The following is a 57671-nucleotide window of genomic DNA, read 5'->3' on the forward strand; positions in this document are numbered from 1 at the left end:
AGGATGAGGACTCGAAGCGTCGGCGGGGCATCACGATCGGCCGTCTCAAGGACGGTGTGCATGCGATCCGGGGGTATCTGACCCCGGACGTTGCGACGCAGTTGCAGCTGATCATCGACGCGATCCTCAACCCCAAGGGCGACGGCCCGCCCATGCCCGGAGTGCACTTCGCCCCCAGCGACGGCGCGGACGTCGGCACTGACTTTGGCGCGGACGTCGGCACTGACTTTGACCCTGACGTCGACGTCGATGCTGACGGGGGAGTGGATGCGGATGCGGATGGTGCGGATCCGTTCAACTCCGATCCGCGGTGCGTGCTCGATGACCGCACCGCGTCGCAGAAGCGCCACGACGCCTTCGCGATGATCTTCGCGATCGCTGCCCGTCACAACGACATGCCCACCCTCGGTGGAGCGGCACCGGTCCTCGTCGTGAACGTCGATGGGAAAGACCTCGCCGCCCATGTCGGTCACGGCGCCGGGGCGACCTTCGGGAACGCTGCGTCCGGAGCGAGTAGCACCCACGGCAACGGTGGCTGGGCGACGATCCCCGGATCCGGTGCCCACCTGCCCGTCTCCGTCGCCGCGCACATCGGATGCGCGGGCAGCATCCAGCGGGTTCTGATGGATGAGGGCAGGATCATCGGGATCACGACCACCGACCGCGTCTTCACGGTGCATCAACGGCGGGCGATCGTCGCCCGCGACAAGGAATGTCTGATCCCCGGGTGTCACGTCCCGGCATCCTGGTGCGAGATCCACCACGTGGTCGAGCATGCCAGGGGTGGTCCGACGCATACGGATAACGGTGTGCCGTTGTGCTGGTGGCATCACCGATCCCTCGGCACCTCGGGGTGGGAGATCCGGATGGACGAGGGCCTCCCACAGGTGCGGGGACCGAGATGGTGGGACCCCGAGCAACGATGGCGCACACCGAGACTCAGCCTTCCGCGGATCCGCCACGGATCGCTGAAGCCCTCTCGCGTGGGCTGAATGACCCGCCGTCACCGGCTGAACAGCCCCACCGCAGTGGGACGATTCGGCGCGCGCCGCACCGCACTCCACCGCAGCCGGGATCGGGTAGCCCCACTCCTTCGTGACACTCACCGCTTGGTGGCACCCACCGCTTTGTGGCATTCATCACCGCACCGCACCAACTACTGACCGCCGAGCGTCGAGCACTGACTGCTGCGGAGCGACTACTGGTTGTCGGCTCTCAGCACGCGCACGCGCACCCGTCAGTCGACCTGAGGCCCGGCGCAGGGGGTTGGCTGGTGAAAGCCGGCCAGACGCCCTCGCTCCTGAGGGCCTTCGCACGGCCGAGCAGACTTCCGCCCACAGTGTTTCGCACCATGAGAAAGGCAAGACCATGTCGATGGGTTCCCTCGAGGAACAGCTGCGACCTCAACTGCTCAGCGGGCTCGCATACGAGCGCCTGCTCGCAGAGATCGTCAGCGGCAGGCTCGCGCCCGGTCAGCGTCTTCGTCTCGATCTGCTCGCACACAGCTGGGCTGTCTCGCGCACCCCCGTCCGAGAGGCGCTCACGCGACTCTCCGACATGAGATTCGTGCACGTCTCCCCGAACGCCGGAACTCGCGTCGCAAACTGGTCGCGCGTCGACATGATCGAGCGCGCCCGCGTCATCGATCGACTGATCGTCAAGGACTCACTCACGCGCTCGCTGGCCGGCTCAGCGGCGGAATCACTGCCCGGAGTGCTGACCACGCGCACACCGCTCGCCGACACCGACTGCGAGTTGGTCGCCTATCTCGACCTCGCCGAAGCGCTCATCTCCCGCGAGTTCGGCCGCCTCGGCTCACTGATCGTCGGCGACCACATCGAACCGCTTCGGCTCTTCGTCGCCCCAGACACGGCCCGCCGTCACGGTGTGGACGTCGACTCGGGGCGCCCACGCAGGCGTGCACTCCTCACCGCGGCGCGCGCAGCCCTCGCACAGGGCGCACACGGTGCGGCATCCGAGGCGCTGGACGCCTTCGGAGCATCCTTCCTCGAAATGCTCGGGGCAACGCCCGCAGCATTCCCAAGACGGGGTGCGGACAGCGAACCTCCCCTTCGCTGATCGCCACCCTTCGATCGGCACCCCACGCCGATCGAGAAAATCTGCAACGCCGGTTCCGACTTGACCGATCTCCCCATCGGTCAGGTCGACATCGCACAGCGATCCCCTGGCCGGCGCAGCAGGACACCGGGTGTGGGCGAGCGCATGCTCGCCCACACCTCTCGTATCCATCAGCGACACTTCCAGTCCGCATCCGTACGGGCATCCCCGTCAGCCGCCCATGTCCGTGCGCCCGGATAACGTGAGGTCATGACGTCTCTGATCGCCGGGCCCGACCACCGCGAACGCTGCGCATGGGTGGGTGACGATGCGGAGTATCGCCGCTACCACGATGAGGAGTGGGGAACCCCGCTGCACGGCGACCGTGCGCTCTTCGAGAAGATGGCACTCGAAGGGTTCCAGGCAGGGCTCTCCTGGATCACCATCCTCCGCAAGCGTCCTCGATTCCGCGAGGTCTTCGCCGGATTCGACGTCGACACTGTCTCTGAGTTCGACGAGTCCGACATCGAGCGGCTCATGGCGGATGCGGGGATCATCCGCAACCGCGCGAAGATCGAGGCCACGATCGGCAATGCCTCCATCGTCCGCACCATGCAGGACGGCGAACTGGATGCGCTGATGTGGTCGTTCGCGCCCGCCCCCGGCATCCGCCCGGCGGCCTTCGCCGACGTGCCCGCGGTGACTCCCGAGTCCACGGCCATGAGCAAAGAGCTGCGCCGCCGCGGCTTCCGCTTCGTCGGACCCACCACCATGTATGCGCTGATGCAGTCAGCGGGAATGGTCGACGACCACATCGAGGGATGCTGGCGGGCCTGAACTCCGCCAACTCCGCCCGCTCCGCCCCGTTCCGCACCCGCACCCCACTGCACCGCTCGGCCAAGACCGCGGGCGGCCCTCGGGATCGTCGATCCCCTCGATATACTCTGTGATCGGGGGGAACGCCCAGCGCAGCGCGCCGGGTTCATGCAGGGCGCGGTCTCCCCATCCGACCGTGAGGAGCATGAGTGGCAACGCGCATGGCATCGACCCCGCCGACGCTGGCGGGGTACAGCTACGTGCGTCCGCTCGGTTCCGGTGGTTTCGCCGACGTGTTCCTTTACGAGCAGGACATGCCCCGTCGCGTCGCCGCGGTGAAGGTCCTTCTCGCGGATGCGGTCAACCGCGAGGTGCTGCGCACGTTCAATGTCGAGGCCGACATCTCCGCCCGACTCAGTGCGCACCCGTCGATCGTCACGATCTACCAAGCCTCGATCTCGGCTGACGGCCGCCCGTACTTCGCCATGGAGTACTGCCCCGACACCATGAGTGCCCGCTACAAGAAGGCGCCGCTCGCGCTCGCGGAGGTTCTCGACACCGGAGTGCGCATCGCGGGGGCCCTCGAGACCGTGCACCGGGCAGGGCTGCTGCACCGTGACATCAAGCCCTCGAACGTCCTCATCAACTCCCTCGGCGCTCCCGTGCTCGCCGACTTCGGCATCGCTGCGGCCGTCATCGACGAGGGCGACGGCGAGACCATCGCGATGTCCGTGCCGTGGAGCTCGCCCGAGGTGCTGCAGGAACGCGTCTCCGGGTCCGTGCCGAGCGAGATCTGGAGCCTCGGCGCGACGCTCTACACGCTGCTCGCCGGGCGCAGCCCCTTCGAGCGCCCCGACCGCGGGTCGAACTCGCGCGACCAGCTCACCGAGCGGATCATCAAGGCCCGCTACACGGCTGTGCCCGTGCCCGGCATCCCGCCGATCATCGACGAGATCTTCGCGACCGCGATGCACCGCGATCCCGCCAAGCGGTTCGCGAGTATGGCCGACTTCGCCGAACGGTTGCGCTGGGCGCAGTACGAGCTGGGCATGCACCCGACGGCGTTCGAGGCGGCATCCGCCGAATGGGCGGCCGCGGCCCCGGTGAGCTTCTCGGATTCCGCGCCGCGCGGGCCCGTGATCACCACGGTGGCCCCCGACTCGCGTCGGGCCGTTCGCGCGGCGCGCCAGCAGGCCGCACCCCGTGACCGCGACGACCTGCCCGCCGCCCGCACCAAGACCCGCTCGCCCCTCGTTGCGGGAGTGATCGGCGCGTTGATCGGCGCCGCCGTGCTCGCCGGAGTCGGCATCGCGGTCCTCTACCTGACAGGGATCCTCTGATGGCCATCGGCGACCGCAACCGCGCGGAGACGAAGCCCCGGTCGCGAGGCCGTCTGATCGCCGCGATCTCGGGTGTCGCAGCCCTCGCCGTCGTGGTCACCCTCGCCGTCACAGCGCAGGGATACCAGTCGCAGGAGGTGCCCCGCCTCGAATCCGCGGTCTGGGTGATGCGCGACAGCGGCCAGTACGCCCGCGTGAACACGGAACTCGCCGAGATCGACACGGTGCGCAACGTCGACGACCCCGAGGCCGTCTGGCAGAGCGGTTCCGCCGCGGTGCTGTACGCGCAGGGGAACAGGCAGCGCTGGGATCTCGACCCCGCCAGCCCGACCGACCTGCTCTCCGACTCGTCCGACGCGGGTACCCCGCTCGCCTCCGAGCCGACCCCCGCGGGTACGAGGGAGATCCTCTCCGCTGGCCCCTACGTCGCCTATCGCACCGACACGGGCCAGGTCTCCGTGACGACGCTCGACGCGGGGGCTGCCACGGCGCTCGTCGACCCGTTCGCGGGCGTCGAGGTCGAAGAGGGCGAGGACCCTCCGACCTATACGGCGGATGCGATCGGGCTGTCGCCCGAGGGCCTGCTCGTGCTGTACTCGGCCGACGAGGGCGCGGTGCGCCGGTTCGACATCAAGGAGCACAGATTCCTCGGCGATCCGGCATCCGTCTCCTCAGCCCCCGAAGCAGATGAGGGCCTCTCGGTCACCGTCGTGGGCGACCGCTGGGCGATGCTGCAGACGGGGTCCGGTGAGCTGTGGCTCCAGGGTCGCGCCGAACCCGTCGAGCTCGATGTCGCCGAGGATGCGCGTCTGCAGGAGGGCGCCGCCTCCGGCGAGGCCCTGTTCATCGCTGACTCCGACGGACTCGTGTCGGTCGACCTCGCCTCCGGAGAATCCGAGCGCGTCGCCGACGCGACCGGTGTTCCGGCTGCCCCCGTGGTCGTGGGCGACGAGACCTACGCCGCCTGGCTCGATACCGGTGCGGGCACCCTGTGGACCGACGGCGAGACCGTGCCGCTGCGCGTCCCCGACGAGGCGCTCGACTCCGCGACGATCGAACCGGTCTTCCAGGAGAACGGCGACCGCGCCGTGCTGAGCGAGACCGGCACAGGACTCATCTGGACGGCGCCAGACGGCGTGCTGATCCCGCTCGAGCAGTGGGCCATCGAAGACGAGACGGAACAGCAGGAGGGCACCATCATCGTCGAGGACGTGGCGGAGCAGCTGCCGCCCGTCGCCGTCGACGACGCATTCGGCGTCCGTGCCGGTGAGCAGGTGATCCTGCCGGTGCTGCTCAACGACCACGATCCGAACAAGAAGGACGTCCTGACGATCGACCCCGACTCGGTCGCGGGCGGTCTCGGGGATCCCGCGTTCGGCGACCTGACGCTCGTCGCCAACGGTCAGTCGCTGGTCGTCGACGTCAAGGCGGGGTCGGGCCAGACCTCCTTCACCTACGCCGTGACCGACGGCGCCGCGGTGTCGTCACCCGCGACCGTGACCCTGAACGTCGTCGACGCGGGCGTGAACTCGGCACCGGTGTGGTGCGGCGTCGACGCCTGCCAGCAGGAATGGCCGACCCCGCAGCTCCTCCCCGGCGGCAGCACGGTGGTCTCCGCCCTCTCCGGCTGGGTCGACCCCGAAGGCGACCCCTTCGTGCTCAGCGACGCCTATGAGACCGACTCGTCATCGCCGGTGATGGTGGTGCCGATGGCCGACGGACGCGTGGCGATCCGTCACACCGACCCGAACGCGGCGGATGCGGTGATCGCCGTCACCGTGGTCGTCGAGGACGTGCACGGAGCGACCGCCGAGAAGACCCTCGACGTGCAGGTCACCGGGAGCCCTGCCCTCGTGGCGTCGCCGGTCGCGCTGACCGCCCGCGTGGGCGAGCTGCAGTCCATCCGCATCTCCGACCACCTGTCCGGCGGCTCCGGCTCGTACCGACTGGTCGACGCGGTGCAGACCGCCGCCACCGCGCAGGGCCTCGAGGTCACCCCGAACGCCGCCTCGGGCACGGTCGAGCTGACCGTCGCAGAGCCGGGTCAGTACGTCGTGACCTACACCGCCCAGGACGTCTCGACGCAGGCCGAGCAGTCCGCGGTCATCCGCATCACCGCCGTCGACGGGTCGTCCGGGCTGGCGATGGCGCCCCTGACCGCCTTCGTGCGCGAGGGCGAGGACACCACCGTCGACGTGCTGCGCGCGGTGCAGAACACCAGCGGCCGGGTGCTGATGCTGTCCGACGCCGTGAGCTCGACCCCGCAGCTGAACGTGCGCGTCGTCGGCAACGAGAGCATCCGTGTGAACGGCACCACCGAAGACGGCGAGCCCGGGGTCATCGGCAGGGCCACGGTGACCGTCGCCGACGGCTCCGGAGCCGCGGTGCAGGGCACCGTCACGGTCTTCCTCACCCCGCCGTCGACCGTGACCCGCCCGATCGTCTTCCCGGATGCGATCACGGTGCGCGCCGGCTCCCTCACCCGCATCGGCGTCACGGCGAACGACGTCGCGCCGCGAGGAGAACCGCTGGTCGTCCTCCCCGAGGTCACCGGATCCGGCGAGGCCGGCGAGCTCGTCTTCGCCGACCGCAACGCTCTGCGGTACCTCGCCCCGACCACGCCGGGCACCTACCGGCTCACCTACTCCGTCTCGCTCGAGCGCAATCCGTCGCTCTCCGACAACGGCACCGTGACGGTCACGGTCGTGCCGCCGGGGACTAACCGCGCGCCGACGCCGACCACTCTGACCGGTCGGGTTCTCAGCGGCCAGACGGTCTCGCTCCGCGTCCCCGCGAACGGGATGGACAGCGACGGCGATCGGGTGGTGCTCACGGGCATCGAACAGCCCGAGAAGGGCGCAGGAACCGCGACCATCTCGGCGAGCGGCGAAGCCATCGTCTACCGGGCCCCCGCGGCCGGCGTCCAGGGCGGCCAGGCCAGCTTCCGCTACACCGTGCGCGACCCGCAGGGCGAGGAGGGCACAGGTACCGTCCGCATCGGAGTCCTCGACGCGGATGTCGACGATTCCGCCCCCGTGACCTTCAGCGACTATGTGCGCGTCGAGGCGGGGTCGAAGACCCCGATCGTGCTCGATCCCCGTTCCAACGATCTCGACCCCGCGCAGAGCGAACTCGAGATCACCGAGCTCGTGCCCAACGCTCCACCGGTCAAGGGCAACCCGCTGTACGACCGTCTGAATGCGCTGATCGATTCCGACACCGACCTCGACGAGGGCCGGATCGTGCTGCGTGCCGGCGACACCGCCGGCACCAACTCCTACTTCTACACGGTCAAGTCGAAGCGCACCTCCAGCACCGCGCAGGGCCTGATCGTGGTCACGGTGACCGACGGCGCGGTCGCCGACCAGCCGAGCGTCGCCGACACCGTCCTCACCGCTCGCGACCGCGATGACCTCGCGGACCGCGGCATCGACGTCGTGGCGGATCGCGTGAGCTGGCCGTCGGGAGACACATCGTCGCTCACCCTGAGCCTGTGGGGCGACCAGCCCGGATACACCGTGCAGGGCAACCGCATCGTGGGCACCGCTCCGGCCGAAGGCGCGCTCGTCCCGTTCCAGCTGAAGGGCAAGGGGTCGGGCGGACGCGACGTCGTCGCGTACGGATTCCTGCGCATCCCCGCCTTCGACGACATGCAGGTGCAGCTCAAGCCCGGCTCCACGCCCGTCGTGGTCGACGAGGATGCCGCGGCATCGTTCGACGTGAGCGACTACGTCGATCTGACGGCATCGGATGCCGTCGAGGTCGGCAGCGGTCAGTTCGGCGCCCAGCGTGCGGCTGCGTCGTGCGTCGCGGAAGGGACCGGTGGCGCGACCTACCGGGCGGGCCGGGAGGCGCCGTGGTCGGACACGTGCCTCGTGCCCGTGCGGCTGAAGGGGCAGGAACGCTGGTCGTACATCGACGTGCCCATCAGCATCCGTCCGGCAGAGCCCCAGCTGCTGCTCTCGTCCATCTCGCACACGATCGCGCCCGGTGCCACCGAGACGATCGACATGTACGCGAACATGGCCGCCTGGGAGGGCGGGCGCGAGGGCAACGCCGGGTCGCTCGTGTACCGGGTCGTGTACTCCGGGTCGGCTTTCATCGTGACGCCCAACGGCAAGACCCTCACGATCGAGGCCCGCGCCGATGCGAAGCCGGGCAACAGCGAGAACATCAGCGTCACGGTCGAGCAGTACGGGCAGCCCTCGGCATCCGTCCGTCTCGTCGTCGGCGCGGCACCGCCGGATGCTCCGCGAGGGGCCACCTTCACGAAGCAGTGCATCGTCACGAGTCCGAACTGCACGATCGACGTGGTGGACGTCGCGGGCGAGTACGACCCGTTCGCGGGCAAGCCCGGCTCCGGGTTGCGACTGATGTCGCTGGGCGCTGGCTCACGCTGCGACGTCGCCTCGGTCTCGACATCGGGCAGCAAGTCGATCACGGCGAGCTGGCCGGGCGGCGGACAGGCGCCCGGCGGCCAGTGCGTCATCCCCTTCGTGGTCTCGGATGCTCAGGGACGCACCGGAACAGGAACCCTGACGCTCGACCTGCAGGGCTTCCCGCAGGCGCCTGCGAGTGTCACGACCGTCGGCTTCACCCGAACGAGCGTGGTGCTCGAGGTGCCTCTCGGCGAGGCCGGGCGTGCACACCCGAGCGTCTCGGGAGTGACGATCATGCAGGACGGATCGCCGGCGAACGCCTCGTGCAGTCCCGCGGGAGGAGCCTACCGCTGCACCGTGAACGGGCTCGTCAACGGAGCGCCGCACGTCTTCACCGCAGCCGCAGTCAACGCCGTCGGCACGTCGGCCACGACCTCGCCCCTCACCAGCTGGGCATACGCCGCGCCGGTCGTCTCGAACGCGACCGCGACGCCGGTCTACCGTCCGGGCCAGTCCGACCGCGGGCGGGGCATCGTCGCCCTCGCGATCGACGCCTCGGATGACGCGCTGGCCTTCCGCATCGAGGAGACCGGCGAGATGATTCCCCGCAACGGGGGCACGACCCAGGTGGAGATCGGACTGTCTCCCGGAGCGCAGAACCTCACGATCGTCCCGATCAGCCAGTTCCAGCCGCCGAACGGCGAGGGCGGCAACGAGGGAGGCGCCTTCCGTACGTCGGTGACGGTCGCGGGTTCTCCGTACTTCGAACCGTCGTGGACCAACGCGACCGCAGCATCCAACACGTCGATCAATGTGTCGGGCCTCGCCGCACAGGCGAACGGCAGCGCCCAGGGGCTCGACGTCGTCTACGTCGCCTGGCGCTCGGGCACCGCCAGCTGCAGCGCCGCCGACAATGGCCGGCTCTCGGTCTCCGGCGCCGAGGTGCAGTCCGCCTCGCCGTCGCTGCAGGGACTCCAGGCGTATCAGGTCTACAACGTCAAGGCGTGCGCCTCGAACGGCTACGGCGTCGCGGAATCCTCGACGGCGACGGTGTTCACATTCACCTTCGTCGACGGCCCTGGCGGCAACACGACCTACACGGTGGCGACCTCGCCGTCGAAGAACGGCGACCGGTACTCGTACGGCCTGTCGTCGGCTCCGGCGCTCGACGTCGAAGACGGGTTCGTGGCGCAGTACAACATGTACGGCGGTTGGCGGGGAGACTTCTTCCTCACCCCCGATTCGTCACCGGGGCAGGTGCAGGCGCGCGCGTGCCACCCCGAGCAGACGCGCTCGTGCTCGGGAGCCGTGAACATCACTGCGACGACCGCACCGACGGTCGTCGACGTCGACTTCCGGCAGTGCATGCCCGCGCGTGAATCCGATGTCGTCACGGTGTCTGGAGCGGCAAGTGGATCGTATGACCGGGTCGTCACGCCCGTCGCCGACACCCCCGGTGCCTTCGACGTGAAGATCACCTGGAAGGGCGCATACGCGACCCTGTCACCCATCACCCATCGAGTGACGGGCGCCTGCCCCTGAGGCGGGTCGCCCGGCCACCACACAACCAACGAATACTCTTTCCTTATGCCTGCTCCCACAGCTGCTCCCGTCACCCTCGCTCCCGAACAGGCCGCCTGGTTCGCGGAGACCTTCTCGATCCTCACCGGCAACGTCGAGCAGGCGATCCTGGGCAAGCGGCACGTGGTCGAGCTGGTGCTCGCCGCGGCCGTCAGCGGGGGACACGTGCTGCTCGAAGACTTCCCCGGCACGGGCAAGACCGCGCTCGCACGTGCCATCGCCCAGACCGTGACCGGCACGAGCACCCGCATCCAGTTCACGCCCGACCTTCTGCCGGGTGACGTGACGGGCATCACGGTCTACGACCAGAAGGAGGGCGCCTTCGAGTTCCACGCCGGCCCCGTCTTCGCGAACATCGTGCTCGCCGACGAGATCAACCGCGCGAGCCCGAAGACGCAGTCCTCGCTGCTCGAGGTCATGGAAGAGGGAACCGTCACGGTCGACGGCGTCACCCGTCCTGTGCCCTCGCCGTTCCTCGTGATGGCGACGCAGAACCCCATCGAGCAGGGCGGAACCTACCGTCTGCCCGAGGCGCAGCTCGACCGGTTCATGATCAAGACGTCGATCGGCTACCCCGACGAGGCGGCGACCATGCGCATCCTGCAGGGAGCCGCGCAGCCGAAGCACGTGCTCGACGGCATCGTCGGCACCGACACCATCCTGACGATGGCCGAGATGACCCGCGGCGTGTATGTGAACCCGCTCGTCTCCGACTACATCATGCGCATCGTCGACGCCACGCGTCGGGCATCCGAGGTCCGCCTCGGCGCGAGCGTGCGTGGCGCGATCGCGCTCTCGCGCCTCGTGATGACCTGGGCCGCCAAGAGCGGCCGCACCTTCGTCACGCCCGACGATGTGCGCGAGCTCGCGGTCGTCGCACTCGCCCACCGTCTCGTGCTCGAGCCCGAGGCCGAGTTCGACGGCGTCACCGCCGTCGCCGTGGTCGGACAGATCCTCCTCGACGTCGAGCCCCCGCGCGAGAACGGCACTGCGTGAGCTTCAGCACCGAGTCCCGTCTGACGCGCACGACGGCGGGCACGAGCACGTCGACGCGCACGTCGACGGTCACGCGCTACGACCGCACGCGCCGGGGCCCCGTCCGCGGCGCGGTCTTCGGCGTTCGTCGCGCGGTTCGCAACACGGGGCGCGCGGCACGCGCATCCGTCGCCTGGGTGCGCGAGACGGTCACAGCGGCAGGGATGCTGGTGGCCGTGGCGCTCGTTCTCGGTCTCGTCGCCGGGCTGCTGTTCGGCTGGGTCGAGGCCTGGGCCGTGGCTGCGATCGCTCTGGTGCTGCTGGTCGCCTGCGTCCCGTTCATCCTCGGCACCCACGACTACCGGATCGACCTCACGCTCGATCGTGACCGCGTGGTGGCCGGAGCGGAGATCGGGGCCACCCTCGACGTCCGAAACAATGGCGAGCACCTCTCGCTCCCCGGCGTCGTCGACGTGCCCGTGGGGGAGGGGCTGGTCGAGGCGCACGTCCCGCTGCTGCGCCCCGGCTCTCATCACCGCGAGCAGCTCACGATCGCCGCTCACCGCCGCGGTGTCATCGACGTCGGCCCCATGACCATCACCCGCGGCGACCCGATCGGCATCCTTCGTCGTGAGCTCCGCTGGCCCGACGTGCAGCGCATCCATGTGCACCCGGTCACGGTTCGTCTTCCCAGCACCAGCGCGGGTCTTATCCGCGACCTCGAGGGCACCCCCAGTTCGGTCCTGGTCGACGCAGACCTCTCGTTCCACGCCGTGCGCGAGTACGTCGTCGGCGACTCGCAGCGCCACGTGCACTGGAAGTCGACGGCCAAGACCGGCAAGCTCATGGTGCGCCAGTACGAGGAGTCACGGCACGCCCGCATCGCGATCATCCTCGACCTCGATGCCGAGTCGTACGAGAGCGACGACGAGTTCGAGAACACGGTCAGTGCCGCAGCATCCCTGGCACTGCAGGGCGTGCGCGACGGCCGCGACGTGCTCTTCTCGGTGAGCAACGAGATCCCCGAGCACAGCCGCGCCGAGGTGCTCTCGATCCGCACACTGCCGACCGTGACCCCCAAAGCGCTGCTCGATGCCACGTCGACCATCGACGCGGCCGACCGGGTCATGCGTCTCGAAGCGGTCACCGCCCTCACCGTGCAGTCGTATCCGGACCTCTCGATCGGATTCCTGCTCACGGGCTCTCGGATGCCGCTCGATCGGCTCCGGCTCGCAGCGGTCAAGCTGCCCGCCGCGGTCGAGGCGGTCGCCGTGCGCAGTGAACTCGGCGAACAGCCGACCATGCGCGCGGCCCGCGAGCTCGCGGTGATGACCCTCGGGGCTCTCGGCGACCTGCCGCAGATGCTCGCGCGCGGAGCCCTTCGATGAGCGCGGCAGGAGCCAAGCGCGGCGTGGCCGGGTCGCGCCGGTCGTTCGCCCTCTCGGCCCTCACCTTCTGGTCGCTCGGCTACGTGCTGGTCGGTGTCGGCCTCGCGACCGCGGCGGTCTGGCCCGTGTACGAATCGCCGCGCGCCCTGGCCGTCGGCCTCGTCGGCGGTCTGCTCGGCATGGCCGTCGCCGTGCTCACGCGACTGCTGCGCTGGGGGATGCTGTTCGGCGCCCTCGCGGCGGTCGGCACGTACCTCGTGGTCTCGGTGCCGCTCGCGATCCCCTCGGCGTTGTCGTCCGTCCCCGCCTTCATCGGCGGCCTCCGCGATGCGGTGCTCGGTGTCGTGCTCGGGTGGAAGCAGATGCTGACGCTCAATCCGCCGCTCGGCGAGTACCAGGCCGTGCTCATCCCGTACCTCGTCGTGATGCTGTTCGGGGCGTTCGTCGCGACCCTCCTCGCGCTCGAGAACGGACGCCGCGCCACGATCGCCGTCCCGGTCGTGACGGCGATGAGCGTGTTCGGCATCGCCTTCGGGGTGAGCGGCACCACCTCGCCCGTGTCGATCCTCGGCGTGGCGCTTCCGGCTCCCCGGGAGTGGCTGATCGGCGTCGCCCTCTTCGTCGCCTCCCTCGTCTGGCTGGTCGGTCGTGCCCGCCTGCAGCGTGCCCAGGCCCTGCGCACGGTCGCCGCCGCCAACATCTCTCGCCGGGCCACCCCGGTGTGGCTGACCGTGCGTCGGCACCTCCTGTCGGCGGCGCTCGCGGTCGTCGCACTCGTTGCCGGATTCGCGATCGCCCCGGCGGCGGCCGGATGGTCGGATCGTTCGGTGCTGCGCGACGAGGTCGAGCCGATGATCGTGGTGCAGCAGCAGGCGAGCCCGCTCAGCGCCTACCGCTCGTGGTTCGCCGGCGGCACGCTCGACGAGACCGTGCTTCGGGTGCAGGGCGACCCCGGTGCGGTCGACCGCATCCGCCTCGTCACGCTGGATTCGTACGACGGCGAGGACTTCCACATCGACCCGGACGACCGGTTCAGCCGGCTCCCGCGCACGGCGCTCGCCGCGGCCGGGCGGGTGACGCTCGACATCACGATCGGCGACGCCTACCGCGGCATCTGGGTTCCGGCACCGGCCGGCCTCGCGGAGGCGCCGGCGTTCTCCGGCACCCGTGCCGACGCGCTCGCCGACGGGTTCCACGTGAACGAGGGCGGCGACACGGCGATCACGATCGCCGAGACCTCCGACGGCGACGAGGGACTCATCCCCGGCGACCGCTACACCGTGCTCGCGGATGCTCCCGGCGACCAGGGTGACATCACCGCACTGCAGGGAGGGGCGTCGAACCTCGACACCGATCGATACCCGGCGCTCGTCGAGTGGGCCGAGATGCAGGAGCAACCTCGCACGGGGGCGGGCTACCTCGAGATCATCGATCGTCTGCGCGCCCGCGGATACCTCAGCCACGCGCTGCTCGACGACGAAGCGGCGGCCGGCTGGATCGCGTCGCTCAAGGCGTCCGAGGGGTACGCGTTCGCGCCGAGCTACGCCGGGCACTCCGCTGCTCGCATCGAGGAGCTCTTCACCGACATGGTCGAGCAAGAGCGGCGGGCGGGAGCGGATGCCGCACCCGAGCTGCTCGTCTCGGCAGTCGGGGACGACGAGCAGTTCTCGGTGGCCGCGGCACTCCTCGCCGAGCACTGGGGTCTCGAGTCCCGCGTCGTGATCGGCACGCGCCTCGCCGCGGCCGAGGAGGTGCCGGGGATCCCCGCGTGCACCGAGACCTGCACGGGGGAGAACATGAGCGCCTGGGTCGAAGTGCGGGCCTCCGGCGCCGAATGGATGCCGGTCGACACGACGCCGCAGTACGCGATGCTGCCCAGCTCCATCACCGAGGGCGAGCAGCTGCCCGAGCATCCGACCGTCCCCGAGCAGCCTCGCTCCGAGGCGCTGGATCCTCCCCAGGCGCAGAGCGACTCGAACAACGATGCGCCTCCGCTCGAGGATCCCCAGTCGGAGGTGCTCGCGATCCTGCTGCCGATCCTGCGGGCCGTCGGTCTGAGCCTGCTCGGACTCGCACTGCTGGCGCTGCCGTTCCTCGTCCTCGTGCTCGCCAAGAGGTATCGCGCGAGAGTCCGCCGCACGGCGGCGGACCCTGAGGTGCGGCTCGCCGGTGCGTGGGAGGAGCTCGTCGACGTGTACGCCGACCACGATGTCGAGATGGACGCGCAGGGCACGCGCGCTCAGCGCGCGCTGTCGACCGACCGTGAGGCCGCGGACCGACTGGCGGCGCTCGTCGACCGTGCGGTGTTCGCGGAGCATCCGCCGACGAAGGATGACGCGAGCGCCGCGTGGGAGATCGTGGACGCGGAACGTGCTGAGCTCGCGCATACCGGCAAGCGGTGGCACCGGCTCGTGATGCGGGTGCGACCGACGTCGTTCATCGGCCGGGTACGGGCAGCGGGGGGCATCCGCTCCTTCGGGCTTCGGCCCGCGCTCGGTACGCTCGGATTGACCGGTTCGCTCGGCGACCGGAAGAAGGGGGACTCATGATCGCGCCCGTGGATACCGGCTACGCGACGATGCTCGCCATCGTGGGCGGTCTCGGTGTGCTCATCGGCATCGCCATCTACGTCTGGTACGCGTATGCGCTCTCGCGCCTTTTCCCGCGCATCGACGGCGAGGGGTGGAAGGGCTGGGTCCCGATCCTCAACGAGGCCGAGATCCTGGCGCGAGGTGGAGTCCCCGCCTGGTCGGTGGTGTTCTACTTCATCCCGATCGTGCAGCTGTACGGCATCTACCTCAAGGTCGTCGCGACCCACCGCATCAATCAGCGGTTCGGGCGGGGCGCCGGTATGACGGTGCTCGCGATCCTGCTTCCGCCGGTGTGGGCGACAGTGCTCGCATGGGGCGCCCCGCCTTACCCCGAAGGCGAACGACTGGCCGCTCTGCAGCCCGGCCCGCGTCGCACCTCTCAGCCCGCGGCCGCGCCCGCTCGGGATGCGTCGGGCTACACGATCCCGTCGCTCGCACCGCACGCCCAGAGCCAGCCGGATGCTCCCGCCCTCATCTTCCCCGACTATGCGGCGCCGCCTCGGGCGACCGAGACGTCGGAGTCGGCGGCGTCCGTTGCGCCCGCTGCGCCGTCCGCGTGGGGCGCGCCGCCGCAGCCGCCATCCGCTCCGTCATCGGCACCGGGGGCGCCGGTCGGTCCGCCGCCCGTTCCCGGTGCGCAGTCCCCGTCGTACCCACCCACCGGTGGACAGTCGCCGAACATCGGAGCGCCTGCCGCGTCGCTCGCGCCGCCCGCATCACAGGCCGCATCACAGGCCGCACCGCAGCCGCCCGCCCCGGTGGCGTCTCCGCAGCCGCCAACGCCACAGCCTCCTGCGCCACAGCCCCCTGCCCCGGTGGCGTCTCCGCAGCCTCCGATGCCGTCATCCGCTCCGCAGCCGCCCTCTCCTGTCGAGGCGCACCCGACGACGGGGATCATGGCCGCGATGGGCGGAGAGCCGGTGGCCCCGCAGCCGCCTGTGCCCGTCGCTGCCCCGCAGCCGCCTGTACCTCCCGCTCCGCAGCCTTCTGCGCCTGCTGCTCCGCAGCCGCCCGCTCCGTTCGAGGATGCACCTTCTGCGCCGCCCGCCGTGCAGTTCGCGGCGCCGACCGCGCCGGATCACGGGGCAGCGGATCAGTCTCCCGCCGCGCCGACCGCCGACCCGCAGCGTGTCGTACGACCCGCCCCGCCGTCCTTCCGTGACGGTGCCTCCGACCTCGAGCCGCAGATGCCGGTCATCCGTCCGGCCCCGTCAGCGGCAGCGGACGTGCCCGTGGCGCCTGCGGCGCCCGTCGCCCCTGCGCCCGTCGACCCTGCGCCGCCGGTCGATCGCGCGCATCCCGCCGCATCCTCGGCCGCTCCGATACCGCTCGGCGGACTCGCCGCCGACGTCGACAAGACGGTCGTCACTCCGCGTCCGGCAGAGATCGACGTCGACGACTTCGACGCCACCGTGGTCGTGGCGCGCAAGCGCGGCATCCGTCGCTCGCTCGTGCTCGACGACGGCCGCAAGTTCTCGCTCTCCGGCGCGAGTGTCGTGATCGGTCGCAATCCGATCGGCGAGCCGGGCGAGCAGAGGCTCGCGATCTCCGACACCACGCGCACGCTGTCGAAGACGCACGCACGTCTCGTCGTCCATGACGACGAGTGGCGGCTCACCGATCTGCACGCGACCAACGGCGTCGTCGTGGTCGAGGAGAACGGCACGGAATCCTTGCTGGATCCGGGCGAGAGCGTCACCGGCAACGGGCGCTTCATCCTCGGCGAAGTGGGCATGCACGTCATCGCGGAGCGCGATTCGTGACTCTCTCCTCGGTGGTCCTCAACGTCGCGTCACTGACCGACACCGGTCTCAAGCGCGTCGCCAACGAGGACTCGATGCTCGTCGCATCGCCGGTCTTCCTAGTGGCTGACGGCATGGGCGGGCACGAGGCGGGCGATCGGGCCAGCGCCGCGGTGGTCGAGGCCTTCGAGCCGCTGCGAGGCCGCACAGTCGAGGTCGCCGACATCGGCGAGGCGTTGAGCCATGCTGCGGCCGTGGTCGAGGACATCTCCGCCGAGCACAAGCGCGGAGCGGGAAGCACCGTGACCGGCGTCGCGCTCGTCGAGCACGACGGCGCGCCCCACTGGCTGGTGTTCAACGTCGGCGACTCCCGCGTCTACCGACACCACGGCAACGACCTGACCCAGCTGACGATCGACCACTCGCTGGGGCAGGAGCTCGTGGATGCCGGAGAGCTGCGCCCCGAAGACCTGGCGTCGTTCTCACAGCGGAACGTCATCACCCGGGCCATCGGCGCGCCGGACAGCACGGCCGACAGCTGGCTGATTCCCGTGGTCGGCGGCGAACGGCTGCTGCTGTGCTCTGACGGGCTGAGTGGCGAGGTCAGCGACGAGGCCATCCGCGCCACCCTGACGATGAACGGACGCCCCGAGACCGCCGCGGCGGCGCTGGTCAGCCGGGCGCTAAAGGCCGGCGGGCGCGACAACGTCTCGGTCGTCGTCATCGACGTGGTCGCCGGCGGTGCGCGCACACGACCCGACGACAGCACGGCAGGCCGCATCGCAGCATCCGCGTCGCTGACCGACTCCATGCTCGAGGGCACGACGATCCCGGTGCGGGCGCGATGACCGACGACGAGAACGACGGCGAAGAGACCGTCATCCTCACCCGTCGCGACCGGCGGCGCGGTGGCGCGGTTGCGGATGCGCCGCCAGCGCAGCCAACGCCGACGGGCCTCGAGCCAGCCCATGCGGGGCCGGCAATCGTCGCGGACGAAGATGCGGGGTCCGCGGATTCGACGGATGTCGCCGATGCCGACGCCGAGGTTCTCGATGAGGCCACCGTCGTTGTGAATCGGAGCGCAGGACGCGTCGAGGAGCCTGCTGGTTCTCCCGACGACGAACTCGTCGAAGAGGCCACCGTCGTCGTGAACCGGAGCGCCGGAGTCGTCACGGAGCCTGCTGGTTCTTCCGACGACGACGTTCTCGATGGGGCCACCGTCGTCGTCGACCGAAGTGCGGGACACGTCGAGGAGCCTGCTGGTTCTTCCGGTGACGACGTTCTCGATGAGGCCACCGTCGTGGTGGACCGGAGTGCCGGAGTCGTCGAGGAGCCCGCCGGTACTCCCGACGACGAACTCGTCGAAGAGGCGACTGTCGTCGTGTCCCGGCCGCCTCGACGTCTGCGTCGCAAGCGAACGAAGAGCGCCGACGAGCAGGACGATGCCCCGGTCGATCCCGCACCGACCGGCGCGCCCATCTCATTCGAGGCGCCGACCGACGTTCGGCCACCCGAGATCTATCGTCCCCGCCCGGCGCCGCTCGGGCCCTCTGCGCCGCCGATCGTGGTCGGAGCCGCCGCACCCACCAGGGCGGTGGATCCGGAGCTCCCCTCCGTCGCCAAGCAGGGACTGCGCTGGAGCATGACGACCCTCCTCGCCTTCGCGGCCGCCTGCGCCGTCTCCGTCGCCGGTCTCGTCACCCTCGGCTTCGTCGTCTTCGCCTGAAGCCTCGTCCGCGCCGGCGGAGCGGTCGCCGTCGACTTCGACTGAGGGCTAGGCGCGTCCGACCTGACGGCTAGGCGCGTCCGACCTGGCGGCTCAACCGACTCTGTCGGAATCGGCGCCGGTGTCCGGCGTGTGCAGCAGTCCGCCCTCGCGCTCGATCTCGCTCGGATCGTCGACGGGGGCTTCCCTGCGGCGTCGCAGCACGATGAGGATGCCGAGCACGCCGAGCAGGCTCGCGCCGCCGATCGCGGTGAACAGCGCGGCCTCGCGGGTGAGCAGGAACGGCGAGGCTCCGTGATCGGGGTCCACCGTGGCGACGGGTGGTCGGGCTGCGCTCTCCGTCGTGTCGAAGTACGGGCTCACCGGTCCGCGTGTGGTCTCATCAGGGAGCAGCTCGATCGCGGCGAACGGCTGGATGAAGCCCCACCCGTTCACGTCGTCGCGGTTGTCAGCGTCTGCTCGCAGCGCCGTGGCGGTGAGCCGGTAGGCCCATCCCGCCGGCGGATCCTCCGGATGCGCCTCGGCGACGAGGGCTGCGGCCGCACTGGCGTATCCGGTGGCATAGCTCGATGCCGGGGCGTCGCCGGCGAAGATGCAGTCCCCGCCGCCGGCCGCCGCCGTCAGCACGTTGCCTCCAGGAGCCGTCACGTCGACCTGGGGGCCGTGGATCGAGCTCTCGGTGGCACGGCCGCTGCTGTCGGCTGCGCTGACCCCGAGCGCCTGCTCATAGGCTGCGGGATAACGGGCGGCGTCCGCCGCATCGGCGTCCGACGCCCGGTTGCCGCCGCTCGCCACGACCAGGGCGCCGACCGCGGCCGCGTGCTCGACGGCGGCACGGAGCTCGGCGGAGTCGCTGTCCTGTGACATCGAGACGTTGATGATGTCGGCGCCGTTGTCTGCCGCCCAGTGGATGCCGTCCGCGAGGCGCTGCGAGGTCGGTCCGTAGCCCTTGTCGACATCCTGCTGCTGGGTGCTGCGGAATGCCCGCACCGACAGCAGTCGCGCGTCGGGTGCGAGTCCGACCACGCCCGAACCCGGGACGGGCTGCGCCGCGATCTGACCGGCGATGGCGGTGCCGTGTCCCGTCGTGTCACTCATGCCGTCGGCGCGCTCACCGTCGCCGACGAGATCGACGCCGCCGATCACGACGCCGGCGAGGTGCGGATTGCTCGCGTCGATCCCCGAGTCGACGATCGCGACGACGATGCCCTTGCCCGTGGCGAGCCGGTTCGCGTCTTCGGCGCCGAGCTCAGCCAGAGCGACCGGAGCCTCGGGGCTGAAGACCACGGTGCCCGGGGTGCACGCCTGCCCCGCCGTCGCGGTCGAGACGATCGATGACGAGGTGGCGGTCGACGCCAGCGCCGTCGCCGGTGCTCCGAGCACTGCGGTTCCGAGCACTGCGGTGCCGAGCATGACGGCCGCGAGGGCGGCGCTGCGACGACGCATCAGTTCGTCCCGGAGCCGGGCGACTCTCTCGCGGCCTCGGTGGTCAGGGCGGGGCCTGCGGCGAAGAACTCGAGCCACGCGTCGGACACACGTCCCACGTCGTCGGGGGAGTACCCGAGCTGCGCGATGGGGCCGCTCGCGGCGTCCTCTGCGCTCTGCTCGGCCACAGCCCCGGGGATCGCGTAGGCGGTGCCTGATTCGTCGATGAGCACGGCCATGCCGACCGCGTCATCCGATGCGGCGCTGACCTGCACGAGGGCTCCGCCACCGACCTTGACATCGACCGAGGAGCGCTCATCGGGCAGCGCGGTGGTGGTCGCTCCGAGCACCGTGTGAGCGTCGTCGGTGAGCACGGCGCACGGAGACTCGCCTGCCGCGAGAGGCTTCAGCGGCAGCGTGGGCCAATCTTCGCCCCCGATGTACGACACCGTCGGCACATCTCCGGTCTCGGCGGGAGAGACCTCTTTCTCGGACGCCTCCTGGCCGCTGCCGAGGAGGTACAGCTGGTAGGCGAGCGGGCTGAGGCGTGCGAGCTCGCCGGTCGCGAGAGCCACGTAGCGCTCATCGGCGGGGGTGCCCTGCGTGTGCACGATCGTCCCTGCCGTGAGGTTCGTATCGGGAACGGGCGCGCCCATCGCGTTGAGCCTGATCGGTTCGAGCTCCTCACCGGACTCGAAGAGGTTGAGCCAGCGGCCGTCGACCTCGAGGATGTCGCTGGTTCCGAGGCCGACCGCGCGGAGCACGGCGTTCGCGTCATCGGCCGAGACCGCGTAGCGCAGGCCGTCGGCGATCACGAAGAGCTCGTCGCCGCGCTGGACGACCGCGCCCGTGCCCGTCGAGACGTCGGCGATGGGGGAGGTCGAGAGAGAGACGGCGGCACCGTCGGCGTCGTCGACGCACGCGGTCCACGACGAGTTGATCAGCGCGTCCGGGGCCGGAAGGTCGTCGGGAGCACCGAGGATGCCGATCGCGGGGCCGACCGGGATCCCGTCGAGCGCGGCCTGGTCGGTGCGCACCACCTTGAACTCGCCGGCGGGGATCAGCAGGCGTGCGCTGGCGGTGTTGATCACCGGGTACAGCGTGCCGTCGACCGAGACGTAGCGGGCCCCGGTGTCGGTGGCGACGATGAGTCGGTTGTTCTGCCAGTCGCCCGGAAGACCCGGCTGCATGATGCCCCAGAACACCCCGACCAGGATGACGCCGACCGTGAGCGCGACGCCGGCGACGACCGCGCGCAACGGCTTCGCAGGGTCGAGCTCCTTGCCGCCGGGGGCGCCCCCGGTGAACGCAGAGAGCAGACGGCGCCGGCTGAAGCCCTGCGCCTCGATCAGATCCTTCTTGGTCGCCATAGGTCAGACGAGCCCCGCCGTGGTGACGCCGAGCGGCAGCAGGAGCGCGAGAGCGATGACCTCGACGGTGTCGCCGAGGCGGGTCAGCCGCAGTCGGGCCTTCGGGGTCAGCAGCGTCAGTCCGACGAGGATGACGGTCGCGACGACGAGGATGAGGAGCATCCAGGTGCGCACGTCGGGAAGCGCGAGCGCCACCGTCACGCCCGTCGTCGCGAGGCCGATGGCTCCGATCGCCATGAGCACGAGCACGCCGAGGCGGGCGTGGATCTGCCGCGACTGGAACATCATCCCGATGAAGGCGAGAACACAGAGCAGGGCGCCGAAGACGCCGCTGGCGGCGACCAGGGGAGTCGCGATCAGGGCCGCGAGGCCGAGCGCGGCCCGCAGGGCGATGAGAGTGCGCGTGCCTGCCGCCGCGCGGCGCTTGACCTCGTCGGCGTCGATCGGCTCGGGGGCGGCGAACATGTCGGCGTCGCTCTGCGGAGAGATCACGCGGATGCGGGTGGAGGTGAGAGCGAGCCACGGGATGCCGTTGGCGAGCAGCGCCGTGGTCGCGAGCATGATCGCGTACGGCGCGAGCGCGTCTCCGAAGATCGCGGCGCTCGTCGCTGTGATGCCGATGGACGCGCCGAGGGCGATGGGCACCAGGTGGATCTCGGGCTTGTCCTGGGTGACCGCGAGCCCGACGCCGCCGACGATGACGAGTCCGAGGCCCAGAGCGGCGAGCGGCCAGCCCCAGATGCTCTGCACCGGCACGGCGAGGTACCCGGCGAGTCCTCCGTAGGCCGCGGCGGCGAGCCCGAGTGCGTGTCCGGCCTCCGGCTGGCGGAGGCGCATGAGGACGGCTGCGGCGACGCTGAGCACGATGGCGCCCGCTCCCGCGATGATCGACGGCAGGAGCGACGTCGGAGGCGTGGCCACGAGCAGGAGCGCGCAGAGCGCGAGGAACGTGAGGCTGACGAAGAGAGCCGTGCGAGAGCTGTCTGCAGGGGTCCACGACCCGTGCTGCTCGGCGGTGGCGTCGATCACGGCCTCGACGACGTCGTCGTAGACCCGGGGCTCCTTCATCAGCCCGCCGCGGACGAGAGTCAGAAGTTCGCCGTCGTGCACGCCCTGCGCAGCAGCCCCGCGCGCGGGGTCGAGAGGGGTGCCGTCCGCCCTCTGCAGCGAGTACCCGCCGTGGGTGAGGGTGGGGTCGAGCACGCCGAGGCTCCGGGCGAAGCCGGGGATGATCTCGACGAGCGGGACCTGCGAAGGCACGCCGACGTCGAGCCGTCGGTCGTCGCTGACGACGGAAAGCCGCAACACGGTGCCTGCCGCTGTGCTGCTCTGAGTCATGGAACGATGCCCCCTCCATGGTGTGCCGCCGATCGGGAGGAGACCCGTGGCTGCGCATTCCGCCTTTCACCCTAGTTGAGGCATGCGACAACACGTAGTCGTCGGTCATGACGATTTCTCCATCGATCGGACGATCTCGCGACGGATGCGCCTGCTGTTCTGGTGATTCCGGTCGATCTGATCTAGCCTGTCACCTGAAACGAATCGTGGGGGGTTGTTTCGAAGTCGTCCCAACACAGGGATGCGCTCCCCGCACGTGTGTCCGCAAGGACCGGAGGGAGTGAGTTATGGCTGATGTCATCTCCGCAGAAGAAGGGGCTCTGCGCCGCGGAGCCCAGGCGGTGCGGGAGACCAAGTCCGGGATCGACCAGCAGACCAAGAAGGTCCGCAGCGAGATCGAGCAGCTGCGTGGCTTCTGGACGGGTGCGGCTGCCGCATCGTTCTCGACGCTGATGTCCCGCTGGGACGAGCAGGCTCGTCAGCTCAACGAGGTCCTCGTGACGCTCGAAGATGCCCTCGCCGGCACCGAGCGCGACCAGGCTGCGACCGAAGAAGCTCACCAGCAGACCATCTCGGGCCTCGGCTCGATGATGGGTTCCTGAGCACAGACCACAGAGATTTCAAGGAGAACATGATGCAGTCGATGTCAGTTCGCCCGGAGCAGGTCAACGCTCTGGCAGCGCAGATCCGCAGCGGGTCGCAGGGTATCCGTTCAGAGCTCGACCGTCTCGAGTCCGAGGTCGGCAAGCTGCGTGCGGCGTGGGATGGTTCCGCGCAGCAGGCCTACGACCAGGCTCAGGCCAAGTGGAACCGCTCGCTGAGTGAGATGCAGCAGCTTCTCACCCAGATCGCGGGCAAGACCGAGGAGATCTCGGGCCAGTACGTCCAGACCGACAAGTCGGCCGCCGGACGCTTCGGAGCCTGATCCCGTGGCGCGGGCCCGACGCAGAGATGCGCCGGGTCCGCGCCGTCTGCTGTGCCTTCCGGCCACGGAGCCGGACAGCAGTGCAGGCGTCACTGGTCAGGGCAGCAGGAGGGTCCACGGCTTCGGCCGTGCAGGTCGATAGGGTGCAGGTGTGTCAGTCGATATCGTAGAGCGCCGCCGCATCGTGCTCCAGAGCGAGGATCGTCGCTTCGATCTCTCGCTTCCGTTCGACGAGACCCTCGACGACGCTCTCGTCCTCAGCGGGCTGTCGACCGCCGATCGCTTCGTGACGATCGGCCCCGGGGGCTTTGAGATCCCCGGTGAGACCGAGTGCGAAGACCTCATCGACGGAGGGCTGTACGCGCTGATCGACCGCACAGCGCTGGCCCCGCAGGCCCGACGTGCAGGTGCGACCGCAGGGCCCTCGCGCGCGGATCACGGCGCCAGATGGTGGATGCTGGCTGTCAGCGGTCTGCTGCTCGTCGCGATCTTCGCGCAGGGAGCAGGCGATCCGCTGCTCAGACTGCTGATCGGGCTGCTGCTCGTCCTCGGTGCCATCAGCGGAGCGGTGGCGTGGGCGCGTCGGGATTCGGCGGCAGGCGTGCGCGGCATCCTCGGTGTTCTCGCTCCGATTCTGCTGTCGTTCGCGGCAGGGGCGCTCCTGATCCCGGCGGGGCTGGAAGCGAGTGCTCATCTCTCCGCAGCCACCGGCTTCCTCGCGGCAGGCATCACCACCGCGGTGATCGCCGTGTCCGCCCGAGCCCGTCCGATGCGCGCCGCCGCCGGCACGGCGACAGTGCTGCTCGTCGCCCTCGCCTCCATCTGGGGTCTTGCGCTGCTGCTCCGATGGGGACAGGCCGAGGCTGCGGCCATCTCGCTCGGACTCGTCCCGTTGGGGCTCCGAGCTCTGCCGAGCAGTCTGGTGAACCTCCCCGAGGGCTATTTCATCGACTACAAGCACTTCATGACCAGCCGCTGGACGGTGCGCGGAGCCATTCCGGAGTCCGTCGGTCTGCTGCGCCCTGAGCGCATCACGGCCGTCGTCGACGATTCCTCCGCACGACTCATCGCCGGCACCGCGGTGCTCAGCCTGGTCGCCGTGCTGATGACACCGCTCGCGTTCCTGCGTGAGTGGCCGGACGACCCGATCGTGGTCTCCGGGGGCATCGCCCTCCTCATCTGCGTCGGCCTCGCGCTGCTGCTGACTCCGCGGCACACCACCTCGCGCATCCTGCGCTGGCTTCCCCGTGCGGCTGCCGCGGCCGTGTTCGTGGTCGCCGGCATCCAGGCGTCGGTTGCTCTCGGCGCAGGTTTCCAGGTGCTCGGCGCGGCAGTGCTGTTCGCCGTCGGCCTCACCGCTGTCGCTGTCATCATCCCGATCTCGCGCGGCGCGAGCTCGCTCATCTGGTCGCGGTTCGGTGACGCCTTCGAGTGGCTCGCCGTCGCACTGGCGCTGCCGGCGGCCCTGCTCTATGCGAATGCACTGTCGCTCGTTCGTGGAATGATGGCGGGATGAGCGGGAACGGCGAACCACAGCCCTGGCCGGCGGGTGGACTGATCCCCCCGGTGCAGCCAGGACCCGGTCAGCCGGGCGAGATCCCGGCGCTTCCTCCGGCGCTCATCGCGGCGCCGCCCGGCGTCGACGGAGCGCCGCTGCGCTCTGCACCCACTCCTCCCGCACCGACGCCGATCGTCGCGACGCGCGCACGGACGAGGCAGCCCGCAGACGGCCTGGGGCCCGCATTCGTCGGCTCGCCGGCGGGCACAGGGCTGCGGATCGCGGCCTTCACCCTCGATGTGGCCGCGGTGATCCTCATCGCGGCCATCGTGCTCGTCACCACGCGCAGCATGCTCCTCGCAGGCCTCACGGTCGCCGAGCTCGCGATCTTCCTCTGGGTGCTCGAGGCCCGCACGGGTCTCACCCTCGGCAACGCCGTGCTCAGGCTGCGCGCGGCGCGAGCCGACCGCCCGTACTCTCCCGGCATCGGCCGCCAGTTCGTGCGAGGCGTCGTCACCGGTGCGGGATTCCTGGTCGCCGTGGGCAGCTGGGTCGTCGTCGCATCCACAGCCTGGGACCGCGGCGGGCGCCGTCAGTCCTGGGCCGACCGCATGGCGGGAACAGTGGTGGTGTCGGTTCCGCGCGCGGCCGCAGACGTCGCCGCGGTGGTGCCGGTTCCGCAGGCGGCAGCGCCGCTCGCGCCCCCTCAGGTCGTGCCGCTGGGTGCGCACCCCTCGGCGGTCGACGAGGACTCCGAGCCCACCGATGCCCGCGCGGCCTCGCACCGCACCGAGACGCCCGCCCCCGTGCCGCAGGGTGAGGACCGCCCGCTCTTCACGGTGGCACCTGCCCCGGCGCAGCAGTCCGGCGGCGACGCTGCAGGCCCTGCATCCGAGTCCGGCGCCCTGCTGCTCATCTTCGACACCGGTCAGCGGGTGCAGCTCGGGCTTCCGGTCGCCGTGAACCTCGGTCGGGCCCCCGTGGCGAGCGTCCATGACGACCGGCTCGTCACCGTGACCGATCCTGATTCCTCGGTGTCCAAGACGCACCTGCGCATCGAGCACTCTCGAGGCCGCACCTGGGTCACGGACTTCGGATCCACCAACGGTTCCGACATCCGCTCCGACGACGGGCAGATGACGGAGCTCGTCGCGGGCGAGCGGGTGCTCCTCGATGACGCCGACCGCGTCCGCATCGGCAACCGCAGCTTCACCATCAGCCTCCTGCTGGCCACAGACAGCAGCGCCGGAGAGAGAGCATGACAGGACCCCGCCTCGCGCCGCCCCGCGTCCCCTCCGGAAAGCTCCCCGTCCAGGCGCCGCCCGAGCTGCAGCCGAACGACGGCGGCATGGGGATTCTCGGATCCCTCCTGCCGATGCTCGGAAGCGTCGGCGCGATCGTCATGGTCACCATGTCGAACCAGTCGGTGACGGGCCTCCTCACCGGTGGCATGTTCCTGCTGTCTTCGCTGGGCTTCGTCGCCGTGAACGGCTGGCGTCAGCGGTCGCAGCGGCAGGCGGCCACGCTCGGCTCGCGCCGCGAGTACCTGGCCTACCTCACCGAGCTGCGCCAGACCGTGCGCGTCGCCGCGAGGCAGCAGCGGAGAGCGGCGAACTGGCACCTCCCCGCGCCCTCGGCGCTGCCGTACATCGCCGAGGAGCGCACCCGCGTGTGGGAGCGCGGGATGAACGACCCCGACTTCCTCACGGTGCGGGTCGGCACGAGCGACCAGCCGCTGTGCATCACGCTCGAGGCACCCGAGCTCCCCCCGCTCGCGCAGCTCGACCCGGTTGCGGCCTCCGCCGCGCATCGATTCATGCTGACCCACGAGCTTCAGAAGAACCTCTCGCTCGGCGTCACCCTGCGCGACTACGCGCGCATCGAGATCACCGGCGACGAGAACGAATCCCGGGGCCTCGCGCGAGCCATGCTGCTGCACCTCGCCACGATGCACGACCCGGACATCGTGCAGATCGTGATCGCCGCAGACTCCGCCGTCCTGCCGCAGTGGGAGTGGGCCAAGTGGATGCCGCACACGCACTCGCGCACCGTGAGAGACGGTCTCGGTGCTGCGCGCATGATCGGGTCGCAGCTGTCCGAGCTCGAGGACATGCTCCCGGCCGAGGTGCGGGAGCGGTCGCGCTTCTCACGTGACGGGTCCGGCGCCAAGGTTCCCCACATCGTGATCCTCACCGACGGCGTCAGCACGTCGTTCAACGACATGCTGGTCAGCGGTGACGGAGTGCAGGGTGTGACGGTGATCGACCTCCCCTCCCGGTGGAGCGACCTCGACGACCCGAACGCGCTCCGCATCGCCTTCGAGCCCGGAGACAGGGGCAGTCGTGCCGAACTCGTGAGCCTCCAGGTCCCTGCGCGGCCGTTCGAGGCCGACGCGATCAGCATCGTCGAGGCCGAGGCGACCGCGCGGCGACTCATCGCCCTGTACTCCGGTGGCACGACCATCACGAAGAAGAAGAGCGCGACCGATCAGGCCGAGCTCGTCGAGCTGCTCGGTCTCCCTGACGTGCGCGACCTCGACCTCGACGCGGCCTGGGCTCCTCGGCTCGAACGCGACCGGCTGCGTGTGCCGATCGGTCAGACGGAGGATGGCAGCCCGCTGATCCTCGACATCAAGGAATCCGCGCAGCAGGGTATGGGGCCGCACGGTCTCATCATCGGTGCGACCGGGTCGGGCAAGTCCGAGGTGCTGCGCACGCTCGTGCTCGCCCTCGCGATGACCCATTCACCCGAGCAGCTCAACTTCGTGCTCGTCGACTTCAAGGGTGGCGCGACGTTCGCCGGCATGGCGGATATGCCCCACGTCTCGGCGATCATCACGAACCTCGGCGAGGAGATCTCGCTCGTCGACCGCATGCAGGACGCCCTGCAGGGCGAGATGGTCCGTCGGCAGGAGCTCCTCCGTGCGACCGGTCCGTTCGCGAACGTCGCCGACTACGAGAAGGCACGTCGTGGCGGACGCACCGACCTCGCTCCTCTTCCCGCTCTGCTCATCGTCGCGGATGAGTTCTCCGAGCTGCTGTCGGCCAAGCCGGAGTTCGTCGACACGTTCGTCAACATCGGCCGACTCGGCCGTTCGCTCCAGGTGCACCTGCTGCTCTCCTCGCAGCGTCTGGAGGAGGGCAAGCTCCGCGGCCTCGACACGCATCTGTCGTACCGCATCGGCCTGCGCACGTTCTCGGCGGCGGAGTCCCGCACGGTGCTCGGCGTGCCCGACGCGTACCACCTGCCCACGCAGCCGGGTGCCGGAATCCTGAAGTCCGACACCGAGACCATGACCCAGTTCCGTGCCTCCTACGTGTCGGGGCCGCCGCCCCGCCGCAGGCGCCGCGCGGCGACAGGCTCGACTCAGAGCACAGGGTCGACCGCGGTCGAGCTGTTCACCGCTGCTCCGGTCTGGCGCGCGGAGGCTCCCGCCGACGAACCCGAGGTCGTGGTCGACGCCGAGCCTGAAGAGAAGCGCAACACGTTCGAGATCGCCGTCGAGATGATGAGCGGCCGCGGTCCGTCTGCCCACCAGGTCTGGTTGCCGCCGCTCGAGACCCCGGCCACGCTCGACCAGCTGTTCGGCGACCTCGTCGAAGATCCTGCCCTCGGTCTGATCTCGCCGCGATGGAGGGGCGCCGGTGCACTCACCGTTCCGCTCGGAATCGTCGACGTGCCGCTCGAGCAGCGCCGTGAGAACCTCGCGATCTCGCTCGGCGGTGCCGCGGGGCACATGGCGATCGTCGGTGCGCCGCTCAGCGGCAAGAGCACTCTCGCGCGCACGGCGCTGGTCGCCCTGGCGCTCACGCACACCCCGCAGGAGGTGCAGTTCTTCGTCATCGACTTCGGCGGCGGCAGCTTCACCGGCCTGCAGAGGTTCACGCACGTCAGCGGCGTCGCGACGCGTTCGGAGCCCGACATCGTGCGACGCACGGTCGCCGAGGTCACGAGCCTGCTCAACGCCCGCGAGGTCTACTTCCGCCAGAACGGCATCGACTCGATCGACACCTACCGTCAGCGCCGTGCCCAGGGGCTGGCCGACGACGGCTACGGCGACATCTTCCTGATGATCGACGGCTGGGGCACGCTGCGAGCCGAGTTCGAGATGCTCGAACCGCAGATCCAGGCGATCGCCGCCCGCGGTCTGACCTACGGCGTGCACGTCGTGATCACGGCGGCTCGCTGGATGGAGATCCGCGCCAACATCAAGGACCTCATCGGCACGCGCATCGAGCTGCGGCTCGGCGACCCGACGGACTCCGAGGTCAACCGCAAGGCGGCCGAGAACGTCACGGCGATCCCCGGTCGCGGCCTGAACGAGAACGGTCTGCAGATGCTCACGGCGCTGCCGCGCATCGACGGCGTCGACGAGGCATCCTCGCTCGCGGGCGGCATCGACGATCTCGTCGCGCGAGTCGCATCGGCGTGGCACGGCCCCGCCGGACCCAAGCTGCGCCTGCTGCCCTCGCGCATCGGTCACGCCGACCTGCGCGGAGTCGCCGCGGCCGCATCGGCAGACGGTTCGGAGCCCCGCGAGATCCTCCTCGGCATCGACGAGGCGAACCTCGCTCCGTTCTCGATCGATCCTCTCGAAGAGCCGCTGCTCTACCTCTACGGCGACGCCGACTCGGGCAAGTCCTCGATGCTCCGCGGTGTCGTGCACGAGATCACCCGCCTGTACGGCCCGTCCGAGGCGAAGATCTTCGTGGTCGACTACCGCCGTGCGCTGCTCGGAGAGATCCCGCAGGAGTACCTCGGCGCCTACCTCACGTCGCACGAGATGACGGAGGGCGGCATGAGCGAGCTCGCCCAGTTCTTCCAGAGCCGCATCCCCGGCGCCGACGTCACTCCCGACCAGCTGCGCACGCGGTCGTGGTGGAAGGGCGCTGAGGGCTTCGTGCTCATCGACGACTACGACCTCGTGTCCACGTCGCAGGGCAACCCGGTGGCCGTGCTCGCCCCGCTGCTCGCGCAGGCGGCCGACCTCGGCCTGCACGTGATCCTCACGCGTCGCACCGGTGGAGCGAGCCGTGCGGCCTATGACCCGATCATCCAGCGCATGACCGACCTGGGTGCCACCGGCATCCTGCTCTCGGGCAGCCCGGAGGAGGGCCAGCTCATCGGCAAGGTCAAGGCGATCCCGGCCATCCCCGGTCGTGCGCAGATCGTGAGCCGTGACCGCGGCCTCGTCGCCGCGCAGCTGCTGTGGGTGCCGCCGAGCTACCAGTGACGGACACGCAGAAGACCGGGACTCAGACCGTCTGGGTCCCGGGTCTCGCCGGCTGGCAGGGTCAGCAGCGGTCGACGACCGGGCTGATCGCGCTCGGCGTCGTGCTGGCCGCCGCGATCCTCTTCTACGCGGCGACGCTGCTGGCCGACCCCGCCCCGGCCATGAAGGTTCTCGGAGCGGCAGTCGTGGTGGCCGTCGGTATCGCCGTCTGGCTGCAGGCGGCCCACGTCAGGGTCGCACGCGTGAGGGTCGTTCGCCTGGTCGTCGACGGAACGAGCGTCGTGTTCGGTGGGGCCGAGCAGATCATCTGGCCCTTGCGCACTCTCGTCCTGGCGGGACTCCTCCTCCTCGCCGGGTGGGCATGGAGTGTCTTCACGGTTCCCGCAGAGCGGATGACGATGCTCACCCTGCTGGGCGTGCCCGTGATCGGGGCGATCCTGCTCATCGCGGGCGCTCGCTCGTGGTTCCGGCCGCCTTCTCGCCATCGACTGTCGATGCGCCCCGACGGACTCGAGCTGCGAATCCCCCGCAACGATGTGAGCGCGACCTGGGACGAGATCGAGGATGCATCGCTGGAGGGCGACCGCGTCGTGGTCCGCACGACCACGACGCGTCCCTCGTCGTGGGCGGCTCGTGATCTCGCGAGTGATCCGGTGATCCTCGCCGAGCTCGTGTCGTTCTACGCGCGGCATCCCGCGGCGCGAGCCGAGATCGGCGCCGCGACGCTCGCGCGTCTCCGGTCCGGAGATCTCTGAGGCCGGGCCTCAGCGACCCACTGTTCCTGCCCCGAAATCAGCGTGTGGCGTCGGCCAGGTGGCGCGCGTCGTGGCTCAGCACCTTGACGATGATGCCGTGGCGGCGCAGCTCCTGCGCGGTGCGGGCGCCTTCGTCGGCGTCGCGGCCCAGGGCATGGATGTTCGCGACGACGAGCACGTCACCCGTCTTCAGGGTGCCGATGAGGCGCGAGAGCCGGTCGCTCCAGCTCTCGAGGATGTCGGGCGAGGGGTGACGGAACCCCTCGATCGGCACGCCGAAGCGGGTGAGGTCGTCACGCTGCTCGACCACCGAGGGCATGCCCTCGCGCGAGACGACGAGTCCGACAAGGCGGGAGCCGTCCGGGCGGGCGAGCCAGAAATCGCGGTTCTGCTGCAGCTCGGTGAAGCACTTCGGGCACTCCGCTGCCGCATGCGGCAGGTGCAGCGGACTCGTCAGGGCCTCGTCGACGGATGCCGTCGCCTTCATGGGATCGATCGTCTCGCTCATCGCGCACCTCCGGCATCCATTCTGCCCTGATCCGAGGCCGCGCGGTGACCTTTCAGAGCATCCCGAGGGCTCGCACCGCTTCGCGCTCGTCGACCAGCTCAGCGACGGAGGCATCGATGCGGGCGCGCGCCCAGTCGCTGACCTCGAGCCCCTCGACAATCTGCCACTCTCCGTCGATCGAGCGCACCGGGAACGACGAGATCAGCCCAGCCGGAACCCCGTACTCGCCGTGCGAGACCACGCCCGCGGACGTCCAGTCGTCGGTCCCGCGCACCCAGTCGCGCACGTGCTCGATCGTCGCGTTCGCGGCGGAGGCCACCGACGACGATCCGCGCACCTGGATGATCTCGGCCCCGCGCTTCGCGACCCGCGGGATGAACGTCTCGTCGAGCCACGCGGGCACGTCGCCGACGATGGCCTCGAGGGCATCGGCCACCGGAGCGCCGCCGACCGTCGCATGCGAGACATCGGGGAACTGCGTCGCCGAGTGGTTTCCCCAGATCGGCACCCGTCGCACGGTGTCGACGGGCGCTGCCAGAGTCTGCGCGAGTTGAGCCCTCGCCCGGTTCTCGTCGAGGCGCGTCAGCGCCGTGAACCGCTCGGCGGGAACTCCGTCCGCGGATGCGGCGGCGATGAGGGCGTTCGTGTTCGCCGGGTTGCCGACCACGGTCACTCGTACGTCGGGTGATGCGTGCGCGGCGATCGCCGCTCCCTGGGGCCCGAAGATGCCCGCGTTGGCGGCCAGCAGGTCTCCCCGTTCCATGCCAGGGCCGCGCGGACGCGCCCCGACCAGGAGCGCGAGGTCGGCGCCGTCGAAGCCGACAGCGGGGTCGTCGGTCACCTCGACGTGCTCGAGCAGCCCGAAGGCGCCGTCCTGCAGTTCGAGCGCAGCGCCCTCGGCGGCACCGAGACCCTGGGGGATCTCGAGCAGTCGCAGCCGCACCTTCTCCTCAGGGCCGAGCAGGTCTCCGGCTGCGATGCGGAAGAGCAGCGCGTATCCGATCTGTCCGCCTGCACCGGTCAGCGTGATCGTGGTCGTCATGACTCGAGCCTACGACCGTGACGTGCCCTCGGTGCAGAGTACCCTCGTGGCATGACCTTCAACCCAGATGCCGATGTCTCCGGCAACACCGCCCGCCGCCGCGGTCGCGGCGCCGTCGTCGCCGGAGCCGGCGGCGTGGGCCTCCTCGGCATCATCGCCCTCATCGCGGGGCCGCTGCTGGGGATCGACCTGACGGGCCTGCTCGGCGGCGGGGGAGCCACCGGCGGCGGATCGGAACCCGAGGGCGGCAGCGTGATCGAGAACTGCCTCACGGGTGAGGACGCGAACGAGAACGTCGACTGCCGGGTGGCGAGCTCCCAGCTGGCGCTCGACGGCTACTGGGAGGACCACGTCGACCCGTATCGGGCTCCCGAGCTGATCATCGTCGACGGCGCGACCTCGACCGCGTGCGGTACGGCCTCCAATGCGGTCGGCCCCTTCTACTGCCCGCCGGATGAGACGGTGTACATCGACCCGACGTTCTTCCAGCTCATGCAACAGCAGTTCGGAGCATCCGCCGGGAATCTCGCCCAGCTCTACATCGTGGGCCACGAGTGGGGACACCATATTCAGTACATCACCGGCGTGATGGATCGATACCCGAACAACGGCACGGGGCCGGACAGCAACGGCGTGCGCATCGAACTGCAGGCGGACTGCTATGCCGGCGCGTGGATCGGGCAGATGACGCAGGAGAAGGATCCGGACGGCGTCCCGTATCTGCAGGAGACGACGGAGGCCGAGCGCCAGGATGCGCTGAACGCGGCGAACACGGTCGGCGACGACAACATCCAGCAGCAGTCGTCGGGTTCGGTGAACCCCGAGAGCTTCACGCACGGCACGAGCGAACAGCGCAAGTTCTGGTTCGCGAGCGGCTACGAGAACGGGCTCGACGTGTGCGAGCAGCCCCTGACACTGCCGGGAGACCAGCTCTGATCACGCCGACGTGATCACGACGGGCTTCTGAGGGAGGAAAGACGATGGACCTTGACGCGCTGTATCCGCCGATCGAGCCGCACGAGACCGGTGAGCTGCTCGTCGGCGACGGTCACCGCATGTATTGGGAGGTCAGCGGCAACCCCGACGGCAAGCCCGTGGTGTTCCTGCACGGCGGACCGGGAAGCGGAACATCCGCCTGGCAGCGTCGGTTCTTCGACCCCGACGTGTATCGGATCGTGCTCCTCGACCAGCGCGGCTGCGGGCGCAGCACCCCGCACGCGAGCGCGCCTGACACAGATCTTCGCTTCGTCACCACCGCGCACCTGATCGCCGACATCGAGCTGCTTCGCCGCAACCTCGGCATCGAGAAATGGCAGGTGTTCGGCGGATCGTGGGGGAGCGCGCTCGCGCTCGCCTATGCGCAGGCGCATCCGGATGCCGTCAGCGAACTGATCCTCCGGGGAATCTTCACGCTGCGCCGCGAGGAGCTGGAGTGGTTCTACGAGGGCGGTGCGGCGGCGCTGTTCCCCGACCTCTGGGAGGAGTTCCTCGCTCCCATCCCCGTTATCGAGCGGTCGCACATGATCGAGGCGTATCACCGGCGGCTGTTCGACCCCGACCCGGCAGTCCACGAGCCGGCGGCGGTCGCCTGGTCGCGGTGGGAGGCGTCGACGGTCACCCTGCGACCGGATGCCGCCCAGATCGAGGCGATGTCGGATCCGCGCACAGCGACCGCGTTCGCCCGCATCGAGAACCACTTCTTCGTGAACCGCGGCTGGTGGTCGGAGGGCCAGCTGATCGCCGGAGTCGACGGCATCCGTCACATCCCGACCGTCATCGTGCAGGGGCGCCACGACGTGTGCACCCCGATGATGACCGCGTGGGACCTGCACGTGGCGTGGCCCGAGGCGGACTTCGTCGTGGTCGACGATGCCGGCCACTCGGCCACCGAACCCGGCACCCAGCGGGCATTGCGCGCGGCGACCGACCGCTTCGCGAGCTGAGACCCCGCGGCGGACGGAACGCTCGGAGGCGGAGGCAGACGCGGAGGCGCCTCAGGCGCGCAGCGCCTGCGTCAGCGTCTTCAGCAGCCCGACGATGCCGCCGTTCGCACGGAACCGCGTGAGGCCCTCGCTCACCGCGGCACCTGTGCGTGCCGATGCGAACCACGGCGGCTTCGGAAGGATCGTGAGGCGCCCACCGCCGTTGACGATCGGCAGCGAACGCGGGAACGGCCGGAAGGGGCCGCGGATCACCGAACGCTCGACGCCGTCGAGCAGCAGTGCGTTGTGGACGACCCCGATGCCGCTGCCGACGTCGTCGATCGTGCTGCCGGGGAAGGCCCCCCAGGTCAGGGTCGGTGTGATGAAGCCGAAGGCGGTCCACCCGTTGATCGCGATCGAGCCGTAGCGCAGCGCCGCGATGGCCCGGTCGAATCCGGCCCCGAGCTTCTTCTCGGTCGACGGATCGATCAGCAGGTTGGCGCCCAGAGTGCCCTGCAGTCGATCGTTCGCGTAGGCCACCGCGGAGTCGAGGAACTCCTGCCCGGTGCCGGGGATCGCGACGACCCCGAGGACGGGAGCGAAGTACTCGGTGCTCTGCAGCGCTGCGGCGTCGTCGCCCTGCTCGATCTCGACCAGCAGGCGGTCGCCGAGCACGAGGGCGTCGGGGTATGCCTCGGTCGCGAGGTCCATCCGCGAGGGCGAGCCGGGGTACCAGATCGGCCGCTCGGGGGCGTTGGCGTAGGCGCGGCGCAGGGCCGCCCGGAAGTCGTCGGCCTGCGTCCAATCCGACGACATGATGACGACCTGGCCGGCGATGCAGTTGTGGCCGCTGTTCTGCAGGCGCATGGTCGCGACATGCTCGGCCTGATACGTCAGGTCGGCGGCCGTCCAGTCGCCCGGCACGATGATGATCGGCGACACGCCGCCGAGCTCGGCGGTGATGGGCTTCTTCAGCTGCGGCCGGTTCTCGCGGCGCCGACGTGTGGCGGCCGATCCGGTGCCCCAGACGATCGCGTCGAACGTCGCGGCGGAACCGGTGATGTGCACGTGCGCGAGATCGGGGTGACCCGTCAGGTAGACGCCCACCGCAGGCCCTCCGCGCACGATGCGCAGCAGGCCGAGGGCGATGAGCGGGGCGAATGCGCGCTTGTACACCGGTACGAGAGCATCCTGGGTCGGGTTGACCTTGAGCAGTGCGGTGCGGTTGTGGGCGAGCAGCTCGTAGAGCACGTCGAGCACGGGGATCGAGGTGATGTTGCCGGCGCCGAGCACGAGACCCACGCCGCCGGATTCCGAAGGCGTGCGCTGGGCGAGACCGGCCGCGGCCCGCGCGCCGTTGGGGGTGATCCCCGGTTCCAGCCACACCTCGCCCGTGTAGCCGGAGAGGAGGAACCGGTCGATGCCCGTGAGCGGGAAGGCATGCACGCGAGAGCGTCCACCGGGCGCCCGGTCGATCCTGACGCCGTCGAGAGGATTGGTGCCGTTCGCGAGGCGCGAGAGGGTCTCGATGTACGCATCGAGCGCGCCGAGGACGCTGTACGGTCCGCTGAGCCATTCCTCGCCGCGCAGCGGATGCCGGTCGTCGAGGCCCTTGGAGGCGGCGGCGGTGTTCGCCCAGTCCTCGGCCGTCGCGGCGACGCTCGTGCGCACGCCGTGCAGCAGGGTGACGCGCTGCGCGAGGGTCAGGGCCGACCACGTGCGGCTGCCGATGTGGAGCTCGGCGATCGCGGCGTCGAGGCGTTCGCGTTCGCCCTCCGGCAGGTCGGTGGTCGTCGTCGTGGCGGCGGGCGTGGTCGCAGAAGTCATCGGCGTCTCCTTCGGACGGGATCCCAGCTTAGGCCGGGCATCCGGTCACGCGTCGATGTCGGCGCGACGCAGCCGGTACCGGCGAAGTGTCAGCAGACTCGCCGTCATCAGGAGGGCGGGAAGGATGCTGAAGCTCAGCACGATCCCCGTGATCGCCGCGTCCGGCTGCTCCGCCGTCGCGCCGGCGACCGTCGACACGTACCCGGTCGCCGCGAGGGTGAGTGAGACCGCGGTGGCGCCGAGGGCGAAACCGACGGTCTCGCCCGCCGTCCACACCCCCGTGAACGTGCCCGCCTGGCCCCTGCCGCTGATGCGCTCGTCGTGCGAGATGACATCGGGAAGCATCGCCATGGGCAGAGACTGCAGCCCGGCGTACGCGACGCCGGCGAACCCGATCGCGCCGTACATCCAGGTGCCCGGCATCCAGGCGGCCAGGACGAGGGTCGCAGCGGCAGCAGTGAACAGGATGCTCGCGATGGCGAAGGCCCGTTCCTTGCCGATCCGCCGCGCCACGATGGTCCAGACGGGGGTGGCGACCAGGGCGGGGCCGACGAGCGCCAGGAACACCAGGGTGACGGCATCCTCGCTGCGCAGCACCCAGGTGGCTACGTACTGTGCGGCGGCGAGCATGGTTCCCGTCGCCAGGGCCTGCAGCAGGAACGTGCCGAGCAGCGCGCGGAAGGGCTGGCTGCGGCGCAGAGTGCGCACGCCGGCCGCGTACTGCTCGCGGATTCCGGCCGGCGCCGCGAGCGTGGGGCGATCGGCCTCGTCGGGGTGGTGCGCTGCCGCTGCGCGGTGCGCGGCAGCATCCGCCGTGCGCGAGGCGATGAGCATGCCGACGCCGATCGTGAGGCCCGCGACGACGCCCATCAGCAGGTATCCCGCGACCGGGTCCGGCCCGGCGCTGCGCAGCTCGGGCCCGCCGGCGCCGAAGAGCAGGATCGCCGCGGTGAGCACGACCACGCGCCACCCGAGCAGGCGGGTGCGCTCGTCGTAGCCCGAGGTGAGCTCGGCGGGCAGGGCGACGTACGGCACTTGGAACAGGCTGAACGACGTGGCCGTGGCGAGGAACGCGAGAAGCACGCAGATCGCGCCCGCTGTCGGTCCCCACGACGGGGGCACAGCGAACGTGAGTGCGAAGAACAGCGGGAGCGTGAGGGCGCCCACCATCATGAGGCCACGACGGGAGCCCGTCTTCGCGTACTGGCGGTCGGATGCCGCACCGATCAGCGGATCGATGATGACGTCCCAGATCTTCGCCGCGGTCACGATGAGACCGGCGGCGAGGGCCGCCACACCGAGGTTGTCGGTGAGGAAGTACGTCAGCACGAGCCCCGGGAGGGTCGCGTAACCGCCCGTGCCCAGCGAGCCGATCGCGTACAGCGCGACCGTGCGGGCGGACAGGCGGGCGGATGCTCGTTCAGGCCGAGCCGCGGTGCTCATCGCGCCAGTGTATCGGTGCGCGAAGTGCCCCCAGCGGGGTCAGATGAGCGAGAGCTCGCGCAGCTTCGACTCGACGTCGGCGTTCGACGGCTCGACGTGGTGCGAGGAGTCGGGGTAGAGCACGACGGGGATGTTCGTGCGTCCCGAGATCTCCTTCGCGACGTCGGCGGCCGACGGGTCGGCGACGAGGTCGACATAGGTGTACTCGACACCGAGGCCGTCGAGCTGCTTCTTGGTGCGGATGCAGTCGCGGCACCAGTCGGCGCCGAACAGTGTGATCGCGGATTCTGCAGGAGAAGTCATGTATCCAGGGTAGAGCCGCATGGCTGGACGGGCGCCGAGTCGGGAGCGGCGAGAGGTCCGCATTGCTAAGTAAGGGTAGCCTTACCTATAGTTGGTCACATGAACACTGCGTGCGAGCATCTCGAGGATCCGGACTGGGAGCACATCGAGGGAGTCGTGCTGATCGCCGGGGACTCGACCGATGCCGGGGCGATCGCGGCCATCGCCGCTCGCCTCCCCTGGGATGCGGAGGGGGTCATCATGCTCGAAGCGGCCGCACGCATCCAGTTCCGCCACATCGATGTACCCGAGGGCGTCTCGGTGCGATGGCTGTTGCGAGGCGACGGCATCCGCCAGCACGCGAAAGGCGAGCGTCTCGCCACCGCGGTGCACTCGTGGTGCGTCGAATGGACGTGTTCGGAGCCGCCGCTGCAGTGGACCGTCTGGCTCGGTGCGCACACTCCGCCCCATGTCGCGCGAATGGCTCGCAGCCTGCTCGGTGTGGCCAACTGACCACGCCATCCGAGAAACGCGCGAACCGTCACGCCCGCGCCCGCGACGTTGAGGGCGCGGGCGCGCGGAGTCAGCGCGTCGCGAGCGCCGGAGTGCCGGTGGCTGTGGCGCCGGCCGTGATCGCATCGAGCGCGCGCCGCAGCGACGAGCTCGACGTGTGCGCCGTGTACGGGAAGTAGACGACCTCGACGCCGACCTCGGCGAATTCGCGTTCGAGCCGCAGGCCCTTCTCGGTGCCGCGCCAGTCGTCGCCCTTGAAGAAGTGCGTGAACTGCACGTCACGCCACGAATCCAGCTTCGACGGAGTCGTCTCGACGTATACATCGTCGACGAATGAGATGTGGCGGACGATCTCCGCCCGCTCTGCGGTCGGGATGACGGGCTCGATGCCCTTCACCTGCCGCAGCATCTCATCGCTGACGACACCGGCGACAAGGATGTCGCAGTGCTGCTTGGCGTGACGAAGAAGGTTGAGATGCCCGACGTGAAACAGGTCGAAAGCACCCACGGCGTAGCCGATGCGCGTCCCCATGATCTCCCCAGATCAGTAATTCCCCAGAAGGCGGATCCCCATCCGCCCAGCGACTCCCACAGCCGCATCCGCACAGCCTAGCAGGTGCCGGGTTTCCCGCCCATAGGAACACATGGAACTATGGAAGCCGCAGGAGTCGCCGGCGCACGTGAAGGGGGAGAGTCCGTGGGTACACCGGTCACCGTCATCGTGCCGACCTTCAATGAGCGCGACAACGTCGCGGAGCTCGTCGCCAGGACCGCCGTCGCGCTCGCCGCGTACGACGCCGAGATCCTGTTCGTCGACGACAGCTCCGACGACACCGCTGCCGAGGTCGAGCGCATCGCGGCGGATGCTCCTCTTCCCGTCCGCGTCATCCACCGAGCAGACAACACCGGTGGACTCGGGGGAGCGGTCGTCGTGGGGCTCGAGGCCGCGGCATCCGACCTCTGCATCGTGATGGACGGCGATCTGCAGCATCCGCCCGAGCTGCTCCCCGCCCTGCTGGCCCGTCACGAGGAGGGGGAAGCCGACGTGGTCGCCGCCTCGCGATACATCGGCGGCGGCGACACCAGCGGCCTCGGCACGGCCATGCGCTTCGGAGTGTCTCGGACGGCGACCTGGCTCACGCGCGCGATGTTCCCGATCCGTCTCGCCCGCAGCTCCGACCCGATGACGGGCTTCTTCCTCGTCGACCGCACCAGACTCGACCTCGCGGCCCTCAAGCCCCAGGGCTTCAAGATCCTCCTCGAGATCCTCGCCCGTACGGATCTGCGCATCGCCGAGATCCCCATGGAGTTCGCCGAGCGAAGGCACGGCACGTCCAAGGCGAGCCTGCGGCAGGGTGCGACGTTCCTCGCGCACCTGACCCGACTGCGCTTCGGCAAGATGTCGCTCTTCGCGCTGATCGGCGCGATCGGAGCCGTGGCGAACCTCGGCATCATGTGGCTGCTCACGCTGGCCGGTGTGCCCTACATCTGGGCGGCCATCATCGGTGCCGAGATCACCATCATCGGCAACTTCATCCTGCAGGAGCGGTTCGTCTTCGCCGACATGCGCACGGATGCACGCGGTCTGGGCGGGCGCTTCGCCGCCTCGTTCACGTTCAACAACGTCGAGGCGGCGCTGCGCATCCCGGTGATGGCGCTGATGGTCGAGACCTGGCACATCTCGAGTGTGCTCGCCACGGGGCTGTCGCTCATCGTGGCCTTCTTCGCGCGCTTCCTCTTCCACTCGCTCGTCGTCTATGCGCCGAAGAGGCGCCGGCATACGAAGACGGCGGTGTCCGAGCCGAAGCCGGACACCGCCGCGATCCGTGTCCTCCGCGCGATAGACGCGGAGGCTCTGAAACCGGGAGAGCTCTAACGCAGCTGGGCGCTCAGCTCCGACCAGCGGGCGGTGACAGCGTTGGGCGCGACCTTCGACAGGTAGCCGAGGATACGGATGCCGTCGCCCGTGGATGCGGTCGCACCGCCTGAAACGGTGACTTGCCAGTCGGGCTCGTTGGCGTCGGCGGCCCAGGCCTTTGCGAGCACCGTGCCGTCGATGACGCGGATCGAGACGCGCACGTCGTCACCGGGCTCGTACGTCCCGCGGCCCGCGACGACCACGTCCTTCAGCGTCACGCTCCGGTTGGCGGTCACCTTCGCGAGCGTCAGGCGGATGCTTCCCGAGGCCTTGAGGGTCACGGTCGCACGGTAGCCGTTCTTTCCGTCATCCGATGAGAGCGCCTGCAGCGAGTGGTACATCACCCCGGTGCCGATGTTCTCGGGAACGCTGAACGTGACGGAGGCCTCGGTCCCCGCTGTCTCCGCACCCGTGTAGTCGTGACGGATCTCCTGCCCGGGGCGCAACGCGAATGCACCTGCCTCCTCGGCGGGAGGTTCGACGACAGGCGGTTCGACGACAGGCGGTTCGACGACCGGCGGTTCGACGACCGGCGGCTCCACGACCGGCGGCTCGACGACCGGCGGTTCGACCACCGGCGGTTCGACGACCGGGGGCTGCTCGCCGGGGTTGGCCATGCGCCAGACCTTGAGGCTTTCGAGCTTCATCTCGCCGCCCTTCCACCCGGAGGCGGGAAGGCCGATACCGCAGTCGGGTTCTGCCGGCGGGCAGCCGATCTGCAGGGTCACGCGCGGATACCACGTGGCGGTGGGTCGCTCGAAGATCGCCTTCCAGTCGAACCCGGGACGCACGTCCTCTGGGCCCGCGTCGAGCATGACGTGACCGTCGACGCTGATCACGATGCGATTCGGGGTCTTCTCCATCACATACGTGTGCGTGCCGGTCGGATCCGAGTGGGGAAGCTGCTCCCAGCGAACCGAGCCCTGCAGGCTGCGGTGGGTGGATCCGTATTCGTTATGGAGAGTCGCGGCGGGACGAGCGTCGTCGCCGAAGACCTCCATGAGGTCGATCTCGCCATGGGCGCTGTCGAGCGGGCGCAGCCACATCAGTGCGGGCCAGAGGCCCGGACCGAAAGGCACGGAGCCCACGGCCTCGACACGCGAGTAATTGGGGATCACGATGTCGAGCCCCTTCGCGTCGCCAGAGGTGTACGCCGCGCTCGAGCGGTTCTCGGCTGCGCCGCGCACCGTCAGCCCCGTGGAGCCGAACGACACGTTGCTCGGGATGTCGTACGACGACGTGTTCGACGACTGACCGGTCTCGAGCGTCCAGCGGCTCGAGTCGGAAAGATCGACGTCCTCCTGGAAAACCCATCCGGGAAGATCGTCATCTGCGGCGGTGGCCGGAGCCCCGCTCAGTAAGGAAAGTGTGAGTATGGCGGCGCCCAGGGCACCGAGAGACGTCTTTCGGGAGATGCTCATTATTCGGAAAACTCATTCCGTCGGAACCCCCTCCGCGGAAAATAACCTTTTCATCACAGCATGATCTGACGGTGGGGTCAAATCACGGCGGTCCCGAATAACGATATACTGCGGCCCCGGATGGCGCGACGGGCACTCAGGCGCGTATCTCGCTGAGCGGTGACATCACCACGGCGCCGGCCGGAACATCTTTGAATACGACCGCATTCGGGCCGATCCGTGCGCCCGCGCCCACGGTCACTGCGCCGATCACGACGGCGCCCACGCCGATCTCCACGTCGTCCTCGATGATCGGGCAGTCGTCAGATGTTCGGCGGTTTCCCAGCGTCACGCCCTGCCGGAGCATCACGTTGGCTCCGATCCTGCTGGCCGGATTGACGACCACCCCGACCCCGTGACGAAGTCTCAGCCCGGGACCGACCGGAGTGCTGACCGGCAACTCGATCCCCATGAATCCCTCGGTCACCAGCTTGTACGAGCCGCCGACCATGATGAACATGAGCCTCGAAAGAGGACCACGGCCGGCCTTCCACCGCTGCGCGAGGCGGAACCATCGCATCACGAAGCGACTCTTGGGATACGACCCGTTCGCTCTGCGGTCCGCAGCCCATGCGATGCGGAACGCCTGACGGGCATCGGGTGCGGTCATCGCGATCTCACGGCTCCTTCGGCGATGCGGGCGGACAGCCACGTCCGGCGTTCCCCGAGCTTACGCTCGAGAGCCCGGCGCGCGGCAGGCGCATGCGCGCGCATGGCACGCTCGAACAGTGCCGTGAACCGGTCGAGCTCCTCGATCTTCGCGGCGTCGGAGCGGGTGTCGTCGATCGACAGCGACGTGATGCGCACGGCCGGAGCTCCGAGCAGCTGCTCGGCGAGCTCGGAGTAGGACGCCGCGAGCTCCGGGCTCTCCCATGACGCGCGTCGCCACGTCACGGAGGCCGTGACCTGAGCCGCATGCACGCGGTAGGCGAGACCCGGAAGGGCGAGACGCTGCATGCGCGCGCCGCGGGTCGCCATCCGCAACCAGAGGTCGTAGTCCTCGGTCGGGAGGTCGCGGTAGCCCCCTGCGTCCTCGATGGCGGCGCGGCGGCCGAGGAACGTCGAATGGGCGACCGGGTTCGTCAGAAGCAGGTGGAGTCCGAAGTCGTCGGCGGCGATGCCTGACGGGCGGGGCAGGCCCGGTCTCCCCGATCCCCACGTCACGACCGTGCTGAACACCGCATCCGCGCCTCGGTCGATCGCGCGGAGTTGGCGGACGAAGCGTCCGGGAAGCACGAGGTCGTCGGCGTCCATCCGAGCGACGAGATCGCTGTCGGTCGCGTCGAGGAGGTCGTTGAGCGTCGCTGCCACGCCGCGGTTCGGGCGCGAGATCACCCGCACGCGCGCGTCGTCGAGAGCGCGGATCGCATCCGCTGTCCCGTCCGTGCTGCCGTCGTCGAGGACGACGACCTCGGCATCCCGGGGCAGCGCGCGGGTGGTGGAGCGGATCGCGGACGCGATCGTCCCTGCGGCGTTGTACGCCGGGACGATCACAGACAGGCGCGGCATCTACATGCCTCTGCCGCGCTTGTTCAGCGTCGCCACGACACGTTCGCCGGAGACCACGCCCATGCCGACCAGCAGCGCCAGGTAAGCGCGAGGCTGCCGCACGTCGTGACCGATCGCGCGGCGGGCCCAGGAGCGGGCACGGGGACGATCGCCGAGCGCGCCGTGTGCGAAGGCGATCTGGCCTTCGATGCGGGCCTGACCCTCGCCACTGCGCACGAACTCGGGATGCTTGTCGAGAAGATAGCTCAGGCCGTCGGCGATGCCCTGCCACTTTTCACTGAAGTACGAGGTGCGGTCCCAGTGGATGATGGTGTGTGCCTCCGGCACGGCCACGACGCGTCCGACCTTCGCGGCGCGGAGCAGCAGGTCGTAGTCCTCGCCGTACGAGGCCGGCAGCTCTTCGTCTACGAGGCCGAGCTCACCGCGGAGGGCCTCTGCGCGGACGACGAACGAGCTGGGGTGCAGCTCCGTGATGCGCGAGCGCAGCAGGTCGTCGAGATCGACCGACTGCGGAGACAGCCGTGCGTGTGTGCCGCCGGCCGAATGGATCTCGATCCCGGTGGCGGTCAGGACGACCGAGGGATCCTCGAACAGCGGCAGCTGGGCCGCGAGCTTCGTGGGCTTCCACTCGTCGTCGTCGTCGCAGAAGGCGATGAGCGGAGCGGATGCCTCGAGGATGCCGGTGTTGCGCGCTCCCGCGAGACCCGGAGTCCTCGAGTTGTTGACGGCACGCAGCGTGTGCGGTCCGCGCTCGAGATCGTTCAACTCGTCGATCTCGGTGCCGTCGTAGACGAGCACCACCTCGATGGGCTGGACGGTCTCCTGCGCGAAGACGGAAGAGACAGCGCGTCGAAGCAGCTGCGGACGGTCTCGCGTCGCCATGACGACGCTGATGATCGGTTGCACCATTGACTCCCCAAAGTCGTGGTAGAAAGTCGCGCTTCCCCAAGCGCGATCTCTGCAGTCTACCGGGTCGACACCGGTGGCGACAACGGCTTGGTCCGCAGCTCACGCATGGCGAGTGCCGCGGCGGGGAAAGTGAGGATCAGCCCGTTCGGGAGGACGCCGTAGAAGAACACCTCGACCAGGATCACGAGCTGCACGGTGTGCAGCACCAGCATCGCCGTACTGCTCGCCCGCGCGGTCGCGAAGAACATCCACACCAGCGCGAGGAGGAAGCAGATGAGGGCGGGGAAGCCGTGCGAGAACATGACCATCCACAGGTGGCCCTGGGTTCCCGCAGAAGGCGCGCCGTCGGTGAACGAGGGCCGGGGTGCACCGTAGCCGAAGAGCGGGGACTGCAGCGTCCGGACGAAGGTCTCCTCGTAGAGGTTGGCCCGATCCTCGGTCGATGAGCTGGTCTCCACCCGATCGGTGAGCTTGCTGCCCACGTCGAGCGCCACGGCGGCGATCCCCGCGATCACTCCGATGACGCTGAGGAGCGCGACGGCTCGCAGTCTTCCTGCGAGGGCGAAACGGAAGAAGAGGTACGCCGCGGCGACCGCGAGACCGATGAACATCCCGCGGTTGAGCGTGAGGAACGCCGGGATCAGCGACAGCGGGATCGCCGCGATGAGAAGCCAGAAGCGGCGTCCACGGGGGATCAGCGTGAGGTACGCGACCACCATCGGCAGGGTGATCGAATAGACGTTGCCCCAGCCGTTCGTGTACAGGAACGGCGCGGACGGCCGCGGGTCGAGCGCGAGCCAGCTGTCGGGGTTGTACTGCGTGAGGCGGCGCACCACCATCTCGCCGATCAGCTCATTGGCCTGCAGCCCCTGCGGAAGCACGTACGACATCGGAGTGCGGAATGAGAACTCCGGGGCGATGATTCCCGCGAACCCGCCGAGCACCGCCCACAGCCAGAAAAGGGTGAGGACGCCGAGCACGTACCGCATGGTCAGTGTCTCGCGGGCGTTGTACACGTACACGAACACGACCGTGATCATGATGTACAGCAGCGCGCGGTAGACGAAGCCGATGAGGCGACCAGACGTGTCGATCCCGATGACGGACGCGCACATGAGCACGATGAACATCAACCAGATCGCGAAGCCGCGCGGGACCTGGATGCCGCCGCGGCGCACCATGAGCACGACCATGCAGCCGGCGAGGGGGATCCAGGCCATCTCGGCGAAGCCGAGCACCCACCAGAGGGGGAAGAACGCGAGCATCGCGGTGAACGGCCATCGCGGCAGCGCGGTGCGCACGGGGTCGCCGACGGGCACGCCGGCGCGCGCTCCTCCCGCCACAGCGAAATGCGTGTCCACCCGTCCTCCGTGTTCCCCCAGGGTTCGCCCCTAGGATATGTGCACAGGCTGTTAGATGGCGGGAAGTACTGGGGACGATTCCGCGGCAGTGTTAGGCGAGGGGGAATCGTCCATGGACGACAACGATCAGGCAGGTTCGGCGACGCTGGGCTTCGAGCACTACGTCTTCGTGCTGAAGAGGCAGTGGCGGATCCTCGTCGCGGCGACCGTCCTCGGAGCCATCGCGTCTGCGGGATACCTGCTCCTGGCGCCACAGACGGTGACGGCGACCACGACCATCAACCTCAACGTCATCACGACCGAGCCGTTCAGCGCGCAGCGCGCGGCATCCGGCCTGCTCGACGACGCCACCGAGACGGCGATCGCGCGCTCGCACGTCGTCGCCACACGCGCTTCCGAGCTCCTCGACGGAGAGTCGACGCCCGGCGAGATCCGCGCGGCGTCGACGGTCGCGACCTCATCCGGCGCAGCGGTCGTGACGGTCGACTACGACGCACCCACCGCCGCCGCGGCCGTGAAGGGAGCGGACGCCGTGGCATCCGCCTACCTGTCCTTCCGCAGCGACCAGGCGCAGGAGCGCATCGGCGTGATGGTGACGAACCTCAACGAGCGCATCGATGCGCTCAACACGACTCTGGGTGAGGTCAACCAGCAGTTGGTGTCGGCTGACCCGAGCAGCGCCGCCTACGCGCAGGCGACGACGCAGCGGCAGCAGATCATCACGGAGCTCGACGGGTTGCTCACGCAGCGCAACGGCCTGCAGAGCGTCGACACCACCGGTGGCATCGTCCTCTCCGCGGCGGAGGACAACGAGCTCGGCTATGCACCGGGACGCACCGTGACGCTGCTCACCGGTCTCGCGGGCGGTCTGGTGCTCGGGATCATCGCGGCCTTCATCTGGAATCCGCTCGACCGACGCCTTCGCAGCGCTGCGGAGATCTCGCGGTCTCTGCGCGCACCTGTGTTCGCGACCGTCGACGCGAAGCGCGAGGACGTGCCGGCCAAGGGCGCGGCCGCCGATTCGCTGCGCGTCACCAGAGAGCGGCTGCTGGTCGACATCTACCTCGGCACGACCGTGCTGGTCATCGACGCCACGCACTCGGATGAGACCTCGCCGACGGCGGTGAACCTCGCCGTCGTGACGGCGCAGGTGGGCCACGACGTGCAGTTGATCGTTCCCGCCGGCAGCGACGACTTCCGCGAGCACCTCGGCACGGCGCTCGAGCTCGATGACGCCGAAGAGGGGCGTGCCGTCTCGTCGACCATTCCCACGCTCCGCGTCTTCACCGCGTCCGACAGCGGAGACGAGCGTCAGGGTGACCTCCTGTTGACGGAGCAGACGCACGCGGCCATCGCGGATGCCGGTGATGAGACGCTGACGTTCGTCGTGCTCCCCTCGTCGGCGCACCCTGCGAGCATCCTCGCGGGTCTCCGCGTCGCGCAGGCGGTCGTCGTGGTCGCGCGCGAGCACGATACGACCACCACGGAGATCCGGTGGCTCAAAGAAGAGGCGGACGCCATCGAGACTCCGCTGCTCGGAGCCGTCGCCGAGCGCGGCCTGCGACGTGCGCAGCGTGCGGAGCGTGGCATCTCCTGGCCGTTCGTGTCGCGCTCCGAACACGCGAAAGCCGCCCGCGCGAAGGCGCGGACGGCGATCGAGTCCAAGGCCACGGCCGACGCCAAGGCCTGACAGTCAGCTGGCCGCGAGCTTGCGGTACTTCCGGCGCATCGATGCAGCGGTGTGCACGGTGTTGATGATGAAGAGTGCCGCGTAGACCACGAAGAAGACCGCGGGAGCGGCCCAGAAAGCGAAGCTCCAGCACAGGATGCCGGTGTCCGTCGGCAGCAGCAGCAGCGACTTGCGGGCGCCGGACGCTTCTGCGGCCTCTCCGCCGCGATTGCGGACGAGTTGCTCCGCGAGGATCTGGCTCATGAACTGTCCGACGCTCATCACCGTGAACAGCAGTGCGACGATGGCGAGCCAGATCAGGTCAGGGCGGTGGAGCATGACGGCCACTGCCACGCTCAGGTGGATGGCCGGAGTGCGGATCGCATCGACCACGTGATCCAGCCACTCGCCCGCCGGGCTTGATGCACCGGTGAGTCGTGCGACCTGGCCGTCGGCCGAGTCGAAGACGTAGCCGGCGGCGAGCAGTGCGGCCGTCACCAGGGCCGACCACCAGGAGGGCTCGAAGACGATCATCACAGCGAGGCCTACGGCGGACAGCCCGGCGCTCAGGATGGTGACGGCGTTCGGGGTGAGCCCGAGGGCCGCCGCGGATGCGGCGACGCCTCGGGCCAGTCTGCGGTTCACCCAGCGCGTGTACGCGGGCACACCGGCCCCGCTCTTCTGTGCGCGATTCAGGTCGGCGAGATACTCGCTGAATCCCGGTCGAGTCGGAGCGGCCACACCGGTCATGATGCCACCGCGGACAGCTCGAAGCTGTGGCTCGGGGTCGAGCGGTAGTTCGAGTGCACCTCGACGGCGATCACGTTGGCGCCCACCTGGAAGGCCGAGACCGGGACGTCGAACACGAACGGGGTGTTGACCGCGTTGGTCGCCGACACCGCTGTGTTCGCATAGGTGCTCTGGCCCACCGCCCCGGCGCTCATGTTCTGCCGTGCGACCTCCACACCGTTCACGTAGACCACGATCCCGTCGTCCGCACGGGTCGTGACCGTCACCTTGCTGAAGTTCAGCGACTCGAGGTTCACCGGCTGCCGGTAGTAGCTCGTGATCGGGCGGGGCGACACCGAGGTGTCGTATGCCGTCGCGAGCCCGGTGTGGCCCCAGCCGAACGCTCCCGCGCCGGTCGCCCAGGCGGTGGCGTCGAAGTTCGCCGCGGCCCAGTCGGCGGGGGTGGCGTCGTTCGTGAAACGGTACGACCACGTGGATCCTGCCGTGACGACCGGGGTCGTGACCGCGGGCTCCGGCTCCGGCTCGGGCTCCGGCTCGGGCTCCGGCTCCGGGTCCGCGGGCGGAGCGGGAGGCTGAGTCCCGATCGTGGCGACCGCCTCGAGCTCGAAGCTGTGGCTCGGGGTCGAGCGGTAGTTCGAGTGGACCGAGGCGGAGATCACGTTCGTGCCCGTGGTGAACATGTAGCCGGGCACGGTGACCGTCTGCGGTGCCGCGAGCGCTGCAGCAGCGCCGACCGCGGTGTTCGCATAGGTCCCGATGCCGGCGGCGACGCCCGCATCGACGTTCTTGCGCAGCACCTCGGTGCCGTTGACGTAGAGCACGATGCCGTCATCCGCTCGGGTGGTGATCTTCACCGACTCGAGCTGTGATGCGTTGGCGACGTCGAACGTCTGTCGGTAGAACGAGGCCAGCGGCTTCGGCGTGACCGTCGTCGTGAGGGTCGTGCCGAGGGTCGCCTGTCCCCATCCGAGGGGGGCCAGGCCGGTCTGCCACGCCGAGGCGTCGTAGGCCGGTGTCGTCCACGCACCGGACGGACCGGCTGCGTTGTAGAGATATGACCAGGTCGATCCTGCGGCGATGAGGGTCGCGTACGTCGGCTGAGCCGGCGGCGCGACGGCCTTGACGGCCGCAGTGGATGCCGAGGCATTGCCGCGTGCATCGATCGCTCGCACGAAGTACTGCGTGTCGGCCGGCGCTGCAGGCAGCGTCGCCGTGGTGCCGGTCACCGTGGCGACCACGCGGTCGTGGCGGAGCACCTGGTAGGCCGTGACTCCGCGGTCGTCGGTCGATGCACCCCAGGTCAGAGAGACGCCGTCCGTCGTGGTGTTCACGACGAGGCCTGCCGGAGTCGTCGGAGCGACCGTGTCGCGCTGTGCGTGTCGGACGAACCCACCGGACCACTGCCGTACGTATCCGGGCTGCGTCGAGTACGTCCAGTCGCCGCCCTGCCACAGCGTTCCCTTCGAGTCGACGAAGAGCGCCCAGGATCCGGCTCCGCGATTCGTGTCGAAGTCGCCGTTGAAGCTCGGGATGCGCGTGCCGGTCGTGGCACTCCACGCGCCGGAGCCGTACACCGCGTTGGCGGCGGTCCACGCCGTTCCGACCGGGTTCCACGTGGTGGATCCGTCGTACTGCGTCTCGAAGCAGTGGCATCCGCCGTAGACGGCGTTGCCGTCGGTGGCGATGGCCTGGAAGTCGCCGCCGGCGTTGCCGACGGACGAGCTCACCAGCGTGAGGTTGTCGCGCGAGTAGCTGAACAGAGAGTGCTCCGACCCGCCGAGCCACACCTTGTCGCCGACCTCGAGCACGGCCTGCTGGTAGCCGGTGCGTCCGCTGTTGCGGTTGGAGAAGACGACCGACCAGTTGAACAGATCGGTGTTGGCCGCCGACATCGCCGCAGCCTTGTCGGCGGGGCGGGACTTCGACATCGTGAAGAAGCCGGCGAAGTAGACGCGATCACCCTGCGCCGAGGCGTCGACGCTCATGACGGTTCCGTTGAACTCCGGGTTCCACGTGGCGTCGGGTGTGCCGTTGGTGACGTTGAGTCGCACAGCGCCACGCGTGTAGTTCTGCACGCTCGAGGTGCCGCCGGTCGAGTGCGTGAACACTCCGGCCGCGTACAGCCAGCCGCCCTGCACGTCGAGTGTGCGCACGATCGGCACGCCGCCGCTGAGCGCGTTGCTCAGTCGCCCTGTGAACGTCGGATCGATCTCGCCGGTCGTGGCGTTGAGGACCACGAGCCCTGCGACGTTCTGGCCGTTGACCTGGGTGAAGAATCCACCCACAGCGATGCGGTTGCCCGGGAGCGGCGCGAGGGCCTTGATCTGGTTGTTGAAGGTCGGGCGGAACGTCGGCACGAACTCCGCGGAGTCGCGCTGGAACGCGGCCAGGTACGCCTGCGGCTGCGAGCTTCCGCCGCCGGCCGTCTTCTGTACGGTGGTGAAATTGCCACCCACGAACACGGTGCTGCCGACCTCGGCGAACGCCGAGACCTCGTTGCTGCCCTCGGTGCTGGCAGCTCCGGCGCCGAGCCCCGCGACGCCCCAGTTCTGCGTCTGCGCGAAGCTGTCGACCACGGCTTCGTTCGTGACCGCCGCGGTCCCGGATGCCGGGAGAGCGGTCAGCGACGAGGTCGAGATCTGCGGACGGATGTAGACCTGGGTGAACGGACGTGCATACCCCGTGTTGGTGTCCTTCGACCACAGGTAGCTCGTCGACGCGGGGTTGCCGCGGATGTTGCTGCCGAACCCGAAGCCCATCGCCCAGCCCTCTGTGGCGCCGGTGATGGTGCGCACGCGCACGTAGTTGTTGTCGTTGCCGAAGTTCGACGTCTGACCCCCACTGCGGGTGGTGTTGCCGATCTTGTACTGCGACACGCGCTGCTCGTTGTTGAACATCCAGGTCCACTTGTCACGCGGGCTGGAGAAGGTGAACGTCAGGTCCTGCCAGGTCGTTCCGGCCTGGTTCGTCGCGCGGACGAGACGGACACCCTCTGCGAGGTTCTTGATCGGCTGGTTGTTGTTGAGCTGGTCGATCAGCTCGCCCGACAGCTGGCGTGGCGTGAACGCCGCCGTGCCCGTGACGTCGGTGCGGACCTGCTCAGGCGAGCCGGAGCCGTTTGTCGACGTCGCCCAGGCCTCGCGACCGCGGCCGACGAGCAGCCAGCCACCGCCGTTGGTGGTCTGGTCGCAGTAGAACTGGTCTGCGGCGACCATGGCGGGAGTCTTGAGCCAGTAGACGCCGTCGGCGGACTGAGGATTGCGCTGCTTGATCTCCCAGCAGGACGCGGCCGCGGTCAGCTCGGACAGGCCGTCCGCCGTCGGCAGCGGTACCTCGGCGGCGCTTGCGCTCGTGACCGGCACGAACAGGGCGGCGAGAGTCAGCGCCGCGGTGGCCGCGGCGAGCGCGATCCTTCCGCGGCGGCGGGTGGTGTTCGTGGTCATTTCAGGGCGCCTTTCGTCAGCGGCCAGGTTCAGCATGTCGGGTCGTTCGGAAAACTGTGGTTGGCGATCCGCCAGATGTCGTCGGCTCCCTGCACCAGGGTGAACAGGTGCAAGGCGCGAGGCATCTTCGCGGTGTCGTCGCCGATCGGAGCGCCCTTGGCATCGAGGATCGACACGGCGGAGGAGTCGATGCAGGCGGTCACTTCGGCTGTCGCCGGTTCGGTGTCGGTGCTCACGGCGGTCACATCGCTCGACACGAGCGTGGGGGAGCCGGCGATGCTCCAGCCCTGTGAGATGAGCTCCTGCCATTGGGCCTCGAGCTCGGCCGCGTACGAGTCGACCGCCACGTCCTTCAGGAGTGCGGCGAGGTCTGCCGATGTCCCGACGGTGCTGATCGGCGCCGCGAGCGCGGTCTCGATCGTGGCGAGCGCCTCGTCATCGGCGAGTTCGCCCGTGACGGTCGGCGGAGCGGCCGGTGCCGGCGTCGCCGTGACGGTCGGCGTCGGCTCCGCGCCCGGTGTGGAGCTGCGGTCACCGCTCGTGGTGACGAGCGCGATCAGCACGCCCACCACGATGACGGTCGCCGCAGCGAGTGAAATCCATAGCGCCCTGCGCTTGCGCGCGTCGGGCGTCGTCAAAACGTCCCCAGACATCCCCTATTTTCCCCAGATAGTAGTAGCTCGTCCCACCGAGCGGCCTTCCGACACTAAGAGGTCGGAAGCTTTCCCCAAGCGGCAGAATATCACACTGCCCGAAGTCGCACCACTGACTATCGCATCGATGTCCCGGGAGGTCGGCGCAATTCGTGCAGGTGCAGTCGCCGCCTGTCCAGGCGGCACCACACGAGGAACAGCGCGGCGCCGATCAGAGCGGCGAGGATGAGGCCTGCCCAGGTCGGACCGAGGAGCAGTCGCAGCGCGATCGCGGGGATCCCGAATGTCATCAGCGCCACGAGCAACGGGTAGAGCCCCGGGAGGGGCGAGACCCTCAGGCCCAGGACGAAGCGCACCTGGACCGACGCGAGCGCCGCATCGAGCGCGCAGGCGATCGCCCACGCGACGGCTGCGCCGGTGATGCCCCAGATCGGGACCAGCAGGTAGATCAGTGCCACGTTCACGCCCACCGCGATGGCCTTGTTCATCGCGGCGAGGCCGCTGCGGCCGCTCATGAGCAGGACCGAATGGATGTTGCCCGCGAGGAAGGTGACGATCGAGCCGATGGACATCGCGATCAGCACGGACTGCCCGTCGGCGAACGACTCGCCCAGCAACGACAGCGCGACGGGTGCGAAGACGGCGAGGAGCACGTACACGGGCGAGCTGAACAGCACGAGCCACACCGTCGCGGTGCGGTACACCGTCTCGAGCTCCTTCGTGTCCTCGCGGTGCAGCATCTTGCTGAACATCGGGGAGACGACGACCCGCAAGGCGGTATCGACGATCATGCCGGCCGCGACGAACCGGCTCGCCGAGCCGTACACGCCGGCTGCGGCGGGGCCTGCGATCGCACCGACGATGATCACGGCGAGCCAGATGAGGAGCTGCTCGAGGCCCGACGACAGCACGCGTGGGAGCGCGTAGCGGATGGTTCGGCCCGGCACTCCGGAGCGGAGGTAGCCGGGGGTCGCCTGGTCGCCGAGGCGGCGCAGCTGGAACACCATGACGACGATCGCCGCGATGGCGGCGGGGAGCATAGGAAGGGCCCAGGCGAATGCGGCGCCCACGGCGCCGGCGCCGATGCCGACGGCTGCGGCGATCGCGACGGGACGCAACGATGGGAGCAGCACGTTGCCCACGAGCACGTAGGCGTTGACCTTGCCCAGCGCTCTCGTCGCCGACAGGGCGGTGAGCATGACCGAGGCGACCGGCAGGAACCAGACGACCGATCGGATGGCGGCGGTGACAGGGTCGCCGGGGTTCTGGGCCTCTGCGACGAGCACACCGACGAAGAGCACCCCCGCGCACGCGAGCCCGGCGACCGCCGAGACGAGGATCAGGAATGCGCCGGTCGGCCGCAGCAGTGCGCGACCGTCCTCGAGCTGTCGCGGAAGGATCCAGATCGCGGCGGAGTCCATGCCGAAGCGGGCGACGCCGAGCGCGATCGAGAACACGCCGACCGCCTGAAGGACGACGCCGGAGCCCGTGTCACCGAGCATCTGCCCGAGCACGATGATCAGGATCAGTCCCATGACGGCACTGATCGCCGATCCGACGAAGCTCAGCGCGCCACCTCGCGCGAGCTCTCCGCGCGCTGTGGCGGTGGAGCTCATGCCCGGCGCCCGCGCAGCTTCTGCGCCGCGACCGCGGCCATGAAGCTCGGGTTGCCCAGGAGATAGCGCTTGGCGAGACGGCGCGGTTCGATCATCAGGCGCCACAGCCACTCCAGACCCGCGCGGATCATCCACTCGGGTGCCCGCCGGTTCGAGCCGCTCAGCCAGTCGAAGAGTCCGCCGCAGGTCAGGACGGCCGGGGGCAGTCGGTCGCGGTGCGCATCGACCCAGAGCTGCTGGGCAGGGTCGCCCATCCCGACGAAGAGCATGCGCGTGCCATGCGTGGCGATGTCGTCGAGCACCGCCCCGACCTGCTCCGTCGAGACGTAGCCGTGGTGGGTGCGGAGGCTGAGCCCGGGGATCCTCGCCCTGAGAAGTTCCGCAGCCTTCTCTGCGACCCCATCAGCCGCCCCGAAGAAGTAGACCGGATGCCCCGCCTCCGCGGCCGCCCGCAGCAGCGGCTCGGCGATGTCGGTGGTCGCGAGTCGTTCGGGAACGGATCCTCCGAGGAGGTTCGCGGCCCACACGACCGACTGTCCATCGGCGTAGGTCGTGCTCGTCGAGAGCAGACGGCTCAGCTGTCGGTCGCGTCGGGCGAGGTTGCAGACATGCGCGTTCACGCCCACGGCGACCTGGGTCTGCCGGCCTGCGGCCATGGTCATGATGTGCTCGATCAGCGACGCTTCCGTGAACGAGTCGACGCGCACTCCTGCTACCTCGACGGACACATCGGTGCCGGTCGGATTTCCCTCGCTCATTCGTTCAGTATGCCCCGCTGGGCTGCACCATGACCTTGGCGGTGCGCCACATGATCTGCAGGTCGTTCATCACGGACCAGTTCTCGACGTAGCGGAGGTCGAGGCGCACGCTCTCGTCCCACGAGAGGTCGCTGCGGCCGGAGACCTGCCACAGACCCGTGATGCCGGGCTTGATGTAGAGGCGGCGGAAGACCGTGCCGTCGTAGGCGGTGACCTCTGCGGGAAGCGGCGGGCGGGGGCCCACGACGCTCATGTCGCCGATGAGGACGTTCCAGAACTGCGGCAGCTCGTCGAGCGAGAGCTTGCGCAGGATCCTGCCGACGCGGGTGACCCGGGGGTCGTCCTTCATCTTGAACAGGAGGCCGGCTCCTTCGTTCTGCTCCTTGAGCGCGGCGAGCTGCTGCTCGGCGTCGGTCTTCATGGAGCGGAACTTCATGATCTTGAAAGTGCGGCCGTCGCGCCCGACGCGCTCCTGAGAGAAGAACAGCGGCCCAGGCGAGTCGAGCTTGACGAGCAGCGCGAGCACCGGGGTGATGAGGGCGATCGGGATCAGAGCGACGGCGGCGACCATGACGTCGAGAGCGCGCTTCAGTACGTGCACGCCGCCCTCGTAGGTCGGGATCTTCACCTGGATGAGCGGCAGCCCGTCGACCTGACGCAGTGAGACGCGAGGCCCGGCCACGTCGGTCAGCCGGCTCGAGAGCACGAGCTCGGCGGCGGTGCCCTCGAGCTGCCAGCTCAGGTGCTTCACGAAATCGGGATCCCCCTCGGGGCGGCTCGCCACGATGATGGTGTCCGCCCCGAGTTCCACCGCCGCCCCAGCGACGGTGTGGAGGTTCCCCACGCTCGGGTAGGTGCTCTCCCCGAGCGTGAGCGTGCCGGCATCGCGATCGAACAGCGTCGTCCCCACGACGTTGTACCCGTTCTCTCCACCCTTCTGGAGAGAGTTGATCACGTACTCGACATCTTCGGTCGCGCCGACCACGAGGGTTCGCGACGCGTACTGGCCGCCGAGGCGTCTGCGCTGCAGCCATCGCCTCCAGCTCCAGCGCCCGAACAGCAGCCCCAGCATGCCGATCGGGAGAGCGATGAAGAACAGCGGCTGCAGTCCTTCCCACTCGAACAGGACGCCGACGATCGCGGTGATGCCGAAGGCGAGGCCTGCGGCATGCGCGACACGGCGGTACTCCGTCGCACCCGATCCGAGGATCGTGGCGGCCCGGGTGTTCAGCGCGGACAGCGTCAGGTACCACGCGAGCGTCAGAAGGATGCCGTTACGCAGGGCCTCTTCCCCTGCGATGCCGGTCATCAGCTGAACCGCTGCCGTGGCTGCGGCCGCGAACAGGATGACCCCGGCATCCGTGATCCGCAGGCGCATGCGGTAGCGCCGCTCCCACTGTCGGCGTCGCTCCAGCGTCGCCGACACGCGCGGTGTCACGACCGTCTGCATGACCGCCTTGGCGGCTCGCGGTGCAGCGACCGGCGTGAAGACCGAACCCGTGCGAGTGATGCTCAGAGCATCCTCGACGGAAGTCATGCCGAGGCTCCTTGAGCCGTATAGGTACGCAGAAATCCCCAGTGCGCCATTGTATTCCCCAGTGTTTCCCCAGACCACGGACCCCACGTCCATGGCATCGTCTGCATCCCGACCCCTCGGGTTCCTGCTGCATCCGTGATCCCACATCACGGGTTGCGACCACCGTCCCACACGGTGGTGCTGGCAGCAGGTGCTGCAGACTTCGTTCACTCTAGCGGAACCAGACGTTCAGCGGAAGATAATTCACGCGAGTGGACGAACCGATATTCCGATACGCGCGCTCTACCCCGGAATCACGCCGATATTCTGACCGCGTGACCACAACTTCCGCACCTCGATTCCACCTGAGTCGCATGCTGCCGCGCGACCCCGCCCAGCCGCATCGCGCAGCGAGCATGCTCGAGCTCTTCTTCGACCTGGTCTTCGTCGTCGCCGTGAGCATCGCCTCGGCGCAGCTGCACCACGCACTGAGTCATGGCGACTTCGTGCACGGCATCACGTCGTATGCGATGGTCTTCTTCGCGCTGTGGTGGGCGTGGATGAACTTCACGTGGTTCGCCACCTCGTTCGACACCGACGACTGGCTGTATCGGGTCACCACCATCGTCCAGATGGGTGGCGTGCTCGCCTTCGCCTCCGGCATCCCCGCCGCATTCGAGTACGGCGACTTCACCGTGCCCGTTCTCGGCTACATCGTGATGCGCGTCGCGATGGTCGCGCAGTGGCTCCGAGCGTCGAGGGGCGCGGGCGAGCTGCGGTCGGCGACCCGTCGATACGCCTTCGGGATCGCCGCGGTGCAGGTGCTGTGGGTCGTGTTCCTGCTCATCCCCGCAGGCGCCGCGCAGCTCGTCGCCTTCGTGGTGTTCGCGCTGATCGAGGTCAGCGTGCCGGTCTTCGCGGAGTACCGGCATCAGACGCCGTGGCATCCGCATCACATCACCGAGCGGTACGGCCTCTTCACTCTGATCGTGCTCGGCGAGAGCCTGCTCGCTTCGGCGAACGCGATCATCGACGCGAGCCACGAGCTGGAATCCTTCGTCCCTCTCATCTCGATCTCCGTCCTGACGCTCGCAGTGACCGCTTCGCTGTGGTGGATCTACTTCTGGCCGCCGCACCACCGGGCCATCACGACATTCGGCCGCTCGCTCCGCTACGGCTACACGCACTACGTGGTGTTCGCCGCCGCTGCCGCGTTCTCGGCCGGCATCGAGGTCGAGCTCGACGTGCTCACCGGTGAGAGCCACCTCTCCCAGGTCGTCGCCTCGTTCACCGTGACGATCCCGATCGCGATATTCCTGCTGGGGGTCTGGTGGGTCGCGATCCGCGAGAACGCCGACCGCGTCGTGAACGCCGTGGTCCCGATCGGGGCCGTCGTGGTGCTCCTCGACCCGATCCTGCCGATCCCGGTCGC

Annotated in this window: 43 protein-coding genes (1 of these 43 running past the window's edge); 23 read left to right on the forward strand and 20 right to left on the reverse strand. The window is 69.4% G+C overall.

Going from position 1 to position 57671, the window contains the following annotated elements; genetic code table 11:
* The 11 genes from RQG77_RS19035 to RQG77_RS19085 form a co-directional block, all read left to right on the forward strand.
* The coding region (locus RQG77_RS19035; protein ID WP_311246153.1) for a DUF222 domain-containing protein at window positions 1–992 on the forward strand (992 nt) is incomplete at its 5' end.
* Window positions 993–1368: 376 nt separating this feature from the next.
* On the forward strand, window positions 1369–2079 hold the full coding sequence (locus RQG77_RS19040; protein ID WP_311246154.1) for a GntR family transcriptional regulator: 711 nt from the start codon (window positions 1369–1371) through the stop codon (window positions 2077–2079).
* Window positions 2080–2328: 249 nt separating this feature from the next.
* On the forward strand, window positions 2329–2895 hold the full coding sequence (locus RQG77_RS19045; protein ID WP_311246155.1) for a DNA-3-methyladenine glycosylase I: 567 nt from the start codon (window positions 2329–2331) through the stop codon (window positions 2893–2895).
* Window positions 2896–3083: 188 nt separating this feature from the next.
* The gene (locus RQG77_RS19050; RefSeq protein ID WP_311246156.1) at window positions 3084–4214 is read left to right on the forward strand and encodes a serine/threonine-protein kinase; all 1131 of its coding nucleotides are present in this window, start codon (window positions 3084–3086) and stop codon (window positions 4212–4214) included.
* Window positions 4214–10135, forward strand: coding sequence for an Ig-like domain-containing protein (locus RQG77_RS19055; protein ID WP_311246157.1), 5922 nt, complete (start codon window positions 4214–4216; stop codon window positions 10133–10135). The genes RQG77_RS19050 and RQG77_RS19055 overlap by 1 nt, the downstream gene beginning before the upstream one ends.
* 45 nt (window positions 10136–10180) lie before the next feature.
* Window positions 10181–11170 carry a MoxR family ATPase gene (locus tag RQG77_RS19060; protein ID WP_311246158.1) on the forward strand — a complete coding sequence of 330 codons (990 nt, stop codon included), beginning with the start codon at window positions 10181–10183 and terminating at the stop codon, window positions 11168–11170.
* Window positions 11167–12537 (forward strand): DUF58 domain-containing protein, encoded by a 1371-nt coding sequence (locus RQG77_RS19065; protein WP_311246159.1) that lies wholly within the window; start codon window positions 11167–11169, stop codon window positions 12535–12537. The genes RQG77_RS19060 and RQG77_RS19065 overlap by 4 nt, the downstream gene beginning before the upstream one ends.
* Window positions 12534–15086, forward strand: coding sequence for a transglutaminase domain-containing protein (locus tag RQG77_RS19070; protein WP_311246160.1), 2553 nt, complete (start codon window positions 12534–12536; stop codon window positions 15084–15086). Before RQG77_RS19065 ends, RQG77_RS19070 begins: the two co-directional genes overlap by 4 nt.
* Window positions 15083–16891 carry a DUF5684 domain-containing protein gene (locus RQG77_RS19075; RefSeq protein WP_311246161.1) on the forward strand — a complete coding sequence of 603 codons (1809 nt, stop codon included), beginning with the start codon at window positions 15083–15085 and terminating at the stop codon, window positions 16889–16891. Before RQG77_RS19070 ends, RQG77_RS19075 begins: the two co-directional genes overlap by 4 nt.
* On the forward strand, window positions 16888–17718 hold the full coding sequence (locus RQG77_RS19080) for a protein phosphatase 2C domain-containing protein (protein WP_311246162.1): 831 nt from the start codon (window positions 16888–16890) through the stop codon (window positions 17716–17718). The genes RQG77_RS19075 and RQG77_RS19080 overlap by 4 nt, the downstream gene beginning before the upstream one ends.
* On the forward strand, window positions 17715–18596 hold the full coding sequence (locus RQG77_RS19085) for a hypothetical protein (RefSeq protein WP_311246163.1): 882 nt from the start codon (window positions 17715–17717) through the stop codon (window positions 18594–18596). The genes RQG77_RS19080 and RQG77_RS19085 overlap by 4 nt, the downstream gene beginning before the upstream one ends.
* 93 nt (window positions 18597–18689) lie before the next feature.
* Here the strand turns inward: RQG77_RS19085 and RQG77_RS19090 are convergent, their stop codons facing one another.
* From RQG77_RS19090 to eccD, 3 genes are read right to left on the reverse strand one after another with little or no spacing between them, the layout of a single operon-like run.
* Window positions 18690–20042, reverse strand: a complete 1353-nt coding sequence (locus RQG77_RS19090) for a S8 family serine peptidase (RefSeq protein WP_311246164.1) — start codon at window positions 20040–20042, stop codon at window positions 18690–18692.
* Window positions 20042–21391 (reverse strand): type VII secretion protein EccB, encoded by a 1350-nt coding sequence (eccB, locus tag RQG77_RS19095; protein ID WP_311246165.1) that lies wholly within the window; start codon window positions 21389–21391, stop codon window positions 20042–20044. The genes RQG77_RS19090 and eccB overlap by 1 nt, the downstream gene beginning before the upstream one ends.
* Before the next feature lie 3 nt (window positions 21392–21394).
* Window positions 21395–22729 carry a type VII secretion integral membrane protein EccD gene (gene eccD / locus RQG77_RS19100; RefSeq protein WP_311246166.1) on the reverse strand — a complete coding sequence of 445 codons (1335 nt, stop codon included), beginning with the start codon at window positions 22727–22729 and terminating at the stop codon, window positions 21395–21397.
* 287 nt (window positions 22730–23016) lie between these two features.
* Here eccD and RQG77_RS19105 point away from each other — a divergent pair, with 287 nt between their 5' ends.
* The 6 genes from RQG77_RS19105 (at window position 23017) to RQG77_RS19130 (ending at window position 31140) form a co-directional block, all read left to right on the forward strand.
* Window positions 23017–23331, forward strand: a complete 315-nt coding sequence (locus tag RQG77_RS19105; RefSeq protein WP_056309991.1) for a WXG100 family type VII secretion target — start codon at window positions 23017–23019, stop codon at window positions 23329–23331.
* Between the two features lie 41 nt (window positions 23332–23372).
* Window positions 23373–23654, forward strand: a complete 282-nt coding sequence (locus RQG77_RS19110; protein ID WP_079113895.1) for a WXG100 family type VII secretion target — start codon at window positions 23373–23375, stop codon at window positions 23652–23654.
* A 151-nt stretch (window positions 23655–23805) separates the two neighbouring features.
* A complete protein-coding gene (locus tag RQG77_RS19115) occupies window positions 23806–25170 on the forward strand; it encodes a hypothetical protein (protein WP_311246167.1) in 1365 nt (454 codons plus the stop codon).
* Window positions 25167–26414, forward strand: a complete 1248-nt coding sequence (locus RQG77_RS19120; RefSeq protein WP_311246168.1) for an FHA domain-containing protein — start codon at window positions 25167–25169, stop codon at window positions 26412–26414. Before RQG77_RS19115 ends, RQG77_RS19120 begins: the two co-directional genes overlap by 4 nt.
* Window positions 26411–30385, forward strand: coding sequence for a type VII secretion protein EccCa (gene eccCa, locus RQG77_RS19125; RefSeq protein WP_311246169.1), 3975 nt, complete (start codon window positions 26411–26413; stop codon window positions 30383–30385). Before RQG77_RS19120 ends, eccCa begins: the two co-directional genes overlap by 4 nt.
* Window positions 30382–31140 (forward strand): hypothetical protein, encoded by a 759-nt coding sequence (locus RQG77_RS19130; protein WP_311246170.1) that lies wholly within the window; start codon window positions 30382–30384, stop codon window positions 31138–31140. The genes eccCa and RQG77_RS19130 overlap by 4 nt, the downstream gene beginning before the upstream one ends.
* 37 nt (window positions 31141–31177) lie before the next feature.
* Here the strand turns inward: RQG77_RS19130 and RQG77_RS19135 are convergent, their stop codons facing one another.
* On the reverse strand, window positions 31178–31648 hold the full coding sequence (locus RQG77_RS19135) for a recombinase family protein (RefSeq protein WP_311246171.1): 471 nt from the start codon (window positions 31646–31648) through the stop codon (window positions 31178–31180).
* A 52-nt stretch (window positions 31649–31700) separates the two neighbouring features.
* Window positions 31701–32690 (reverse strand): malate dehydrogenase, encoded by a 990-nt coding sequence (locus RQG77_RS19140; RefSeq protein WP_311246172.1) that lies wholly within the window; start codon window positions 32688–32690, stop codon window positions 31701–31703.
* Between the two features lie 51 nt (window positions 32691–32741).
* Here RQG77_RS19140 and RQG77_RS19145 point away from each other — a divergent pair, with 51 nt between their 5' ends.
* Window positions 32742–33626: a neutral zinc metallopeptidase gene (locus RQG77_RS19145; protein WP_311246173.1), complete on the forward strand. Its 885-nt coding sequence runs from the start codon at window positions 32742–32744 to the stop codon at window positions 33624–33626.
* 44 nt (window positions 33627–33670) lie between these two features.
* Complete coding sequence (gene pip / locus RQG77_RS19150; RefSeq protein ID WP_311246174.1) at window positions 33671–34633, forward strand: prolyl aminopeptidase; 963 nt, start codon at window positions 33671–33673, stop codon at window positions 34631–34633.
* A 51-nt stretch (window positions 34634–34684) separates the two neighbouring features.
* Here pip and RQG77_RS19155 read toward each other — a convergent pair whose 3' ends face one another.
* From RQG77_RS19155 to RQG77_RS19165, 3 genes are read right to left on the reverse strand one after another with little or no spacing between them, the layout of a single operon-like run.
* Window positions 34685–36439, reverse strand: coding sequence for an aldehyde dehydrogenase family protein (locus RQG77_RS19155; RefSeq protein WP_311246175.1), 1755 nt, complete (start codon window positions 36437–36439; stop codon window positions 34685–34687).
* A 45-nt stretch (window positions 36440–36484) separates the two neighbouring features.
* Entirely contained in the window at window positions 36485–37882 is a 1398-nt protein-coding gene (locus RQG77_RS19160) for an MFS transporter (RefSeq protein ID WP_311246176.1), read from the reverse strand.
* Between the two features lie 39 nt (window positions 37883–37921).
* Complete coding sequence (locus RQG77_RS19165; protein WP_056309972.1) at window positions 37922–38185, reverse strand: glutaredoxin domain-containing protein; 264 nt, start codon at window positions 38183–38185, stop codon at window positions 37922–37924.
* 99 nt (window positions 38186–38284) lie between these two features.
* On the opposite strand from RQG77_RS19165, the gene RQG77_RS19170 reads away from it, so the two are divergent.
* Window positions 38285–38677 carry an SIP domain-containing protein gene (locus RQG77_RS19170; protein ID WP_311246177.1) on the forward strand — a complete coding sequence of 131 codons (393 nt, stop codon included), beginning with the start codon at window positions 38285–38287 and terminating at the stop codon, window positions 38675–38677.
* 70 nt (window positions 38678–38747) lie between these two features.
* Here RQG77_RS19170 and RQG77_RS19175 read toward each other — a convergent pair whose 3' ends face one another.
* Entirely contained in the window at window positions 38748–39209 is a 462-nt protein-coding gene (locus tag RQG77_RS19175) for an adenylyltransferase/cytidyltransferase family protein (RefSeq protein ID WP_311246178.1), read from the reverse strand.
* Between the two features lie 120 nt (window positions 39210–39329).
* On the opposite strand from RQG77_RS19175, the gene RQG77_RS19180 reads away from it, so the two are divergent.
* Entirely contained in the window at window positions 39330–40553 is a 1224-nt protein-coding gene (locus RQG77_RS19180; protein WP_396653432.1) for a glycosyltransferase, read from the forward strand.
* Here RQG77_RS19180 and RQG77_RS19185 read toward each other — a convergent pair.
* The 5 genes from RQG77_RS19185 to RQG77_RS19205 all read right to left on the reverse strand — a co-directional run bounded on the left by RQG77_RS19185 (window position 40550) and on the right by RQG77_RS19205 (window position 45834).
* A complete protein-coding gene (locus tag RQG77_RS19185) occupies window positions 40550–42016 on the reverse strand; it encodes a family 16 glycosylhydrolase (RefSeq protein ID WP_311246180.1) in 1467 nt (488 codons plus the stop codon). The two genes, RQG77_RS19180 and RQG77_RS19185, sit on opposite strands and share 4 nt — an antisense overlap.
* A 136-nt stretch (window positions 42017–42152) precedes the next feature.
* Window positions 42153–42665 carry a serine acetyltransferase gene (locus RQG77_RS19190; protein ID WP_311246181.1) on the reverse strand — a complete coding sequence of 171 codons (513 nt, stop codon included), beginning with the start codon at window positions 42663–42665 and terminating at the stop codon, window positions 42153–42155.
* Window positions 42662–43564, reverse strand: coding sequence for a glycosyltransferase (locus tag RQG77_RS19195; protein ID WP_311246182.1), 903 nt, complete (start codon window positions 43562–43564; stop codon window positions 42662–42664). The genes RQG77_RS19190 and RQG77_RS19195 overlap by 4 nt, the downstream gene beginning before the upstream one ends.
* Window positions 43565–44470, reverse strand: a complete 906-nt coding sequence (locus RQG77_RS19200) for a glycosyltransferase family 2 protein (RefSeq protein WP_311246183.1) — start codon at window positions 44468–44470, stop codon at window positions 43565–43567.
* A 59-nt stretch (window positions 44471–44529) separates the two neighbouring features.
* On the reverse strand, window positions 44530–45834 hold the full coding sequence (locus RQG77_RS19205) for an O-antigen ligase family protein (protein WP_311246184.1): 1305 nt from the start codon (window positions 45832–45834) through the stop codon (window positions 44530–44532).
* 112 nt (window positions 45835–45946) lie between these two features.
* Between RQG77_RS19205 and RQG77_RS19210 the strand changes: the two genes are divergently transcribed.
* A complete protein-coding gene (locus RQG77_RS19210; RefSeq protein ID WP_311246185.1) occupies window positions 45947–47524 on the forward strand; it encodes a hypothetical protein in 1578 nt (525 codons plus the stop codon).
* Window positions 47525–47527: 3 nt separating this feature from the next.
* On the opposite strand, the gene RQG77_RS19215 is transcribed toward RQG77_RS19210, so the two are convergent.
* The 6 genes from RQG77_RS19215 to RQG77_RS19240 form a co-directional block, all read right to left on the reverse strand.
* Window positions 47528–48253 carry a CDP-alcohol phosphatidyltransferase family protein gene (locus RQG77_RS19215; protein WP_311246186.1) on the reverse strand — a complete coding sequence of 242 codons (726 nt, stop codon included), beginning with the start codon at window positions 48251–48253 and terminating at the stop codon, window positions 47528–47530.
* Window positions 48250–51696, reverse strand: a complete 3447-nt coding sequence (locus RQG77_RS19220; RefSeq protein WP_311246187.1) for a fibrinogen-like YCDxxxxGGGW domain-containing protein — start codon at window positions 51694–51696, stop codon at window positions 48250–48252. The genes RQG77_RS19215 and RQG77_RS19220 overlap by 4 nt, the downstream gene beginning before the upstream one ends.
* Before the next feature lie 29 nt (window positions 51697–51725).
* The gene (locus RQG77_RS19225; RefSeq protein WP_311246188.1) at window positions 51726–52349 is read right to left on the reverse strand and encodes a hypothetical protein; all 624 of its coding nucleotides are present in this window, start codon (window positions 52347–52349) and stop codon (window positions 51726–51728) included.
* Between the two features lie 116 nt (window positions 52350–52465).
* Entirely contained in the window at window positions 52466–53965 is a 1500-nt protein-coding gene (locus RQG77_RS19230; RefSeq protein WP_311246189.1) for an oligosaccharide flippase family protein, read from the reverse strand.
* Window positions 53962–54723 carry a WecB/TagA/CpsF family glycosyltransferase gene (locus tag RQG77_RS19235; RefSeq protein WP_311246190.1) on the reverse strand — a complete coding sequence of 254 codons (762 nt, stop codon included), beginning with the start codon at window positions 54721–54723 and terminating at the stop codon, window positions 53962–53964. Before RQG77_RS19235 ends, RQG77_RS19230 begins: the two co-directional genes overlap by 4 nt.
* Before the next feature lie 4 nt (window positions 54724–54727).
* Entirely contained in the window at window positions 54728–56260 is a 1533-nt protein-coding gene (locus RQG77_RS19240) for a sugar transferase (RefSeq protein ID WP_311246191.1), read from the reverse strand.
* 353 nt (window positions 56261–56613) lie between these two features.
* Here RQG77_RS19240 and RQG77_RS19245 point away from each other — a divergent pair, with 353 nt between their 5' ends.
* Window positions 56614–57671: the 5' portion of a low temperature requirement protein A gene (locus tag RQG77_RS19245; protein ID WP_311246200.1), read on the forward strand. 73 nt of this gene lie beyond the right edge of the window; only the first 1058 of its 1131 coding nucleotides appear in the window; it begins with the start codon at window positions 56614–56616; its stop codon lies off the right edge, out of view.

The sequence above is a fragment of the Microbacterium sp. WCS2018Hpa-23 genome, assembly GCF_031843845.1.
Lineage (GTDB): Bacteria > Actinomycetota > Actinomycetes > Actinomycetales > Microbacteriaceae > Microbacterium.

Excerpts from the sequence above, each read along its gene's own strand:
- RQG77_RS19040 (WP_311246154.1), top strand. The coding sequence starts at position 1,369 with ATGTCGATGGGTTCCCTCGAGGAACAGCTGCGACCTCAACTGCTCAGC.
- RQG77_RS19045 (WP_311246155.1), top strand. The coding sequence starts at position 2,329 with ATGACGTCTCTGATCGCCGGGCCCGACCACCGCGAACGCTGCGCATGG.
- RQG77_RS19055 (WP_311246157.1), top strand. The coding sequence starts at position 4,214 with ATGGCCATCGGCGACCGCAACCGCGCGGAGACGAAGCCCCGGTCGCGA.
- RQG77_RS19060 (WP_311246158.1), top strand. The coding sequence starts at position 10,181 with ATGCCTGCTCCCACAGCTGCTCCCGTCACCCTCGCTCCCGAACAGGCC.
- RQG77_RS19070 (WP_311246160.1), top strand. The coding sequence starts at position 12,534 with ATGAGCGCGGCAGGAGCCAAGCGCGGCGTGGCCGGGTCGCGCCGGTCG.
- RQG77_RS19075 (WP_311246161.1), top strand. The coding sequence starts at position 15,083 with ATGATCGCGCCCGTGGATACCGGCTACGCGACGATGCTCGCCATCGTG.
- RQG77_RS19085 (WP_311246163.1), top strand. The coding sequence starts at position 17,715 with ATGACCGACGACGAGAACGACGGCGAAGAGACCGTCATCCTCACCCGT.
- RQG77_RS19090 (WP_311246164.1), bottom strand. The coding sequence starts at position 20,042 with ATGCGTCGTCGCAGCGCCGCCCTCGCGGCCGTCATGCTCGGCACCGCA.
- eccB (WP_311246165.1), bottom strand. The coding sequence starts at position 21,391 with ATGGCGACCAAGAAGGATCTGATCGAGGCGCAGGGCTTCAGCCGGCGC.
- eccD (WP_311246166.1), bottom strand. The coding sequence starts at position 22,729 with ATGACTCAGAGCAGCACAGCGGCAGGCACCGTGTTGCGGCTTTCCGTC.
- RQG77_RS19105 (WP_056309991.1), top strand. The coding sequence starts at position 23,017 with ATGGCTGATGTCATCTCCGCAGAAGAAGGGGCTCTGCGCCGCGGAGCC.
- RQG77_RS19110 (WP_079113895.1), top strand. The coding sequence starts at position 23,373 with ATGTCAGTTCGCCCGGAGCAGGTCAACGCTCTGGCAGCGCAGATCCGC.
- RQG77_RS19120 (WP_311246168.1), top strand. The coding sequence starts at position 25,167 with ATGAGCGGGAACGGCGAACCACAGCCCTGGCCGGCGGGTGGACTGATC.
- eccCa (WP_311246169.1), top strand. The coding sequence starts at position 26,411 with ATGACAGGACCCCGCCTCGCGCCGCCCCGCGTCCCCTCCGGAAAGCTC.
- RQG77_RS19135 (WP_311246171.1), bottom strand. The coding sequence starts at position 31,648 with ATGAGCGAGACGATCGATCCCATGAAGGCGACGGCATCCGTCGACGAG.
- RQG77_RS19140 (WP_311246172.1), bottom strand. The coding sequence starts at position 32,690 with ATGACGACCACGATCACGCTGACCGGTGCAGGCGGACAGATCGGATAC.
- RQG77_RS19145 (WP_311246173.1), top strand. The coding sequence starts at position 32,742 with ATGACCTTCAACCCAGATGCCGATGTCTCCGGCAACACCGCCCGCCGC.
- pip (WP_311246174.1), top strand. The coding sequence starts at position 33,671 with ATGGACCTTGACGCGCTGTATCCGCCGATCGAGCCGCACGAGACCGGT.
- RQG77_RS19155 (WP_311246175.1), bottom strand. The coding sequence starts at position 36,439 with ATGACTTCTGCGACCACGCCCGCCGCCACGACGACGACCACCGACCTG.
- RQG77_RS19160 (WP_311246176.1), bottom strand. The coding sequence starts at position 37,882 with ATGAGCACCGCGGCTCGGCCTGAACGAGCATCCGCCCGCCTGTCCGCC.
- RQG77_RS19165 (WP_056309972.1), bottom strand. The coding sequence starts at position 38,185 with ATGACTTCTCCTGCAGAATCCGCGATCACACTGTTCGGCGCCGACTGG.
- RQG77_RS19170 (WP_311246177.1), top strand. The coding sequence starts at position 38,285 with ATGAACACTGCGTGCGAGCATCTCGAGGATCCGGACTGGGAGCACATC.
- RQG77_RS19175 (WP_311246178.1), bottom strand. The coding sequence starts at position 39,209 with ATGGGGACGCGCATCGGCTACGCCGTGGGTGCTTTCGACCTGTTTCAC.
- RQG77_RS19180 (WP_396653432.1), top strand. The coding sequence starts at position 39,330 with ATGGAAGCCGCAGGAGTCGCCGGCGCACGTGAAGGGGGAGAGTCCGTG.
- RQG77_RS19185 (WP_311246180.1), bottom strand. The coding sequence starts at position 42,016 with ATGAGCATCTCCCGAAAGACGTCTCTCGGTGCCCTGGGCGCCGCCATA.
- RQG77_RS19190 (WP_311246181.1), bottom strand. The coding sequence starts at position 42,665 with ATGACCGCACCCGATGCCCGTCAGGCGTTCCGCATCGCATGGGCTGCG.
- RQG77_RS19195 (WP_311246182.1), bottom strand. The coding sequence starts at position 43,564 with ATGCCGCGCCTGTCTGTGATCGTCCCGGCGTACAACGCCGCAGGGACG.
- RQG77_RS19210 (WP_311246185.1), top strand. The coding sequence starts at position 45,947 with ATGGACGACAACGATCAGGCAGGTTCGGCGACGCTGGGCTTCGAGCAC.
- RQG77_RS19215 (WP_311246186.1), bottom strand. The coding sequence starts at position 48,253 with ATGACCGGTGTGGCCGCTCCGACTCGACCGGGATTCAGCGAGTATCTC.
- RQG77_RS19220 (WP_311246187.1), bottom strand. The coding sequence starts at position 51,696 with ATGACCACGAACACCACCCGCCGCCGCGGAAGGATCGCGCTCGCCGCG.
- RQG77_RS19225 (WP_311246188.1), bottom strand. The coding sequence starts at position 52,349 with ATGTCTGGGGACGTTTTGACGACGCCCGACGCGCGCAAGCGCAGGGCG.
- RQG77_RS19230 (WP_311246189.1), bottom strand. The coding sequence starts at position 53,965 with ATGAGCTCCACCGCCACAGCGCGCGGAGAGCTCGCGCGAGGTGGCGCG.
- RQG77_RS19235 (WP_311246190.1), bottom strand. The coding sequence starts at position 54,723 with ATGAGCGAGGGAAATCCGACCGGCACCGATGTGTCCGTCGAGGTAGCA.
- RQG77_RS19240 (WP_311246191.1), bottom strand. The coding sequence starts at position 56,260 with ATGACTTCCGTCGAGGATGCTCTGAGCATCACTCGCACGGGTTCGGTC.